Annotated in this window: 60 protein-coding genes, 1 tRNA gene and 1 other RNA gene (1 of these 62 only partly in view); 34 read left to right on the top strand and 28 right to left on the bottom strand. The window is 63.0% G+C overall.

Annotation, left to right across the window (positions count from 1 at the left end):
- The 6 genes from ACE1EY_RS11160 to ACE1EY_RS11135 form a co-directional block, all read left to right on the top strand.
- Positions 1–16, top strand: the end of a protein-coding gene (locus tag ACE1EY_RS11160) for a hypothetical protein (protein ID WP_291513190.1). It extends 1442 nt beyond the left edge of the window; only the last 16 of its 1458 coding nucleotides appear in the window; its start codon lies off the left edge, out of view; it ends in the stop codon at positions 14–16.
- A 63-nt stretch (positions 17–79) separates the two neighbouring features.
- Positions 80–748 (top strand): TIGR04211 family SH3 domain-containing protein, encoded by a 669-nt coding sequence (locus tag ACE1EY_RS11155; protein WP_370300176.1) that lies wholly within the window; start codon positions 80–82, stop codon positions 746–748.
- A gap of 76 nt (positions 749–824) precedes the next feature.
- Entirely contained in the window at positions 825–2735 is a 1911-nt protein-coding gene (locus tag ACE1EY_RS11150) for a sodium:proton antiporter (RefSeq protein ID WP_291513188.1), read from the top strand.
- Positions 2732–3370 carry an alpha/beta hydrolase gene (locus ACE1EY_RS11145; protein WP_370300175.1) on the top strand — a complete coding sequence of 213 codons (639 nt, stop codon included), beginning with the start codon at positions 2732–2734 and terminating at the stop codon, positions 3368–3370. Before ACE1EY_RS11150 ends, ACE1EY_RS11145 begins: the two co-directional genes overlap by 4 nt.
- A gap of 81 nt (positions 3371–3451) precedes the next feature.
- On the top strand, positions 3452–4171 hold the full coding sequence (locus ACE1EY_RS11140; RefSeq protein ID WP_291513186.1) for a hypothetical protein: 720 nt from the start codon (positions 3452–3454) through the stop codon (positions 4169–4171).
- Positions 4171–4632 (top strand): TerB family tellurite resistance protein, encoded by a 462-nt coding sequence (locus ACE1EY_RS11135; protein WP_291513185.1) that lies wholly within the window; start codon positions 4171–4173, stop codon positions 4630–4632. Before ACE1EY_RS11140 ends, ACE1EY_RS11135 begins: the two co-directional genes overlap by 1 nt.
- Positions 4633–4659: 27 nt before the next feature.
- On the opposite strand, the gene ACE1EY_RS11130 is transcribed toward ACE1EY_RS11135, so the two are convergent.
- From ACE1EY_RS11130 to proC, 5 genes are read right to left on the bottom strand one after another with little or no spacing between them, the layout of a single operon-like run.
- Positions 4660–5094, bottom strand: coding sequence for a DUF4426 domain-containing protein (locus ACE1EY_RS11130; protein ID WP_291513184.1), 435 nt, complete (start codon positions 5092–5094; stop codon positions 4660–4662).
- Positions 5091–5684, bottom strand: coding sequence for a methionine biosynthesis protein MetW (gene metW, locus ACE1EY_RS11125; protein ID WP_370300181.1), 594 nt, complete (start codon positions 5682–5684; stop codon positions 5091–5093). Before metW ends, ACE1EY_RS11130 begins: the two co-directional genes overlap by 4 nt.
- A 2-nt stretch (positions 5685–5686) precedes the next feature.
- Entirely contained in the window at positions 5687–6811 is a 1125-nt protein-coding gene (locus ACE1EY_RS11120; RefSeq protein ID WP_370300174.1) for a homoserine O-acetyltransferase, read from the bottom strand.
- Positions 6811–7365, bottom strand: coding sequence for a YggT family protein (locus ACE1EY_RS11115; protein WP_291513181.1), 555 nt, complete (start codon positions 7363–7365; stop codon positions 6811–6813). The genes ACE1EY_RS11120 and ACE1EY_RS11115 overlap by 1 nt, the downstream gene beginning before the upstream one ends.
- Entirely contained in the window at positions 7365–8216 is an 852-nt protein-coding gene (proC, locus tag ACE1EY_RS11110; RefSeq protein ID WP_291513180.1) for a pyrroline-5-carboxylate reductase, read from the bottom strand. Before proC ends, ACE1EY_RS11115 begins: the two co-directional genes overlap by 1 nt.
- A gap of 58 nt (positions 8217–8274) precedes the next feature.
- Here proC and ilvA point away from each other — a divergent pair, with 58 nt between their 5' ends.
- Positions 8275–9828: a threonine ammonia-lyase, biosynthetic gene (gene ilvA / locus ACE1EY_RS11105; RefSeq protein ID WP_291513179.1), complete on the top strand. Its 1554-nt coding sequence runs from the start codon at positions 8275–8277 to the stop codon at positions 9826–9828.
- Positions 9829–9846: 18 nt separating this feature from the next.
- Here ilvA and ACE1EY_RS11100 read toward each other — a convergent pair whose 3' ends face one another.
- The 8 genes from ACE1EY_RS11100 to sohB all read right to left on the bottom strand — a co-directional run bounded on the left by ACE1EY_RS11100 (position 9847) and on the right by sohB (position 14879).
- A complete protein-coding gene (locus ACE1EY_RS11100) occupies positions 9847–10323 on the bottom strand; it encodes an EVE domain-containing protein (RefSeq protein ID WP_291513178.1) in 477 nt (158 codons plus the stop codon).
- Positions 10324–10366: 43 nt separating this feature from the next.
- Entirely contained in the window at positions 10367–10975 is a 609-nt protein-coding gene (locus ACE1EY_RS11095) for a 5-formyltetrahydrofolate cyclo-ligase (RefSeq protein ID WP_291513177.1), read from the bottom strand.
- A non-coding RNA gene (ssrS, locus tag ACE1EY_RS11090) (6S RNA) lies at positions 10972–11154 on the bottom strand. Before ssrS ends, ACE1EY_RS11095 begins: the two co-directional genes overlap by 4 nt.
- Before the next feature lie 66 nt (positions 11155–11220).
- On the bottom strand, positions 11221–11532 hold the full coding sequence (locus tag ACE1EY_RS11085; protein WP_291513176.1) for a cell division protein ZapA: 312 nt from the start codon (positions 11530–11532) through the stop codon (positions 11221–11223).
- 39 nt (positions 11533–11571) lie between these two features.
- Complete coding sequence (locus ACE1EY_RS11080; RefSeq protein ID WP_291513175.1) at positions 11572–11763, bottom strand: hypothetical protein; 192 nt, start codon at positions 11761–11763, stop codon at positions 11572–11574.
- A 46-nt stretch (positions 11764–11809) separates the two neighbouring features.
- Positions 11810–13198, bottom strand: a complete 1389-nt coding sequence (locus ACE1EY_RS11075; protein WP_370300173.1) for a Do family serine endopeptidase — start codon at positions 13196–13198, stop codon at positions 11810–11812.
- Complete coding sequence (locus ACE1EY_RS11070; RefSeq protein ID WP_370300172.1) at positions 13182–13814, bottom strand: YbhB/YbcL family Raf kinase inhibitor-like protein; 633 nt, start codon at positions 13812–13814, stop codon at positions 13182–13184. Before ACE1EY_RS11070 ends, ACE1EY_RS11075 begins: the two co-directional genes overlap by 17 nt.
- Positions 13815–13844: 30 nt before the next feature.
- Positions 13845–14879, bottom strand: coding sequence for a protease SohB (gene sohB / locus ACE1EY_RS11065; RefSeq protein ID WP_291513172.1), 1035 nt, complete (start codon positions 14877–14879; stop codon positions 13845–13847).
- A gap of 218 nt (positions 14880–15097) precedes the next feature.
- On the opposite strand from sohB, the gene ACE1EY_RS11060 reads away from it, so the two are divergent.
- Positions 15098–16246: an OmpA family protein gene (locus ACE1EY_RS11060; protein ID WP_291513171.1), complete on the top strand. Its 1149-nt coding sequence runs from the start codon at positions 15098–15100 to the stop codon at positions 16244–16246.
- A 112-nt stretch (positions 16247–16358) separates the two neighbouring features.
- On the opposite strand, the gene ACE1EY_RS11055 is transcribed toward ACE1EY_RS11060, so the two are convergent.
- Entirely contained in the window at positions 16359–16676 is a 318-nt protein-coding gene (locus ACE1EY_RS11055) for a hypothetical protein (protein ID WP_291513170.1), read from the bottom strand.
- On the opposite strand from ACE1EY_RS11055, the gene ACE1EY_RS11050 reads away from it, so the two are divergent.
- Positions 16602–17111, top strand: coding sequence for a hypothetical protein (locus tag ACE1EY_RS11050; RefSeq protein WP_370300180.1), 510 nt, complete (start codon positions 16602–16604; stop codon positions 17109–17111). The two genes, ACE1EY_RS11055 and ACE1EY_RS11050, sit on opposite strands and share 75 nt — an antisense overlap.
- A gap of 13 nt (positions 17112–17124) precedes the next feature.
- Here ACE1EY_RS11050 and hemH read toward each other — a convergent pair whose 3' ends face one another.
- Genes hemH through ACE1EY_RS11035 form a run of 3 tightly spaced genes read right to left on the bottom strand, consistent with a single transcriptional unit; the run spans position 17125 to position 21189 of the window.
- Entirely contained in the window at positions 17125–18216 is a 1092-nt protein-coding gene (hemH, locus tag ACE1EY_RS11045; protein ID WP_291513169.1) for a ferrochelatase, read from the bottom strand.
- Entirely contained in the window at positions 18209–19849 is a 1641-nt protein-coding gene (locus tag ACE1EY_RS11040; RefSeq protein WP_291513168.1) for an amino acid carrier protein, read from the bottom strand. Before ACE1EY_RS11040 ends, hemH begins: the two co-directional genes overlap by 8 nt.
- Entirely contained in the window at positions 19849–21189 is a 1341-nt protein-coding gene (locus ACE1EY_RS11035) for a sodium-dependent transporter (RefSeq protein WP_291513167.1), read from the bottom strand. The genes ACE1EY_RS11040 and ACE1EY_RS11035 overlap by 1 nt, the downstream gene beginning before the upstream one ends.
- A gap of 94 nt (positions 21190–21283) precedes the next feature.
- Between ACE1EY_RS11035 and queA the strand changes: the two genes are divergently transcribed.
- The 3 genes from queA to ACE1EY_RS11020 are packed head-to-tail and all read left to right on the top strand — an operon-like array spanning position 21284 to position 23910.
- Positions 21284–22324 (top strand): tRNA preQ1(34) S-adenosylmethionine ribosyltransferase-isomerase QueA, encoded by a 1041-nt coding sequence (gene queA / locus ACE1EY_RS11030; protein ID WP_291513166.1) that lies wholly within the window; start codon positions 21284–21286, stop codon positions 22322–22324.
- Complete coding sequence (gene tgt, locus ACE1EY_RS11025) at positions 22321–23421, top strand: tRNA guanosine(34) transglycosylase Tgt (protein ID WP_370300171.1); 1101 nt, start codon at positions 22321–22323, stop codon at positions 23419–23421. The genes queA and tgt overlap by 4 nt, the downstream gene beginning before the upstream one ends.
- Before the next feature lie 54 nt (positions 23422–23475).
- A complete protein-coding gene (locus ACE1EY_RS11020) occupies positions 23476–23910 on the top strand; it encodes a PaaI family thioesterase (RefSeq protein ID WP_291513165.1) in 435 nt (144 codons plus the stop codon).
- Here the strand turns inward: ACE1EY_RS11020 and ACE1EY_RS11015 are convergent.
- Genes ACE1EY_RS11015 through ACE1EY_RS11000 form a run of 4 tightly spaced genes read right to left on the bottom strand, consistent with a single transcriptional unit; the run spans position 23907 to position 25527 of the window.
- Positions 23907–24323, bottom strand: a complete 417-nt coding sequence (locus ACE1EY_RS11015) for a PspC domain-containing protein (protein WP_291513164.1) — start codon at positions 24321–24323, stop codon at positions 23907–23909. The two genes, ACE1EY_RS11020 and ACE1EY_RS11015, sit on opposite strands and share 4 nt — an antisense overlap.
- Complete coding sequence (pspB, locus tag ACE1EY_RS11010) at positions 24320–24547, bottom strand: envelope stress response membrane protein PspB (protein WP_291513163.1); 228 nt, start codon at positions 24545–24547, stop codon at positions 24320–24322. Before pspB ends, ACE1EY_RS11015 begins: the two co-directional genes overlap by 4 nt.
- A 27-nt stretch (positions 24548–24574) precedes the next feature.
- Entirely contained in the window at positions 24575–25252 is a 678-nt protein-coding gene (pspA, locus tag ACE1EY_RS11005) for a phage shock protein PspA (RefSeq protein ID WP_291513162.1), read from the bottom strand.
- Positions 25253–25287: 35 nt separating this feature from the next.
- Complete coding sequence (locus ACE1EY_RS11000) at positions 25288–25527, bottom strand: hypothetical protein (protein ID WP_291513161.1); 240 nt, start codon at positions 25525–25527, stop codon at positions 25288–25290.
- A 181-nt stretch (positions 25528–25708) separates the two neighbouring features.
- On the opposite strand from ACE1EY_RS11000, the gene pspF reads away from it, so the two are divergent.
- Positions 25709–26722 (top strand): phage shock protein operon transcriptional activator, encoded by a 1014-nt coding sequence (gene pspF / locus ACE1EY_RS10995; protein WP_291513160.1) that lies wholly within the window; start codon positions 25709–25711, stop codon positions 26720–26722.
- A 9-nt stretch (positions 26723–26731) separates the two neighbouring features.
- Here pspF and ACE1EY_RS10990 read toward each other — a convergent pair whose 3' ends face one another.
- Positions 26732–29011: a hypothetical protein gene (locus ACE1EY_RS10990; protein WP_291513159.1), complete on the bottom strand. Its 2280-nt coding sequence runs from the start codon at positions 29009–29011 to the stop codon at positions 26732–26734.
- A gap of 244 nt (positions 29012–29255) precedes the next feature.
- Between ACE1EY_RS10990 and ACE1EY_RS10985 the strand changes: the two genes are divergently transcribed.
- From ACE1EY_RS10985 to ACE1EY_RS10975, 3 genes are all read left to right on the top strand, one after another.
- Positions 29256–30599, top strand: a complete 1344-nt coding sequence (locus ACE1EY_RS10985) for an MATE family efflux transporter (RefSeq protein ID WP_291513158.1) — start codon at positions 29256–29258, stop codon at positions 30597–30599.
- Positions 30600–30667: 68 nt separating this feature from the next.
- Positions 30668–31303 (top strand): peroxiredoxin, encoded by a 636-nt coding sequence (locus ACE1EY_RS10980; protein WP_291513157.1) that lies wholly within the window; start codon positions 30668–30670, stop codon positions 31301–31303.
- A gap of 111 nt (positions 31304–31414) precedes the next feature.
- Positions 31415–32047 carry an outer membrane beta-barrel protein gene (locus tag ACE1EY_RS10975; protein ID WP_291513156.1) on the top strand — a complete coding sequence of 211 codons (633 nt, stop codon included), beginning with the start codon at positions 31415–31417 and terminating at the stop codon, positions 32045–32047.
- Between the two features lie 28 nt (positions 32048–32075).
- Here the strand turns inward: ACE1EY_RS10975 and ACE1EY_RS10970 are convergent, their stop codons facing one another.
- The 3 genes from ACE1EY_RS10970 to ACE1EY_RS10960 are packed head-to-tail and all read right to left on the bottom strand — an operon-like array spanning position 32076 to position 34823.
- The gene (locus tag ACE1EY_RS10970) at positions 32076–32567 is read right to left on the bottom strand and encodes a hypothetical protein (RefSeq protein ID WP_291513155.1); all 492 of its coding nucleotides are present in this window, start codon (positions 32565–32567) and stop codon (positions 32076–32078) included.
- 40 nt (positions 32568–32607) lie between these two features.
- Positions 32608–34350 (bottom strand): cellulase family glycosylhydrolase, encoded by a 1743-nt coding sequence (locus ACE1EY_RS10965; protein ID WP_291513154.1) that lies wholly within the window; start codon positions 34348–34350, stop codon positions 32608–32610.
- Between the two features lie 53 nt (positions 34351–34403).
- Positions 34404–34823, bottom strand: coding sequence for an RDD family protein (locus ACE1EY_RS10960; RefSeq protein WP_291513153.1), 420 nt, complete (start codon positions 34821–34823; stop codon positions 34404–34406).
- Positions 34824–34842: 19 nt separating this feature from the next.
- Here ACE1EY_RS10960 and ACE1EY_RS10955 point away from each other — a divergent pair, with 19 nt between their 5' ends.
- Both ACE1EY_RS10955 and ACE1EY_RS10950 read left to right on the top strand, forming a co-directional pair.
- Entirely contained in the window at positions 34843–35238 is a 396-nt protein-coding gene (locus ACE1EY_RS10955) for a hypothetical protein (RefSeq protein WP_370300170.1), read from the top strand.
- Between the two features lie 7 nt (positions 35239–35245).
- Positions 35246–35923 (top strand): NUDIX hydrolase, encoded by a 678-nt coding sequence (locus tag ACE1EY_RS10950; RefSeq protein ID WP_291513151.1) that lies wholly within the window; start codon positions 35246–35248, stop codon positions 35921–35923.
- 58 nt (positions 35924–35981) lie between these two features.
- Here ACE1EY_RS10950 and ACE1EY_RS10945 read toward each other — a convergent pair whose 3' ends face one another.
- The gene (locus tag ACE1EY_RS10945) at positions 35982–37388 is read right to left on the bottom strand and encodes a DegQ family serine endoprotease (RefSeq protein ID WP_291513150.1); all 1407 of its coding nucleotides are present in this window, start codon (positions 37386–37388) and stop codon (positions 35982–35984) included.
- A gap of 476 nt (positions 37389–37864) precedes the next feature.
- Positions 37865–37940, bottom strand: a tRNA-Glu gene (locus ACE1EY_RS10940).
- 25 nt (positions 37941–37965) lie between these two features.
- Between ACE1EY_RS10940 and pcnB the strand changes: the two genes are divergently transcribed.
- From pcnB to ACE1EY_RS10895, 9 genes are all read left to right on the top strand, one after another.
- Positions 37966–39351, top strand: coding sequence for a polynucleotide adenylyltransferase PcnB (gene pcnB / locus ACE1EY_RS10935; protein ID WP_291513149.1), 1386 nt, complete (start codon positions 37966–37968; stop codon positions 39349–39351).
- 3 nt (positions 39352–39354) lie between these two features.
- Positions 39355–39858 carry a 2-amino-4-hydroxy-6-hydroxymethyldihydropteridine diphosphokinase gene (gene folK / locus ACE1EY_RS10930; protein WP_291513148.1) on the top strand — a complete coding sequence of 168 codons (504 nt, stop codon included), beginning with the start codon at positions 39355–39357 and terminating at the stop codon, positions 39856–39858.
- The gene (locus ACE1EY_RS10925; RefSeq protein ID WP_291513147.1) at positions 39855–40478 is read left to right on the top strand and encodes a deoxynucleoside kinase; all 624 of its coding nucleotides are present in this window, start codon (positions 39855–39857) and stop codon (positions 40476–40478) included. The genes folK and ACE1EY_RS10925 overlap by 4 nt, the downstream gene beginning before the upstream one ends.
- 48 nt (positions 40479–40526) lie before the next feature.
- Positions 40527–41351 carry a 3-methyl-2-oxobutanoate hydroxymethyltransferase gene (gene panB / locus ACE1EY_RS10920; protein WP_291513146.1) on the top strand — a complete coding sequence of 275 codons (825 nt, stop codon included), beginning with the start codon at positions 40527–40529 and terminating at the stop codon, positions 41349–41351.
- On the top strand, positions 41348–42208 hold the full coding sequence (panC, locus tag ACE1EY_RS10915) for a pantoate--beta-alanine ligase (protein ID WP_291513145.1): 861 nt from the start codon (positions 41348–41350) through the stop codon (positions 42206–42208). Before panB ends, panC begins: the two co-directional genes overlap by 4 nt.
- 159 nt (positions 42209–42367) lie before the next feature.
- Complete coding sequence (gene panD / locus ACE1EY_RS10910; protein ID WP_291513144.1) at positions 42368–42748, top strand: aspartate 1-decarboxylase; 381 nt, start codon at positions 42368–42370, stop codon at positions 42746–42748.
- A 49-nt stretch (positions 42749–42797) separates the two neighbouring features.
- A complete protein-coding gene (pgi, locus tag ACE1EY_RS10905) occupies positions 42798–44456 on the top strand; it encodes a glucose-6-phosphate isomerase (RefSeq protein WP_291513143.1) in 1659 nt (552 codons plus the stop codon).
- An 81-nt stretch (positions 44457–44537) separates the two neighbouring features.
- Complete coding sequence (locus ACE1EY_RS10900; protein ID WP_291513142.1) at positions 44538–44906, top strand: PA2779 family protein; 369 nt, start codon at positions 44538–44540, stop codon at positions 44904–44906.
- Between the two features lie 17 nt (positions 44907–44923).
- Positions 44924–45817: a PA2778 family cysteine peptidase gene (locus tag ACE1EY_RS10895; protein WP_291513141.1), complete on the top strand. Its 894-nt coding sequence runs from the start codon at positions 44924–44926 to the stop codon at positions 45815–45817.
- Here ACE1EY_RS10895 and queG read toward each other — a convergent pair.
- Positions 45802–46863 (bottom strand): tRNA epoxyqueuosine(34) reductase QueG, encoded by a 1062-nt coding sequence (queG, locus tag ACE1EY_RS10890; RefSeq protein WP_291513140.1) that lies wholly within the window; start codon positions 46861–46863, stop codon positions 45802–45804. The two genes, ACE1EY_RS10895 and queG, sit on opposite strands and share 16 nt — an antisense overlap.
- Positions 46864–46904: 41 nt before the next feature.
- Here queG and ACE1EY_RS10885 point away from each other — a divergent pair, with 41 nt between their 5' ends.
- From ACE1EY_RS10885 to hflX, 7 genes are all read left to right on the top strand, one after another.
- Positions 46905–48386, top strand: coding sequence for an NAD(P)H-hydrate dehydratase (locus ACE1EY_RS10885; protein WP_291513139.1), 1482 nt, complete (start codon positions 46905–46907; stop codon positions 48384–48386).
- Positions 48383–48859: a tRNA (adenosine(37)-N6)-threonylcarbamoyltransferase complex ATPase subunit type 1 TsaE gene (gene tsaE / locus ACE1EY_RS10880; protein ID WP_291513138.1), complete on the top strand. Its 477-nt coding sequence runs from the start codon at positions 48383–48385 to the stop codon at positions 48857–48859. Before ACE1EY_RS10885 ends, tsaE begins: the two co-directional genes overlap by 4 nt.
- Positions 48860–48959: 100 nt before the next feature.
- Complete coding sequence (locus tag ACE1EY_RS10875) at positions 48960–50318, top strand: N-acetylmuramoyl-L-alanine amidase (RefSeq protein WP_291513137.1); 1359 nt, start codon at positions 48960–48962, stop codon at positions 50316–50318.
- Between the two features lie 71 nt (positions 50319–50389).
- Positions 50390–52216 carry a DNA mismatch repair endonuclease MutL gene (gene mutL, locus ACE1EY_RS10870; RefSeq protein WP_370300169.1) on the top strand — a complete coding sequence of 609 codons (1827 nt, stop codon included), beginning with the start codon at positions 50390–50392 and terminating at the stop codon, positions 52214–52216.
- The gene (miaA, locus tag ACE1EY_RS10865) at positions 52213–53157 is read left to right on the top strand and encodes a tRNA (adenosine(37)-N6)-dimethylallyltransferase MiaA (RefSeq protein ID WP_291513135.1); all 945 of its coding nucleotides are present in this window, start codon (positions 52213–52215) and stop codon (positions 53155–53157) included. Before mutL ends, miaA begins: the two co-directional genes overlap by 4 nt.
- Positions 53158–53303: 146 nt before the next feature.
- Positions 53304–53558, top strand: coding sequence for an RNA chaperone Hfq (gene hfq, locus ACE1EY_RS10860; RefSeq protein ID WP_291513134.1), 255 nt, complete (start codon positions 53304–53306; stop codon positions 53556–53558).
- Between the two features lie 98 nt (positions 53559–53656).
- The coding region (gene hflX, locus ACE1EY_RS10855; RefSeq protein WP_370300168.1) for a ribosome rescue GTPase HflX at positions 53657–54753 on the top strand (1097 nt) is incomplete at its 3' end.

Below are 54753 nucleotides of genomic sequence, written 5' to 3'. Positions count from 1 at the left end.
GATCAATGCCCGCTAGCGAGGCTTTGTTAGACTCCCGCGCCTTTCGCCGCCTGGTCTGTCACGCTTCATGGAGGATTCTGTGACCAATCGAGCCGTATCGCTAATTGTCTGTCTGCTGGCTGCTTTGCCATTTTCTGCGCTCGCGGCCACGGCCTACGTGACGGATGAGCTGGAAATTACCCTGCGTCGGGGGCAAGGCACGCAATTCGGCATCCGCGCCATGCTGGATAGCGGCTCACGAGTGGAAGTGTTGCAACAGGATGCCGAGTCCGGCTACACCCAGGTTCGCACTTCCTCCGGAACGGAAGGTTGGGTGCTCAGCCGCTACCTCCAGAACAATCCTGTGGCCCGTGAACGCGTGGACACCGCTCGGCAAGCGCAGTCTCAGGCGGAGCAACAAGCGGCCGAGGCCGTTGCGCAGCTCGAAACGGTCCAGTCCGAAAACACGCAGATGCGAACGCAGATCGGTCAGCTGGAAGAGAAGGTCGGCAGCCTGGAAACCGAACTGCGCCGCGTGTCGTCGGCCGCTGCACGGCCGATGGAGATCCAGCGGCGCAACGAGCAGCTCGTCGAAGAGGTGCGAACGTTGGAGCAAGAGCGCGATCGACTGGGAATGGAACTGCGCAACGAGCAGTCGCTGCGCGACAACTGGATTACCGGCGCGGCCATCGCGTTCATCGGCCTGGCCCTCGGCCTGGTCGCACCACACCTGCGGCGCCGCAAGTCCGGCTGGGAAGGTCTGGGCTGATTTCATCATTACATGGCGCTGCTGGGCGCTGTGCTATAACGACCTGCCGCCCGTCGCTGGCGAACCTGACTAATCCATGACTCACGACTTGCTCAATGTGCTCGTGCTCGTGGTCTCGCTGGGCGTCGCCGCGCAGTGGATCGCGTGGCGTATGCGTTTGCCGGCGATTGTGTTGTTCCTGCTGGCCGGTGTCGCCGTTGGCCCCGTGTTGGGCTTCGTGCGCCCCAGCGTGGACTTCGGTGATGTCTACCGCCCCGTTGTCAGCCTTTGTGTCGCCGTCATCCTGTTCGAGGGTGGCCTGACCCTGCGGCTGCATGAGTTCAAGGAAGCCGCATCTGGCGTGAAGCGACTGGTGTCGATCGGCGCCATATTCGCATTCGGCCTGGGCAGCCTGGCGGCGAAGGGTATCGGCGATCTGGACTGGCCCGTGGCGCTGGTCTTCGGCGCGATCATGGTCGTTACCGGCCCCACGGTGATCATCCCGCTGCTGCGACAGGCGCGCTTGAACCGCCGCACGGCCAGCTACTTGAAGTGGGAGGGGATCATCAATGATCCGATCGGCGCGCTGGCCGCGGTGCTGATCTTCCAGTTTTTCGTCTATTCCGGCGGCGGTGACCCGCTGGATTCAGTGCTGATTTCGCTGGGCATTGGCTCGGTGGCCGCGATCATCATCGGTGGGGGCGCAGCGTTGCTCGTCGGCTGGGCGTTTCGCAACGGTTACGTGCCGGAATACCTGAAGGCGCCGAGCATGCTGGCCGGCGTGCTGCTGGTGTTTGCACTCAGCAATGCCGTTCAGCACGAGGCCGGGCTGCTCGCCGTGACGCTGATGGGTATGGTGCTGGGCAATCTGGAACTGCCGAATTTCGAGGAAATGCGACGGTTCAAGGAGTACATCACCATTTTGCTGGTGTCCTCCGTGTTCGTTCTGCTGACTGCCGATCTGGATCCGGTGACGATTTCGCATCTGGACTGGCATGCCATCGCGCTGGTCGCGTCGATGCTCATCGTCGTTCGTCCATTGTCGATTCTGCTCGCCACGATCGGCGCCGACATGAAATGGAACGAGCGCCTGCTGTTGAGCTGGATCGCGCCGCGCGGGATCGTCGCCGCCGCCGTGGCCGGTCTGTTCGGGCCAGAGATGCTCGATGCCGGCTATGAAGACGCCGAGCTGCTATTGCCGCTGGTGTTCGCAATGGTGCTCACCACCGTGACGCTGCACGGTTTCACCATCAGCTGGCTGGCCAAGCGCCTGGATCTGGCCACCCCGGACGACGGCGTGCTGATTGTCGGCGCCTCGCCGTGGACCACCGAACTCGCGCAGGCCCTGGCGAAGGACCTGAACCTGTCCGTGTTGCTGGTGGACTCGTCCTGGCATCGCCTGCGGGAAGCGCGGCTGGCCGGCGTCAACGTTATCTACGGCGAGATTCTGTCGGACGAGTTGCAGCTGTCGTTGCACCTCAATGGAGTCAATGTCGTGCTGGCAGCGACCAGCAACGACGCGTACAACGCGCTGGTTTGCCGTAACTTCGCCGGCCGCCTGGAGCACGATCGCGTGTTCCAGCTACCGATGTATGCGCCGGACGAAGGCGGGAATCGCCAGAAGAGCAAGGCGGTGGCACGGCCGTTCACCGGTGTGCCGGCTTTCGCCGAGAACGCCCAGTACGAGGAACTCTGGCGGCGTCACTTCCAGGATTGGAAGTTCTACAAGACCAAGATTACCGAGGCTTACAGCTACGAGGATTTTCTCTCGGATCTGCCGGACGGATCGCTTTGCATCGGCGTGCTGCGAGAGGGCAAACGCCTGACCTTTCATGCGCCGCATGCACCGATCAAGCCGCGCCCTGGTGAGACCGTCGTTTACTACGCGCCGAAGAAATCCGGTAGCGCGGAAGCCGAGGCACGCAGCCGCTCGAGCGGACGCAAGCAAAAGGACAAGGACCGCGCGCAGCCAAGCCCCGACCCCGCGGCGGACGTGGTCACGTCGTGAGCCAATGGGATCGCTACACCATTGACGGACCGGCCGGCGCGCTGGAAGTTGCGGTGGGCCAGGCCGAGGGTGAGGCGCGCGGGATCGCAGTGATCTGCCATCCGCACCCGCTTTATGGCGGCACGCTGGATAACAAGGTTGCCTACACGCTGGCGCGGGCGGCGGAACAATCCGGCTTGATCTCCGTCCGGTTCAATTTTCGCAGTGTCGGCGATAGCGAGGGCCTGCATGACGGTGGTGCCGGTGAGCTGGATGATGCGCTGGCGGTGGTCGAGCACGCTCGACAACAGTTCGACGAACAACCATTGCTGATGGCCGGATTCTCGTTTGGCGGCTGGGTCAGCCTGCACGCCGCATCGCGCTGCGATCCAGCGCAGCTTGTGACTGTGGCACCCGCCCTGAGCTACACCGCGCTGGGTGGCGTGCCCCGCCTGGATTGTCCCTGGTTCTATATCCATGGCGAGGCGGACGATGTCATCGCCGCTAGCGACAACCGCAAGACCCTGGCCTCGCTGGACAAGCCGCCGGAGCAGCTGTGGCTGCCGGAGGTCGGGCACTTCTTCCACGGCCATCTCACCGAGTTGCGTGAGCAGGTCTCGCAGGCAATCGTCGCACGCTGGGCTGCGTTGCCCTGATTCCTGGCGGGTGTGACGATAACCTGTCAAACGGGTTTGCTATTCTCCGCCCGCCTTTTCCAAAACATGAGTGGAACGCAAATGTCGAAACGATTGATCGCGGCAGCCTGCCTGGCTGTACTGCCGATGTCCGCCATGGCGGTCGACCTGGATCTGCCGAACGACGGCGGAGCCTTGCAGGGTGATTTCCGTGGCGTCGGGGAAGACTTGTCGGCGGCATTGGCCTACCGGTCGGCCAGCCCGGCCGAAACCGGTGGACTGCTGGGCTTTGATGTCGGCGCCATGCTGAGTTACACCACGGTGGAAAATGGCGACAGCTGGCAGTCGCTGGTGGGTGAGGACCCCAGTGGGTTGGGCTTCGTGAGCCTGGTTGCCAGCAAGGGGATCCCGTTGATCAACGTGGAAGTCGGCGCCCAGCTGGGTCTGGTTCCTGGCACGGATATCACCTTGCTGGGTGGCGAGGCGCGGTACTCCTTCGTCTCCGGCAATGTCGCGATTCCCGCTGTATCGCTGCGTCTGGGTTACCAGTCCGCCACGGGTGAAGACGATATCGAGGCCAAGGCCTTGTCCTACGACGTGTCGATTTCCAAGGGCTTCGTGTTCGCCACGCCGTATGTCGGTTATGGCCGGGTTGATTCTGAGGTCACGTCTGATGTGGCCGGCTACGACGACGAGGACTACGACCTCGACCGCGTGTTTGGCGGCGTACGTCTGGCGCTGGCGTTGATGAAGATCACCGCCGAGGCTGAGCAGATTGGCGACAATACCGCGTTCAATCTTCGGCTCGCGTTCGGGTTTTAATGGCCTCTGCGCTCAAGCAGCTGGCGTCGAGATTGTTCTCGGCGTCGGCTGACAACGAGGACGCCAGCAGCGGCATGGATGACACTCAGCTGGCGGCTGCCGTGCTGATGGTCGAAGTTGCCCGGGCCGATTTCTCCGAAGATGCCATTGAACGGCAAGCGGTCGAGCTGGAGCTGGAGAAGGCGTTTGGCCTGACCCCGTCCCAGATCGGCGAACTGATGCATGCGGCTTCGCAACGTGCCGACGATGCGGCCTCGTTGCACCGGTTCGTGAGCACGATTAATGATTCGATGTCCTACGCGGATAAGCTCGACGTGCTCACTCGGCTATGGCGGGTTGCTTACGCCGACGGCAAGCTCGACAAGCACGAGGAACACCTGATGCGTCGGTTCTCCGACTTGCTTCATATCCCGCACCGGGACTGGATTCAGCGCAAGCTGCAGGTCGCGCCAGACGCCTGAATGGCGAGTGCTAGGGAGTGTTGTTCCCTAGTGGTAGAACTGCTGGCGAAACTGAATCGGGACCGCGCGGGTATGGCCTTCCACCCGCACCTCCAGGTCGAAGATCAGGGTTTCCAGATTGGCCACCGGCACCACGGCGATCGCGTAGTCGGTGCCGCCGTCTTTGACCGCGCGAAAGCGGAGTTCACGGCGTTGTGAAACCAGGTTGCGGGTTCGGCCCTGCACGTCGGCTAGTTTCGACACCCGGTTCGCGCCATCCAAATGCTGTGCATGGATCACCACCAGCGCGCGTTTGCGACTGCGGGTCACGTCGAGCGCCTTGGCGATGTCGGGAGTGAGGTCGGCGGTGGTCATGGCGGAGTAGTGGATCACGATGTCATCGTCGCGGACCGATTGTTCCGCGCCGGCAGGCAGCGAGACCATCAGCCACAGCAGCAGGACCTTGGTTGCGAGGCGCGTCATCCGGCCGACACTCGATAGACCGCGATCTCACCCAGCAGGTTGGGCAGTCGCTGCATCATCGCGTTGGACCGGTGGCGTTGGTCGACCATGACGCGTTCGACAATGGTGACCTGCTCTTCCTGACACAGGGCTTCGAAGTCGCGCACGGTGCACAGGCGCACGTTGGGCGTCGAGTACCAGGGATGGGGCAGCGCTTCTGTCATCGGCATGCGCCCGCCCGCGATCAGCGCCCAGCGTGTGCGCCAGTGGCCGAAGTTCGGAAACGTGATGATGGCTTCGCGGCCCACGCGGACCATGTCGCGCAGCAGTCGGTGAGGGTGGGGGACCGCTTGCAGCGCCTGGGTCATGACGACGTAGTCGAAGGCCCCGTCTCCAAAATCGGATAGCCCTTCATCCAGGTCGCGCTGAATCACGTTGAGGCCTCGTTCGATGCAGCTGGCGACCAGCTCTGCATCCAGCTCCACGCCAAAACCAACGACCTCTCGGTGGCGCGTGAGCGTGTCCAGCAGCACGCCATCGCCGCAGCCCAGATCCAGCAGCGAGGATTCCGGCTCGATCCAGCGACTCATTAGCGCAAGGTCCGCGCGCAAGCTCATGCCGGGGCCTCCAGAAAACCGGACAACGCACGGTGGTAGAGCGGAATCGGCATCAGGAATGCGTCATGACCAAAGTCCGATTCGATCTCGAGGTAGCTCACCTGCTTTTTGTTCGCCAGCAGTGCCTGGACAATCTCACGCGAGCGCTTGGGCGAGAACCGCCAGTCGCTGGAAAAGGCCACCACCAGAAAGCGGGCGCTCGCCGGCGCCAGTGCGGCGGCGAGATCGTCACCTGCGGCCTGTGCCGGATCAAAATAGTCCAGGGCCTTGGTCATCAGCAGATAGGTGTTGGCATCGAACCGGTTGACGAAGGATTCGCCCTGGTAGCGCAGGTAGGACTCGATCTCGAATTCCACATCGAAGTTGAATCGCGCCTGATCGGCTCTACGATCCCGCCCGAAACGTGCCCGCATGCCGTCATCCGACAGGTAGGTGATATGGCCGAGCATGCGGGCCAGACGCAGGCCTACGCCGGGTACGGCATCGTGTTCCAGATAGCGTCCGTCGTGGAAACGCGGATCCGAGCGAATGGCATGGCGGGCAATCTCGTTGAACGCAATGTTCTGTGCCGAAAGTTTGGGCGCCGCCGCGACCACCACAGCGCGACGGATGCGATCCGGATAGCGAATCGACCATTCAAGCGCCTGCATTCCGCCGAGGCTGCCGCCGATGACGGCATGCCAGCACGAGATGCCCAATGCCGCGGCCAGCCGAGCCTGGCTGCGTACCCAATCGCCAACGGTGACCATCGGGAAGTCCGGGCCCCAGGGACGACTCGTGGCGGGGTTCGTGGACGCCGGTCCGGTCGAGCCCCCACATCCGCCGAGATTGTTGGAGCACACGACGAAGTAGCGATTCGTGTCGATCGGCCGCCCAGGGCCGATGCAGTTGTCCCACCAGCCCGGCTTGCGGTCCTCGGGACTGTAACGGCCCGCCGCATGATGATCACCGGACAGCGCGTGGCAGATCAGGATTGCATTGCTGGCATCGGCGTTGAGCGAACCGTAGGTCTCGTAGGCCAGATCGTAGGCCGGCAGCGTCGCATCGCATTCCAGCGACAGCGGTTGGTCGAAATGCAGCGTCTGCGCCTGGACCAGGCCGACGCCGTCGTCCGTCGGCATCAGCGGAACAGGGCGGGCAGCGAGATCAGGCGACTGAGCACCTGCAGGCCGAGAATGACGAACAGCGGGCTCAGGTCCAAGCCGCCAATGGGCGGAATGATGCGCCGGACTGGTGTCAGGACTGGCTGGTTCACGCTCCACAGCAGTGCATTAGCAGGATTCGTTTGCTGCGGCCCGAGCCAGCTCATGATCGCCTGGACAAAAATCGTGAACGTGTAGACGTTGAGCACGAGCACGATGAGCTTGAGCGCTGCAAACCACAGAACTGCCAGCGGCCCGAGGCGGTAAGGCGTGAGCAGCAAGACCACGGTGATATGCGCGACCGCCAGGGCCACTAAAAAGACCAGCGCGGCGGTATCGAGTTTGCGCCAACGCGGCACGACACGCGCCAACGGGGCCACCGGAGGATTCGTGACCTGCCAGATGAACTGCGATAGCGGGTTGTAGAAGTCAGCCGAAACCCAGCGCAGGACGACGCGAAGAAAGACGACGCTCATGTAGAGCGTGAATAAGGTATTGACCAGAAAGAGTCCGGCGTCCGCGCCCTGTCCCATCAGTTTGTTGCTCCGTATTCGTCCGCCATCGTCTGTGCCCGCGCGACCGCAGCATTCATCGCCCGCTGCACCAGGCCCTCCAGGTCACCGGCCTGAAACGCTTTCAATGCCTCGGCCGTCGTCCCGCCGGGGGAGGTCACCCGCTCGCGCAGTGTGGCGACCGGTTCACCGGTTTCGGCCGCCATCCGCGCCGCACCCAGTGCTGCCTGGATCGCCAACCGTTGCGACACGTCGGCATTTAAACCCAGCGCTTCGCCGCCTTGAGCCAGGGCTTCGATGAACGCGAAGAAATAGGCTGGTGCGCTGCCAGCGACGGCGATAACGGCGTCGATCTGCGCTTCGTTGTCCAGCCATTCGACCTGGCCGACTGCCGAAAAAATCGATTCCGAGGTCGTGCGCCCCAGTTCATTCACCGGGTTGACCGCGACCAGTCCGGTCGCTCCGACGCCAAGCAATGCTGGCGTGTTGGGCATTGCCCGGATCACTCCCGGCGTGCCCAACGTCGAGCTCAACCAGTTGGTTAGCGCATCGCCGCGGATGCCGGCGGCGACAGACACCACGGTTTGGTCGGGATGCAGCGCACGTGACAGGGCCGTCGCCACCGCTCGCATGATTTGCGGCTTGACGGCCAGCACGACGACATCGGCCTGGTGGACGATGTCCGCGTTTTCCGGTGACACCAGCAGACCGAATTGCTCGGTGAGCTGCTGGCGTCTCGCATCGGAGGGATCCGCCGCGCATAGCGAGTCGGGAGCCCAACCGGCCTGGATGAGCCCGCCAATCAGACTTGTGGCGAGATTGCCGGCGCCAATAAAGCCGATGCGGGGTGTCGGAGGATTCGTTGCGATCATGATGACGCCGTATGATAAACGACGACACTCCTCCGCAGGCCGTTCCGGTCTACCTTGCATGAATGACGCTGCTGACTCCGCGGCATGGCCCGCTGTTGACCTGGACGCTCTGGCGCAGGCTATCGACATGGCCACGGTCTACGATGTGGCCCGCGTGTCGCCCTTGGACTCGGCCGCCAAGCTGTCGGGTCGGCTGGGCAACCAGATCTGGCTCAAGCGCGAGGACGCGCAGCCGGTGCATTCCTTCAAGTTGCGCGGCGCCTACAATCGCATCGCCAAACTGACACCAGCGCAGCGTGCTGCGGGCGTTGTTGCGGCGTCGGCGGGCAACCACGCCCAGGGCGTTGCGCTGGCTGGGCAAGCGCTGGATATCCGGACGACGATCGTCATGCCGGAGACAACGCCGTCGATCAAGATCGATGCGGTCCGCGCATACGGAGCCGAGGTCGTGTTGGTGGGCGATGCTTATGACGACGCGCTGGCGCATGCGAATTCGCTCATCGCCGAGCGGGGTCAGTCGTTTATTCATCCTTACGACGACCCCGACGTCATGGCCGGGCAGGGAACGGTCGCCAAGGAAATACTCGATCAGCATCGCGATGCGATCGACACCGTCTACATTCCCGTCGGTGGCGGTGGCCTGGTCGCCGGAATGGCGGCCTACATTAAACGACATCGCCCTGGCACCGAGATTGTTGCGGTCGAACCGCTGGATTCTGCTTGCCTGCACCACGCGCTAAAGGCCGATGCGCGAGTGGTGCTGGATCAGGTCGGGCTATTCGCTGATGGGGTGGCCGTGCGCCAGATCGGCGCCTATCCCTTCGCCGTCGCACGGCAATGCGTTGACCGGACCATCCAGGTTTCGGTGGACGAGATCTGCGCGGCGATTCGCGCCGTGTTCGAAGACACGCGTTCGGTTCCCGAGCCAGCGGGCGCCCTGGCGCTAGCCGGGCTGGAGCGGGACGTTCAGGCCCGGGGCTTGCATGGCCGCACACTAGTCGCGGTGGTGAGCGGCGCCAACATGAATTTCGACCGGCTGCGATACGTGTCGGAGCGTACGGCTCTGGGCGCGCACCGCGAGGCTTTGCTGGCCGTGACCTTGCCGGAGGTGCCGGGCAGTTTCCTGCAGTTTTGTGAGCTCCTCGGCCGACGGGCGGTGACCGAGTTCAACTACCGGTATGCCGATGCCGCCAAGGCGCATATCTTCGTGGGGGTGGCGATCCGCGATGGTGATCGTGAGCGCGATGCGCTGTGCGACGAGTTTCGCAAGGCGGGCTACGAGATCAGTGACCTGAGCGACAACGACGTGGCCAAGGTGCATCTGCGGCATCTGGTCGGTGGTCGGGCGGACGCCTTGCAGGACGAACGTCTGTTTCGCTTCGAGTTTCCGGAGCGGCCCGGCGCGCTGATGCGCTTTCTACAACAGCTCGGGGGGCGCTGGAATATTTCGCTGTTTCATTACCGCAATCATGGTGCAGCCTTTGGTCGCGTGCTGGCCGGCTTCCAGGTGCCGCAAGGCGAACTGCAGGACTTTCTTGATCGCCTGCAGCGCATCGGTTACCGGTACTGGGATGAGTCGGGCAACCCGGCGTATCGGATGTTCTTGCGGTAGCGCTGATGGCTTGCGCGGTCAGGGCGCGTCGGCCGACTCCAGCCCCAAGATGTAGTCCCAGTGCTCGGCCGACACCGGCATGACCGACAGGCGGTTGCCACGGCGAATCAGGGCCAGCCCGTCCAGCGCGTCGGCATGCTGCTTGATCTCCGCCAGGGCGATCGGGCGTTGAAGCGGTCGGTCGTACTGCACATCGATCAGAAACCAGCGTGGATTGTCTGGGTCGCTTTTGGGGTCGAAGTGCTTGTCGTCCGGGTCGAAGGCCGTGTGGTCGGGACGTGGCAGGCTGGCAACCTTGGCCAGACCAACGATGCCGGGCACGTCACAATTGGAATGGTAGAACAGCACGCCATCACCGACTTTCATCGCGTCGCGCATCATGTTGCGAGCCTGGTAATTGCGAACGCCATCCCAGGGTTCCTTTTGCTCGGGCCTGGTCTTGAGATCATCGAATGAGAACTCGTTAGGCTCGGATTTCATCAGCCAGTACTGCATGTCTGCTCGCGTTTGTCGGTGATTGGGGTGTCGGCGCGGGAGTCTAACCGGTCGCCGGGAAATCGATCGCGCCAAGCTCGGTCACGATGCCGTGCAAGGGCACGTCGTGCGCGGCGATCGGCAATCTGTCCACGCCTTGCACCGAAAACGCGAGTCCGATCAGCTTGGGGCGATGCCAGATGCGACCGCCCGCGCGACTGGTGGCGAACGTGCGATCGTAGAATCCCCCGCCAAGGCCGAGCCGATTGCCCTGCAAGTCGAAACCGGTCAAAGGGAGAAACACGACATCGAGTTGCCGCGATGAGGCCAACCACGTCCCTCGGGGTTCGTGCATGCCGATCGCGCGCGAATGCAGCCGTGCGTCGGGACCGTAACGCACAAAGCGCATTCGCCGCCCCCTCACGATCGGGAGGAAGACTTGTTTGCCTTGTCGCCAGAGCGTCCTGATCAGGGCGTCCGTCGGTGCCTCGGTACGCATGGCGTGGTAGACGGCGACTGAGCGCGCTCGGCGGATTCGCGGATCCGACAGCGCGAACTCCACCGCAGCCGTTCGAAACGCGGCACGGGTCGCGGCGTCAACCGAGCGTCTCGCACGAAGCAACTGCCGGCGAATTGCGCTGCGCTGCTCCGAAAGTGAATCTGGGGAAGGCATCTCCCGCCTGTGCCGTTGCGTGCCATTGACCCTGAGACATGATCTCAGGTGGGGATTCGGATCACCCGCTTAGGCTTTCCACCGAAGTGGACGTGCTCACCACGAGCGACCAACCCTCCCCGGTGTGGTGCATTGGCTCAGGAGGTAACCCGGCACACTGACGAACACCGCAGGAGATACCCTGCACATTACACCGAATTTCGCCGCGTTCGGCTAGTGCTTGACATTGCCAGGAAGGCGGGGGTTCAACCTCGCTCCGACAATGCCTGGTCGATGGACAATTCCATCTGCCGCAGCCGGCGGCGTGCTGATTCGTCCACGTCGCCATGGTCGGAGCCAGCATCGCGGTTATCCAGGAAATCGCGTGCGATGTTCAGCGCCGCCATGATGGCAATGCGTTCGATACCCATGGAGCGTCCGCGCTTGCGGATCGCATTCATCCGTCCGTTGAGGTACTCGGCACATTCGGTCAGGCGCTCATGTTCCTCGGGCGGGCAGGCGATCTGATACTCGCGACCCATGATCGTGACGGTGATCGACCTTGCTTCATCCACCATGCTCGGAACCTTTTTCGCGTTGATGGCTCAGGGGAAGCCCTAAGCCGTCTCGACCTCAAGGGCACGAATTCGCTCAAGAATGGAGCGTAGCCGGCGCTTGAGTTCGGCATTGGAGGCGCGCAGTTCGGAGAGTTCGCGATCCTGCAGGCGATTGTGCTCAGCCAGACGCCGGTAATCCGCGAGCAATGCCTGCAATCGCGTTTCCAGCCCGCTCAGTTCCGAATCGTTCATCTGCACAGTCCTCGTTGAGTGACGAGTATAGCGAGCGTGGGGCGGGTTACCGCAATACGACGAACGCGGATCGCTGATCACGCTGGATGCGCAACACCAACTCGCCCTGCGCATCGGTGGCAGCGCGTTTGGCGTCGTCAACCGAGCCGGTCGGTGTACGACCAATTTGCGTGATGATGTCGCCGCTGCGCAGCCCAGCCATCGCCGCTCTGGACCCCGTGGCGACCTGCTCGACGACCAGCCCCTGGAGACGCCCCGCCAGCGGGTGGTGTTCGGTCATGTTGGCCAGCCGGACGCCGTCGAGCAACGGATGCACGGTCGCGCCGTCGATTTCAGCCGTTGCCGGCGCGACCAGGCGCACGGTGACCGTGTGCTGCTTGCCGTTGCGCAAGTATATGAGCGGTAGACGCTCCCCGGCTCGGGCCAGCCCCAGCGCGCGGCGCAGGCTGTCCGTGTCACGAAGGCGCACATCGCCCAGCTTGCGGATGACGTCACCGGGTTCCAGGCCAGCCTGGTCCGCCGGCGAGCCCTCGAGACTGCGCGCGACCAGCACGCCGTCGTTAGGCTGCAAATCGAAGGCCTGTGCGAGTTCGGCGTGCAAGTCCTGGCCGACGACACCCAGCGAGGGTCGGATTACGCGGCCATCGTCGATGATGGCCTTGGTGATGTTCCGAACCATGGGCGCCGGAATCGCAAAGCCGATACCGATGCTGCCACCGCTGTTGGAGTAGATCATCGTGTTGATGCCGACCAGCTCGCCGCGCAGATTGACCAGGGCGCCGCCCGAGTTGCCGGGATTGATCGATGCGTCGGTCTGGATGTAGTCCTCGTATCCACGGCCGAGTCCGTGACGCCCCAGTGCGCTGACGATGCCGGACGTGACAGTCTGTCGCAGCCCGAACGGGTTGCCGATCGCCACCACGAAATCGCCGACGCGTAAGCTGTCGTTCTTGGGGAAGGGAATGGCTTGCAGCTGGTCCGCCTGAATCCGGACCACCGCCAGGTCGGTATCCGGATCCGATCCGATCAGCGTGGCCGGAAACTCCCTGTCGTCACCGAGCCGCACCAGGAATTCCGTGCCGGATTCGACGACGTGGTAGTTCGTGACGACATAACCGCGACGCGCATCAATGATGACGCCGGAGCCGATGGATTGGGTCTCGCGATACCGGGGCTGGCGTGGCGCATTGAAGAAATGGCGGAAGAAGGGGTCGTCGAGCAGCGGGTGGGCTTGCTGACGAACGCGTCCGGTGGCGACCACGTTGACGACGCCGGGCAGCACTGACTCCAGCATGGGCGCCAGTGACGGCGTGCCGTCCGCGAGCACCGGCAGTGGGATGCCGGCCGATGCTGAATTGGGGAAGTGGACAGCGGCCGCTACCAGGCCCGCGACTAGGCACCCCCTCAGGCGATAACGACTATTCCGCTGGCACATCCGGGTTCAGGCTGTAGAGTCCCGTCAATTCGGCGCTGGCCAGGATGTGGCTCTTTGCCGCTATCTCGACATCGGCAACGGTGAAGGAATCAGGCAATTCCAGTGTGGCGCAGTCCAGCGCGTAGACCTTGAACACGTAGCGGTGTGCGATCGCATCATTCCACGGCGGGCAGGGGCCATCGTAACCGCGGTACGTGCCTTCCATGTCGGCATCTCCATCGAACCAACTGCTGTAGTCGTTCTTGCCCTGTCGGCTGCCTTCAGGGCCGATGAGGTCGGACTTCCCACGCGGGCTGACGCCCTGGCTGCAGGCACCTTCGCCGATCTCCGTGACATTGCTCGGAATATCGACCATCGCCCAGTGGGCAAAGTTCGCACGTGGCAAATCCGCGGGGACGGTGCGACCGTCCTGGTTGACATCATCCGGCTTGGTCGGGGCGTCGGGGTCGACGCACAGCAGCGCAAAGGACGAGGTGCCTTGAGGTGCGTCCGACCATGTTAGCTGCGGGTTGCGGTTGTCGGAGAATTGCACGTGAGTGTCCGGATGCTTGACTGCGAACGCGCAGCGTCCGGGGATCGCGGTCTGGTCGGCAAAGCTCTCACTGGTCAATTTCATCGAACAATCTCCTTGTTCCGTGTCGGCGGGCTAGTTCCAGGTTGTCCCGCTGTCGTGGCGAATGCTGCGCAGGATGTTTTTCCACGAGCTGTCCACCGCATTGGCGAGTCGGTCCTGCAGGCTGCGCTGCGGGTGGAACTCCAGCTGGTAGATGGACTTCTCCCGGCTGGCTTTCAACAGCAGGTCATCGCTGGTGATGACGTCATCCACCAGGTTAAGTTCCTTGGCACGCGTGCCGAACCAGTGTTCACCCGTGGCGACTGTCGCCAAGTCTAGCTGGGGGCGGAACTGCTCGATGAAGCGCTTGAACAGGCCATGCACCTCTTCCAGTTCGTCCTGAAACTTGGCCCGGCCTTCGTCGGTGTTCTCTCCGAACATCGTCAACGTGCGCTTGTACTCTCCGGCCGTATGCAATTCGAAGTCGACGTTATGCTCGCGCAGCAGACGGTTGAAGTTGGGCAGCTGTGCGACGACCCCGATCGAGCCGATGATCGCAAACGGCGCGCAACAGATTCGATCGGCCACGCAGGCCATCATGTAGCCGCCGCTGGCCGCGACCTTGTCCACCGAAACCGTGAGCCGCACGCCATGATCACGCAGACGTGCGAGTTGAGAGGCCGCAAGCCCGTAGCCGTGCACCATGCCACCGCTGGATTCTAGGCGCAGCAGCACCTCATCACCAGGCTCGGCAGTTTGCAGAATGGCGGTCACTTCATGGCGCAGCGCATCGGTTTCCGATGCCTTGATGTCGCCGTCGAAATCGACCACGAACAGCTTCGCCTTGTGTTCGGCCTTGCCGAGTTTGGACGCCTTCTTGCGCAGTTTTTCCTCGGCCTTACGTGCTTTGCGGCGTTGCTTGCGCCCGCGGTCATCCGCGATGGCGTCTTGAACGGTGTCGACGAAGGCGTCGTAGCGCTCGTTGAGCGACTGAACATCAAGCCGGTCGCTGTAACCTTGGCGCTGCTGGCGAACAGCCGCTGCAACCATTGTGATGATCGCTACGAATGCAATGACGACAGTCACTGCCTTGGCGAGAAAAACGAGATAGTCGGCCAGCCATTCCATTCGCAGTGTCCTTAGAAGCGGCGGTGGAGTGTAGCAACCGTCTCGCTCGTCAGAAGGAGCGTGGAAACCGTCTAAAGACCTGTAGCGTCATAAAACGGCATGATTGGTGTGAGGGAATTGTCAAAACTACATTGCATTCAACGAATGGGGATGGTCTATAATCCCCGTCGGTACCATGCGTCATCGAAAAACCCGACGTCGTTAAGGGAGTAACTATAATGTTCGACAAGATTCGTGCGGGAATCGCCGTTGTTGCGCTGCTCGGCTGCACCGTGACCACGGCAGCCGAGGCGCGTGACCTCCGGCCTTACGTTTCACCGCAAGTCCGTCTCATCGCCGCAGATGACGATCGGAACACCGACGACGCATATGGCGCAGAGGTTTCTGTGGGCCTGGCCGTCAATGAAAAGTGGGGCACGGAAATCGGGCTGTTCTACGAAGATTTCTCCGGCCCGCAGGACTGGACCGTCTACGGCTACCGCCTCAATAACATGCTGTTCCTGCCGGCGACCAACCTGATCCAATCCTATGGTTCGATCGGCTTCGGTCTGGCGCGGACCGAGCCGGAAGGCGCGGGCTTCACGTCGAATGAAGCGTTCGCTGATATCGGGCTCGGTTTCTTCCTCAAGAAGCCGGAAGGTCCGGATGTCGGGCTGCGTCTGGATTCTCGCTACCGCCACACGTTTGCGGAAGACGACCTCTATAACGGCAACGACTTCGGCGAGATGGTCGTCAGCCTGGGTCTGGTTTTCCCGGTCGGTCGCAAGACCGAAACTGCGCCGGCGCTGCCGGCTCCGGGCGGTGTGACTGATTCCGATGGTGACGGAGTGGGCGATCGCTACGACCGCTGCCCCGGCACGCCATCCGGTGTTCCGGTCGATGCCGTTGGCTGCCCGCTTGATTCGGACGGCGATGGCGTACCCGATGATCTGGATCGCTCGCCACGCACCCCTGCCGGGGTCGCTGTAGACGAGTTCGGTGTTCCGCTGGAGTCCAGCGGTCAGACCGAGCCGGTCGAGCGCCGCTTCGAAGACGTCAACTTCGCCTTCGACAGCTCTGCGATCAGCGAATACGCATCGGTGCTGCTGGATAACACCGCTGCCGAGATCCGCTCGCTGCAGGAGAAATACAAGGAAGTCACCGTGCAGATCACCGGCCATACCGACAGTGTCGGCACGAAGGAGTACAACTCCGGACTGTCCACGCGTCGTGCAAACGCCGTGCGTGACTACCTCGTCCGCAAGGGTGTGAACCCGGATAGCATCGTGACGCTTGGCTTCGGCGAAACTCAGCCGGTTGCCAGCAACAAGACGCCGCAGGGCCGCTTGTTGAACCGTCGTGGCGAAATCCGCGCCCGCGGCAAGTAAGACCTGAAGTGCCGGACGGCCCTGGTGCCGTCCGGCTTGAGGAACCCCTGATGGCTTTTATGCCCTCGGGGGTTTTTTTATGGACCGTGTTGCGCGAAACAGGTAGATTTTCTCAATGCTTGGGGACCCAACTTTTCGACACTGGCGTGCCGGACTCTGCCTGTGCCTCATGACCGTTCCGGTCTGGGGTGCCGGGTTTATTGTCGACGGCGACGGCGACGGTGTTCCGTTCGAGATCGACGAATGCCCGTACACCCGGCCGGGGCAACCTGTCGACGCGCGCGGCTGTTCTGATCTTCCGGATGCCGATGAAGACGGCATTCCCGATGTCGACGACCGCTGTCCGGTCTCTGCGGTGGGCGCGAGCATCGACCCCGATGGCTGTGCGATCGACGGTGATGGCGATGGCATCCCGGATGGAATCGATCAATGTCCAGGCACCCCGATTTCCACCGTGCCTGGTTCGACGGGCTGCTCGGCGGCTCAGCGTTTGGCGTTAGGAGAGCCGCGGGTGATTGTCGGTCGCCCGGTCACGGGTCGGCCCATGCCGTCCCCCGACCGCGCCGTCGCCGCAGCGCCGGATAGGTTAAACACCCAAGCTCAAGCTGATGTAAGCAGCGCGTTCCACGACGAATCATCCGTCGCAATGCAAGCCACGAAGCCCGCGGCACCAGAGGCTGGGGCAATCGCTGCACTACCGGGTCTGGAGGCTGTGTCAGCTCCGGTGGCGCCGCTTAGGTCGGGCGCTGAGCGTGAACCGGTTGGCGTTTCAAGGCGTTTGGCGCCGGTGGGTCGTGGTCAACAGGCGTTTCAGTCCGCGATCGGCCGTGTCTTGTGGGGAATCGACCCGACCGCACCGGATTGATCGCAGCCGAAGGCTACGCGCCGTCTTCTAAGCTCCGCACCCGATGCGGCGCGTTGCGACGGTCGCGCTGAGCGCTATCGCCCAGGGCTTCCGGCCAGCCGGATGCATGTTGGATGACCAGAGACTCCATGGCCTGGACATGGCCCTGCGTGGCATTGAGGGCGGGAACGTAGTGAAGCGTTTCACCGCCGGCGTCGCGGAAGATATCGCGGTTCTCGATCTGGATTTCTTCCAGTGTCTCGATGCAGTCTGCGGCGAATCCTGGGCAGACAACACGCAGCTCTTTCGTGCCGGCCTCCGCCAATCGGGTCAGTGTGTCGCTGGTTGACGGTCCCACCCATTGTGCCTTTCCGAACTGGCTTTGGAAGCTGACGCTGTATTCACCTGGCTTCAGGTCGAGCGCGTCGGCCAGCAGCCGCGCTGTCTTATGACAGTGGCAGAAATAGGGGTCTCCCTGCTCGATGTATCGCTGCGGAATGCCGTGGAATGACATCACCAGATGCCGCGCTTCGGGTGAGTTGCTGGACGGGTGGTTTCGGACAGATTCACACAAGGCATCAATGTAGGCCCCATGATCGTGATACGCGGTGACGAAGCGCAGTTCCGGTATCCAGCGCCAGCCCCGCAGTGTTGCCGTCACGGCATCGAACACGCTCGCCGTGGTCGTGCCCGAGTACTGCGGATAGAGGGGGACGATCAACAGCCGCTCTGCACCGGCCGCTTTGAGCTGGCTCAACTTGGTATGAATGGATGGGCTGCCGTAGCGCATCGCCCAGTCAACGGTAACCGGCCCCGGAATGCGCTGAGCCATTCGGATCTGCAGCGCGCTTGCCAGATCGGCCGTGTACACGGCGAGCGGACTGCCGCGATCGGTCCAGATTGCCTGGTAGCCCTTGGCAATCCGCCCAGGCCGGAAGGGCAGAACCAACAGATAGAGAATCGCCAGCCACAGCAAGCGCGGAATTTCGATCACTCGGGAGTCGGATAGAAATTCTCGCAAATAGCGACGAATCGCCCGTGGGCTGGGCGCTTCGGGGCTGCCCAGGTTGACCAGCAGCACGCCGAGCCTCGGCGCCTGGTCATGTGGCGCGCGTGAGTCATCCATTGTTCGGTCGGATTTCGCCGCGGCGGATGCGGTCAAAGTAGTCACGATACTGATGAACCATACGACTGCCGAGCAGCAGCATGATGGGCAGATTGATCACCAGCATGAAGCCCAGAGCAACCGTGCTGATGGAATCCAACTCGCCAGAGGTGCGGATGAACCCAAGACAGGTGACGACGATGAGGACGCACCAGACGGCTCGATAGGGCACGACCCAGCGTGGGCCGGCGAGGTAGATGACGCCCTGCTCGCCATAGTAGCTCCAGGTAATAATGGTCGAGATCGCGAATAGCCAGACCGCCATGGTCACCATCCACTTGCCCAGGCCGTCAGCGCCGCTATCGAAGGCCTTGGCGGTCAGGGTGGCGCCGGTGTAGTCGGCGTAAAGGCCGTTGTCGAGCAGCCGTGGCTGGGTGTCCGACACGACGGAGCGCCACTGCAGGTTTTGATCGCCGCTCACCCGTCCATATAGGCGGGTACGCTCGCCATCGATCTCGATGATAGTGAACACCTGCGCGCCCGCCTGCCAATCGCCGTCGGGCAGTTCGGTGACGCTGGGCTGCCAGCCCGCTGCGGTTTGCACCAGTTCTACCGGGGGCTCAAAACTTCCTGCCGCCTGGCGTTGCCAGATGCCGCTGCTGAGAATGACCAGCGCGGTGATCGTGCAGACCACAATGGTGTCAATGAAGGGTTCCAGGCCGGCCACGACGCCTTCGGTCACGGGCTCATCAGTCTTGACCGCGGAATGCGCAATCGGGGCGCTCCCCAAGCCTGCCTCCGACGAGAACAGCGCGCGCTTCATGCCGAAGATGAAGGCCGTGCCGAAGCTCGCACCGACGAACGCGCCGGTGCCTTCGGCTGCGGAAAACGCGGAGGTGAAGATCAGCGCAAACACGTCCGGGACGACGTCGCGGTTGATGAAGATGACAAACAGCCCGGCGACGATGTAGATCGCACACATCAGCGGTACGAGCGTGCCGGCAATAATGCCGATACGGCGGATGCCGCCCAGAATCACGAGGCCCACAATCGTGGCCAGGACCAGTCCCGAGATCCACGGCGGCACGCCAAAGTAGGCATGGGTGGTATCGGACACGCTCCAGGCCTGGAACATGTTGCCGCCGGTGAGCGCGAACAGGATCAGCGGCAAAGTGAACAGGCCGCCGATGACCGGTCCGGCGGTTTTCAGCCGGCCCGACAGTTCGGGCAGGGCGCGCTTCGCCACCCACATCGTGCCGCCATGTGGATTGTCGGGATCGGTGGTATCCCGGTACAGCATCGAGAGCGTCACCTCGGTGGTTTTGACCGCCATGCCCACCAGCCCGATCATCCACATCCAGAACACGGCGCCGGGCCCGCCCAGTTCCACGGCGATGGCGACACCGGCGATGTTGCCCAGGCCAACGGTGGCTGACAACGCGGCCGACAACGCCTGGAAGTGCGAAATGGCACCGGCGCCATCCCCGCTGGTCCAGCGGCCGGTCAGCAGGCCGACGCCATGTGTCAGCGAGCGAAACTGACAGAATCGAGTCCAGATGGTGAAGAGCAATCCCACCGCAAGCAGGGCCAGCAGCATGGGCACGCTGAGCATCACGCCGTTAATGGCGTTGATGATGTCGAAGAATTTCTGCATCAGAGCATCCCGCTGATCAGTACATAGGCGATGCCGATCGGCGCGACAAAGCGAAGAATGAATAGCCAGACGGTCGCCAGCGCGAACCGCTGGGTTCCGTTATTGGTGACCAGGGCCACGGACTTCGGTCCCAGCTTCCACCCGACAAACAGGGCCGTGCATAGCCCGCCAATAGGCAGGAGCAGATCGGTCAGCGAGGCGGCCGCGGTGAGGAAGTCCATGCCGAATATCTGGATATCCACCGCACCTTGCGACAGCGACGACGGCACGCCCAGGCCAAAGCAGATGCAGCCGGCGATTAGCGCGGCCGGGCGCCGCGTCAGGCGGGTTTCGTCGACCAGGTAGGTCACGACGACTTCCAGCAATGAGACGGCCGATGTCAGCGCGGCGACGAACAATAGTGCGAAGAATACGAAGCCGAAGATCGCGCCGGCAGGCATCTGCGAGAACACCACCGGCAGGGTGACGAAGGTCAGGCCGGGCCCGGCAGCGGGATCGAGCCCGTAGGCAAATACGGCGGGCAGAATCATGAAGCCGGCGAGCAGGGCGACCAGCGTATCCAGCCCGACGATGATCGCGGCCGAGCCGGGCATCGGTGTGGTCTTGGGAAGATAAGAGCCATAGGTGATGAGGGCGCCCATGCCGAGTGACAGCGAAAAGAACGCCTGGCCGATGGCCGAGGTGAACGTGCCGCCGTCGACCTTGCTCCAGTCCGGCACCAGAAAAAAGCGCAGACCTTCACCCGCGCCCGGTAGCGACACCGATCGGGCAATCAAAACCAGCAGCAGCACAAAAAGCACCGGCATCAACAGTTTGGACGCCCGCTCGATGCCCTTGCCGATGCCGCCCAGCACGACGATCACGGTGGCGACCATGAACAGGCCAGCGAGCAGCACCGGCGTGGCGCCCCCGCTGATAAACGCGCTGAATTTCGCGCCGATGCTCTCGGCATCGCCGCTGATGAGGCTGCCGTCGAGCATGAAGCCCATGTAAGCGATGGTCCAACCGGCAATGACGATGTAGAAGGAGAGAATGACAAAGCCGGTGAACACGCCCAGATAGCCCACTAGCGGCCAACGCCCACCCCCCAGGCTGCGAAATGCGCCGACCGGATTTTGGCCGCTGGCACGGCCCAGGACCATTTCCGCGAGGATTAACGAGGCGCCGAACACCACGATAAATAGCAGGTAGAGCAGCAGAAACGCGCCGCCACCGTTGGCGCCGGTTTCGTATGGGAACTTCCAGATGTTGCCGAGGCCGACCGCGGAGCCCGCGGCGGCCATGATGAATCCGAATCGGCTTCCCCAATGTTCGCGTGCAGCAGCCACGAATCCCCCCATGTCATGATCTTGTTGCGGACGATTGTAAAGCACGGCTCATGCCGCGCGGTTTGCTCACGTATGATCCGCGCCCTCACGTATCTGCGATGTTCGAATGCGTCGATCCGATTTCCACTACGAATTGCCCGAGACACTGATTGCGCAGCAACCCTTGCCTGACCGGGCCGGCGCCCGGTTGCTCCAGGTGTCCGGACAGACCGCTGGTCTTGTTGACTCGATGGTGCGTGATCTGCCGGCCTGCCTGAACCCCGGCGATCTGGTCGTGACCAATGATGTGCGGGTGATCCCTGCGCGGGTGTTCGGCCGCAAGGCAACGGGCGGACAGGTCGAGGTGATGATTGAGCGCATCGTCGAGCCGAGGCTCGCATGGGCGCACCTGCGGTCCAGCAAGTCACCGAAATCAGGAGGTCGCCTGACGCTCGACGGCGGCGTCGACGTCAACGTGCTGGGGCGGCAGGAAGATGGGCTGTTCGTCCTGCAGCTGCCGCAAGCCATCTGGTCCGATGTGCTGAGCGACATCGGCCACATGCCGCTGCCGCCATACATCAAGAGGCCGGATACCGTGGAGGACGCCGAGCGTTACCAAACGGTGTTTGCCAGGCAGCCCGGCGCGGTCGCGGCGCCCACCGCCGGGCTGCATTTCGATGCAGCGCTGCTGCAAGCCATGGCCGATCGCGGCGTCGGCTTTGCCACCACGACCCTGTGGGTGGGCGCCGGCACCTTTCAGCCGGTTCGCGCCGATCGGCTCGAAGAGCACCGCATGCATGCCGAGCGTGTCCAGGTGCCTGCGCAGACCGTCGATGCAGTGGCCGAGACCCGCGAGCGAGGCGGTCGTGTCGTCGCCATCGGGACCACCGTGGTGCGCGCGCTCGAGGCGGCCAGCGTCGACGGTGAACTCCGGCCCATGGACGGCGACACCCGCCTGTTCATCAAGCCGGGTGATTGTTTCCGCGTGGTCGATGCGCTGATGACCAATTTCCACCTGCCGGAATCCACCCTGCTGATGCTGGTCTGTGCCTTCGCGGGTCATGACACGGTGATGCGCGCCTACCGCCACGCCGTTGCGCAGCAGTATCGCTTTTTCAGCTATGGCGACGCGATGTGGCTGACACCGCAACCGGGGGTGTGCACATGAGCTTTGTCTGCCTGAATCAGAATGGCGGCGCTCGTCGGGGGCGGCTGCAAACCCAGCACGGCGTGATTGAAACGCCGGTGTTCATGCCCGTGGGCACCTATGGCACGGTCAAGGCGATGACGCCCGAGGAGCTGCGTGGCCTCGGGGCAAGCGTGATTCTAGGCAACACCTTTCATCTGATGCTGCGGCCGGGCGAGCGCGTGATGCAGGATCTCGGCGGGCTGCACCGCTTCATGCACTGGGATGGACCGATCCTCACCGATTCCGGCGGGTTTCAGGTCTGGAGCCTCACCGAGCTGCGCAAGCTGACGGAGCAGGGCGTCGTATTCCGGTCGCCGGTCACCGGCGACCGGGTAGAGCTCACCCCGGAGCGATCGATCCATGTCCAGCACGCATTGGGTTCGGACATTGTCATGCAGTTCGATGAATGCACAACGTATCCCGCATCAGAATCCGCTGCCGCGGAATCCATGCGCCTGTCGCTGCGGTGGGCTGGCCGCTGCCGCGAAGCCCACGCCGACAATGTGAACCTGCTGTTCGGCATCGTCCAGGGCGGCATGTACCCGGAGCTGCGGTCTGAGTCCTTGTCGGGGCTGATCGATGTCGGTTTCGATGGATACGCCATTGGCGGGCTGTCGGTGGGCGAGTCGCGCGAAGAGCGGTTGATGGTGCTGGAGACGTTGTCGCCGCAGCTGCCCCTCGACAGGCCGCGCTACCTCATGGGTGTCGGAACGCCGCGGGACCTGATCGAGGGCATTGATCGTGGCGTGGACATGTTTGATTGCGTGATGCCGACGCGTAACGCCCGCAACGGGCATTTGTTCACCAGCCAGGGCGTCGTCCGGATCCGCAATGCGCGGCATCGGGAAGACCCGAATCCGCTCGACGACAGCTGCGCCTGTTACACCTGTCAGCATTACTCGCGTGCCTATCTGTACCACCTGCACCGCTGCAACGAGATTCTCGGCGCGCGGCTGAACACCATTCACAACCTGCATCACTATCTTGAACTGATGCGGGGGGCACGTGATGCCATTGCCGCCGGCCAATGGGTGGCTTATCGCGATGCGATGTTGACCCGCTATGCCGAGCGGTAGCTGCAGTGCTTGCGGGCGGGTATGGATGGACGGCCGGCGTGGCAAACTAGCGGGATGGAAGAGACGAACTTGAAGCCGGTGCTGGCGGCTGCCGATGTCCAGCGCCTGTTGCACGCCGGCTTACCACGGGCCGCGGGGTTGCAGGTCACCGAACTGGCACCGGGTCGCGCGACGATCCGCATGCCGGTAGACGCGACCATGGTACGGCCGGGCGGCACGCTGTCGGGGCCGATGATGTTTGCGGCGGCGGATTCGGCCATGTACGCGGTCATACTCGGCCACTTGGGAGCGGAGTTGTTGGCGGTGACCACCGACACGAACATCCATTTTCTCCGCCGGCCCGAGATGCGGGATATCGAAGCCCGGGCCCGGATCCTCAAGCTCGGGCGGCGGCTGGTGATCTGCACGGTTGACGTGCACAGCGTCGATGATCCCGAACCGGTGGCGGTGGCGACGGGCAGCTATTCGTTGCCACCGCGCCCGGTTTAGCCCGACGCGCGGTTCTCGCCACGTTCCAGGTTGCGGAACGCGCGGTTCAGCTCCAGGTCCTTGGAGGACAGATAAGCTTCCAGCCCCCGAAGCTTGCGCTCCAAGTGGTCGAAATCATCTTCGACCTCATGCAGATTCGGCGTGTACGCCATGTTGTCCGGATCGGTGTCATCCGCTTCGAAATCCGCTGTCGCGGTAGTCGCTTCGGCGGCGCGCGACTTCTTTGGCAGCAAGCAGGCGGCGACGACATAGGCGATGAGCGTCGGCCAGGCAAAAAAGATCAGTCCCAGCACCATGATGATTCGGACCACCTTGCGGTCCACGTCAAAGTAGGTGGCCAACCCCGCGCAGACACCGGCGATCCAGCCATTGTCGGGGTCGCGGTGCAGGTTTAGCGAGCGGCTGCGTTTCATGACTTGCGTCTCCAGTTGGGGACTTCGGCATCCAGGATGGCTTCCAGAGCCTCCAGGCGATGCCGCATACGGCGTGCGGACTGCTCCAGTTGCCGGATCTTGGCATCCTGATCTTCCGAGCTGACTGGCTTGTGCTTCTTCCAGATCGTGATGTAGTGAAACGCGATCCAGGTCGGCGCCACGACCACCAGCAGGATGACGAGCAGTGGAAAGAGTTCGTCCATCGGACTCCCTAGCCTTGCGATGTTGGTTTATTTGTCAGAAGGAGCGTCTGGCGTGCGGACGCGGGCCTTCAAGGCCGCCAGCTCTTCCTCAACCTGGTCGGAGCTTTCCAGCTCGGCAAACTCGTCATTCAGATCCTGGCGACCCAGATCATACGATTCTGCCTCGGCTTCTAGCGAATCGATGCGGCGCTCGTAGGCCTCGAACTGCACCATGGCGTCATCGATCTTCTCGCTGTTGACCTGTTGCTGCACGCGTACGCGCGTCGTCGCGGAGCGCTTGCGTAACACGATGGTCTTCTGCCGTGCCTTGGCATCAGCCAGTTTGCTCTTCAGCTTGGCGATGTCCGTGTCGAGCTTGTCTTGCTCGGTGTCCAGCGCGTTCAGCTCCTCGCTGATCTCGTTTTGGACGTCGACAATGCGCTGCTTGGCCAGCAGGGCGGCGCGCGCCAGGTCTTCGCGCTCATGGCGAATTGCGAGCTCGGCCTTGCGTTCCCACTCCGCCGCGTCGCGATTCAGGGCGCTGTGCTTGCGCTCCAGCGTTTTCTTCCGAGCGATGGTGCGGACGGAGGTCGAGCGCACCTCAACCAAGGTGTCTTCCATTTCCTGAATGATCAGGCGGACCAGTTTTTCCGGATCTTCCGCCTTGTCCAGCATGGCATGCATGTTGGAATTGATGATGTCGGACAGTCGAGAGTAAATACCCATGTTTGGCTCCAAGTATTGGTGGGATCGGGCTCGCCTTAGTCCGCCTTCTTGAGGGCGGACTGCTCGGCAGATTCGACTACCGGAGCAGGCTCCGGAAGTACGGGACGAAGAATGCGAAACGCTTCGTCTTTGATGTGCTTCAGCGCGCGATTGCCCTGTGTGGCAATGGCGTGTGATGTCGCCGCATGGATCGCATCGCGCACGTTCGGGGACGCGTGGGCGCTGGTGGTCATGCTGGCTGCGAGGACGGCGGCGATGGCGATAGTGCGGATCATGTCAGAACTCCCTGTAAGCGGTGTTTGGGTCACAGCCTCTTTATTCCAACACCTGTGCCATCTTTTGAAAACCAGATAAGACATTGATTATAAAAGAAAAGATTATTACTCCCAAGCGAGCTCCATTGCCTTTATAGGTTAATTGCCCCAAGATTTGGTCAAATTGACCGGGTTGAGCGGCATGGAGCGAGAAGCAGAATCCCTGATCGGTGAATCCGAGTCCTTCCTTGATCTGCTTGAGCGCTTATCGCAGGTGGCACCGCTGGCCAAGCCAGTGCTGGTGATCGGCGAGCGCGGCACCGGTAAGGAACTCATCGCCGCCCGGCTGCATTATCTGTCTGAGCGATGGGACCGGCCGTTCATCAAGCTGAACTGTGCCGCGATTAACGAAGAGCTGCTGGAGTCCGAAATGTTCGGGCATGTGGCCGGTGCCTACACCGGCGCCAGTAAGTCTCGCGCCGGCCGTTTTGAAACGGCGGACGGCGGCACACTGTTCCTCGACGAGCTGGCTTCCATGTCGCTGCGCTTGCAGGAGAAGTTGCTCAGGGTCGTGGAGTACGGACAGTTCGAGCGGGTCGGTTCAAATGAGATGCGGCAGGTGGATGTCCGGATTATCGGCGCCGCAAACGTCGACCTGCCGGCGTGGGCGGCCGAAGGCCGTTTTCGGGAAGATTTGCTGGACCGCCTGTCGTTCGACGTGCTCACGCTGCCACCCCTACGGTTTCGCCCGGAGGACATCGTTCCGCTGGCCGAACACTTCGCCAAGGGCATGGTGAAGCAGCTGCGGCACGAATACTTTGCCGGCTTCACCGGCGCGGCCTCGGCGACCTTGGAGAACTACGCCTGGCCGGGCAACGTGCGTGAGCTCAAGAACGTGGTGGAACGGGCGGTGTACCGCGCTGTGCCCGGCAAGCCGGTCTCCCGGATTGAATTCGACCCCTTCGCATCGCCATTTCGCCCGAGCAGCCGGATGCCGGACAGCGCCCCGGCCGGCGCGACAACATCAGCGCCTGTACCTGAGGCGCAGATTCGCTATCCGTATGACTTTACCGAAGTCGTCGCAGAGTTCGAGGCCGCGCGCCTGACGCACGCCCTGGATGCGCATCAGCATCACCAGGGACGCACGGCGGAGGCGCTCGGGCTTAGCTACGACAAGCTGCGTGGCTTGTTACGCAAGCACGACATTGGCCGTTAGCGCGATGGATCAAGGTCCCTCAGGGGCGGGGGTGAACGTCACACCGTAGCTCTGGCGGCTGATGATGCCGCGTGGGGTGGTCACGGTGATTCGGATCGACCCGTTGTCCGCCTCGGCGTCGGGATCAGGTCCGTCGATCGAGAAGACATAGAGGTGCGAGAGCAGCGCGTCGCTGGTCGTGCAGAGCACCTCGTAGCTGGTCACGCCGACCGGTGAACCTACATCGCTTTCGACAGTGATGGTCGTGCCGACAGGCAGCGGCTGACCACGCGCATCGCGCAGGATCACGCCCAGTGACGCGCCCCCCACGAAGAACGTCGGGTCGCCGGCGTTATCGAACTGCTGGCCGAGGTTCATCGTGTCGTCGAAATCACCGGAATTGGTCGTCAGCGCCACTCCGGTAGGTGACGGGTCGGTGCCTGTCCGGTCGAGAACGAGCAGGCTGTCATTGAAGCCGTCGCTGTCCGCCATGTACTGCCCGTCGAGAACAGCCCCCGATCCGGAGAAAATCAGCACGAGGGATTCGCGCACGCTGAGCAACGTGCCTTCGTTCGGGTCGTCGCAGCCGCTTTCACACAACAGGCCGGTGAAGCTGCCACTGGCCGCGTTGTGCAGGTTGTCGTTGTTGAAGTCGACGTTCGAATCCGCCTCGATGGCTGTAAACGGTCGATTCGGTGTCTGGCGGCCATTACCCCCGAAGCCGGCGATGTCGTAAACGCCGTCCTCGTCCCGGTCGAGGAATGCCTCTGGCAGGTCCTGCTCGGCGAGATTCTGCTCGCCATCCTGATGGACGCCATCGCCATTGCTGTCAAAAAAGCTCTCTTCACCCGTCGCGGTTGCCAGCACGGTCGTGCGGCCATCCACCGGCCGACGACCTTGGCTGCGCCAGACAACCGAGCAAGCTCCGGTGGCGTCGACAAAGCACTGGCCGTCGATGGAACCTTCCTCGGTGGTGAACGCGACTGCAGTGCCTTCGGGGACCGGGTTGTTGAACCGGTCTGCCAGACGGATGTTCACGCCGGTTTCCACACCGTCGTAATCGAAGGCTTCCAGATTGAAGCACTCGGCTGTGAGCGAGAAGCTGTCGTTATCCACGATGCCCGAAGAAATCACCAGTTGGTCCGACTGGCTAGAGATGGTTTCGCCCGAGTTGCCATCGGTGGCTTCGGCGCGCACCCGGACGGAGGTGTGCACCGTGCCTGCGCGTACGACCACAGCCACCTGCCCGTCCGAATTCGTGATGCCTTGAGAATCGGACAGTTCGATGCCGCCGGTATTGCGGTCCAGAACAAAGACCACCGTTTCGCCCTCGACAGGGTCGCCTACTTCATCGCGAAGCAGGAAGGTCACCGTGGAGGTTTCAGGAATGCCCTGGCCGCCGGTTCCGCGCAAGCCGATCACAGGAGGATCGGCCTGGACAAACTCGAGTGCACCGAGGTTGGCGGGTTGTACCGTGAGATTTCCGGCGGCAGAAAGCGCTTTTCCGAACGCTGTCGTTGTGGCCGTGATCGTGTCGGTAATCTCGGCGCCGCTGGCGCAGCCCGCGTCCTGGAAGGTGGACCGGGCGACCCCGTTCACAGAGGTGACTGGCGAATCCAGCGTGGCATCACCGGTACAGATTGCGCTGGAGAAAGAGACGGTCAGCGCTGCCGACGAGATCGGATTATCGTTCTGGTCCACGAAGTCGACGCGCAGGCCTGACGAGCCACGGGTCGCGATCGGGGATTGCCCGACCGCCACGACGCCCTCATTGAAACTCCCGCCGGTCAGTGAACCCATGCGCACGACGCGCACGTCGACGCTGCCGGAGGCGCTGAGAGTCTGATCGCCGAATGTCGCGGTCGCGGTGATCGCGTCCAGCCCCGCGCAGGCCACGGTGCCCGTGTAGATCGTGGAGGCGCGCCCGGTGGTTCCGGTCGTGCGATTTGTCGGCAGCGCCGACGAATCCGCGCAACCCGCCGAGAAATCGACAGAGATGGAATTATCGATGTACGGCGCGCCGTTCTCGTCGACAATGTCGACGCGAAGGGTGGTGCCGACCCCGTCGGCAATCGGCGATTGCTCCACAAAGATCACGTTCTGCGTGAACGTGCCGGAGTTGTCGTCGAGCACACCCATCCGCAATACGATTTCGTCGACGGGGTCGCCGGGGTCGGGTGTGCCGCCGGTTCCGCCTCCAGTGCCGTCACCGTTGCCAGACAACGTGTTGTCGCTGCCACAAGCGACGACACAAGCGCTGATTGTGGCCAGCGCCAATGCGCGTAGCCATGCGGAAAACTGCGTATTCATCTAAACCCCCGGCTTGGTGAGGCGGCGTCACTGCGCCAGCTCGATCCCTTCTGTGTGCAGAGTAATAGAGCGGTGTCGTCCAAACAATAGCGAAGCCATGTCAAATTGCCGTTAAAAGAAGCACTTAGATTCAGGACTTCACCGTGCCATTAAAGGCAGCGGGGGCGCGCGCAGCGTTGTGTCTCCGATGGGCGGACGATTTCGCTAGACTCCCGCGCCCTCTCCGTGTTCAGGAGCCCCGTTCATGCCCGCGCTGATGGCTGAAATCCGCGCCTGCCTTCGCCTGGCGACGCCAATCGTGCTGGCCCAGCTGGCGATGATGGGCTCCCGCGTGGCGGATACGATCATGGCGGGCCGACTGTCGGCTACGGATCTTGCGGCGGTCGCGTCCGGCTCCAGCTACTGGATGATTCTGGGCCTGCTGGTCATCGGACTGGCGAACGGTTTGTCGCCGATTGTTGCGCAGCAGCGTGGTGGCGGTGAAGTGCCGGATCGCATTGGACATTATCTGCAGCAGTGCCTCTGGGTGGCGGTGGTGGTGGGCCTCGTGTTGTTGGTGCTCATGCAAGTGACGGCGGCACCGTTGATGCAGCATCTAGGGCTGTCCGAGCAAGGCACAGCATCGGCAGCCGGCTATCTGCGGGCGGTGTCGCTGGGTTCGCCAGCGTTTGCGGTCATGCTGGTGCTGCGTTTTGGTGCGGACGGCATGGGGGAGACGCGCCCGTTCCTGCTGGTCGGCATCATTGGGCTGCTGGTCAACGTGTTGCTCAACTACATACTGATGTGGGGCCATTGGGGGGCGCCGCAGCTCGGTGCCGTGGGGTGCGGCTACGCAACGGCCATAGCCGATACGGTGATGCTCGCATTGTTCGTCATCGCCTATCACACGAATCGTTACCTGCGCGCGTTGGCGTTGTTCCGCCGCTGGGTGGCGCCGCAATGGAGCACCATCCGCGACTGGCTGGTTGTGGGCTTGCCGATCGCGGCGATGTTGACCTTTGAGGCCGGCTTTTTCGGGGCCACGTCGCTGGTCATGGCGCGTTTTGGCGATGTTCCGGCCGCGGCGCATCAGATTGCGATCAACTTCTCGTCGGTCTGCTTCATGGTGCCGTTGGGGTTCGCGTTTGCCACGACGGTGCGTGTCGGCCATGCCATTGGTCGTGGTGATCCGGATGCCGCAAGGCGGGCCAGCTGGACCGGTGTCGCACTGAGTCTGGCGTTTGCCTGTTTCTCTGCCGCGCTGATCTTGATGATTCCGGAGTACATCGTGCGGTTGTACACCGCGAGTGAGCAGGTCGCGCCGTTGGCCGTGGGTTTGTTGTTCTGGGCCGCCTTGTTCCAGGTGTTCGATTGCTTGCAGGCTTCGGCAGCCGGTGCGCTGCGTGGTTTCAAGGATACGAACTGGCCCATGCTGATTACCTTGGTGGCGTACTGGGGTATCGGAATGCCGATCGGCACCGTACTGGCGTTCGGGTTTGGTCAAGGCCCGAACGCGCTGTGGTGGGGCATCATCGCCGGGCTGGGCAGCGCCGGCGTCTTGCTCGCATGGCGACTGGTGCGGCGCTCCCGAGTGGCGCAGACGCTATAAGCACATGTCTTGAGACTTGCTGGCGCCGGGCGCATGGTTTGGCGCAGGTTCACAAAGAGGCATGCGACATGGCGCTACAACTTGGCGATTTGGCCCCTGATTTCGAGGCAGACACCACGCTAGGTCGTCTGCGATTCCACGAGTGGTTGGGTGACGCCTGGGGTGTGCTGTTCTCGCACCCCAAGGACTACACGCCGGTTTGCACGACCGAGCTCGGTTACACGGCCAAGCTGAAGGACCAGTTCGAAGCACGTGGCACCAAGGTGATCGGCTTGTCGGTGGATTCTGTCGACGATCACCACGGCTGGTCCAAGGATATCGAGACGACTCAAGGCGTTAAACCGAACTTTCCGATGATCGCCGATGCGGATCGCAAGGTGTCCGAGCTGTACGGCATGATCCACCCCAACGCCAGCAGCACGTTGACCGTGCGGTCGGTCTTCATCATCGATCCGCAAAAGAAGGTCCGGTTAACGCTCACCTATCCGGCGTCCACCGGGCGCAACTTCAACGAGATTCTGCGGGTGCTCGATTCCCTGCAGCTCACCGATCAACACCAGGTCGCCACTCCGGTGAACTGGGAGTCGGGCGATGACGTGATCATCGTGCCGTCGGTATCCGACGAAGAAGCGCGTACCAAATTTCCCAATGGCTGGGATGCGAAGACCTCGTACCTGCGCGTCGTGAAGCAACCGGGATCCTGATCGGCCGGTTCCGGCTTCGTGTTTCATGAACGGCAAGGCTGCTCAATGTCCGTCCGTTGACCGACTCCGCTATGATCGATTGCAGGAGACGCAACTGGAACGGAGATTCCGATGATCAAGGGACTGGCCATCTTGGGCCTGCTGGCTTGGGCGGGGGTTTGCGCGGCAAATTCCACCCAGGCCAATTATTTTGAACTGCACTACGGGCAGACCGAATTCGGCATGGACGGACCGGATCGCGACAGCGATCTGGGGTTCGGCTTCCGCTTCGCCAAGTCGTTCTGGGACTACGCCGCGTGGTATGCGGATTTTGACTGGCGGCATGATCAGAAATCGCCGGAGCTGGACTTCGTGACGGCCAGCGTTGGTGCCGGCCCGCGGCTGGTGTTCGAAGATGCTGGGGGTTTGGCACTACAGGTCGCCGTCAGCTTCGAGCACATGCGCGTTCGCTTGCAGGACGACGATCCGGCCACTCCGATGACGGAGGTCACGTCCATCCAGAACAATGGCGTCGGCGGATCGCTGGGACTTTCCTTGCCGATCGGGGATCAGAGCGAGCTGTTCGGTCGATACACTTATATCGACATCACCGATGCCGATGATGACACCTTCGAAGACGAGCGCGTTTTCGTCGGCGGATTCCGCTGGGGTCTCACCGACGCGTTTTCCATCGTGCTGTCGGCGCAAGACTACGAGACGCTTGATACCACGGAGTTTCGCGTCGGAGCGGCCGTTAACTTCTAGCTGGCTTATTGATTCAGTCGGCGCTTCGCTAACGCCCAGACACCTTGATGCGCTCGTAGTGGATCTTCCACACGGTTTCCCAGCTCTGGCCGCCGTTGAGTGATCGTTCCCAGTTCCAGTCCAGCGAGTTGCCCCGGATGTTGTACCAAACCATGCGCTGCAGCATGGGGTCGCCATCCTCGGATGTGGCGGGGCGGAACAATTCCATGGTGCCGTCCGGATTCAGGCCGCCGGTGAAATCCAGATAGGCGCCAGTGTTGTCGGCCCAGGTCTGTTTCCATTCATCCGACTTGGCGTCGTAGACCGATAAGCTCAACCCGACGAGCCGATCATTCGGACGGGCATCGAATTGCTCCTGGATGACCTTGCCATCCAGCACTTTGGCGACGGTGTTGGTGGCCTGACCGTCCGAGCCCCAGGTCAAGGCCCATCGACCGACCCAAAAGTCGAAGTCGTCGGCGCTACCGGCGAGGGCCGATCCCTGGCAGGCGCAAAGCGCGAGCGCCACAAGAGTTCGCATAGCAGTGTCTCTGAGCATCGTCGCTCAGTCTGTCACGCGATTAGCGCAATGCGCAAAAACCGAATTGCGTCTGTGCGTCGGGTGCGAGCTGCGCGTTGTAAGGTTCGCCGATGACGGTCAGCGTGTCGCCCTCGCGGCTGAACCGCGCATTCCAGAGTTCGCGTACCCGCCCATCGATCGGAACCTCTGCGGACCAGGTGATCGTATCCGCCGCAGTGTTGCGCACCTTCGCCTGCACGCAATAGCCCGCGCCCCAGTCGGATTGCACGGCGAGCTGTGTGGATACGCCCCGGCTGGTGGGTGGCGACGCTGGGCGGTTGGTCGTTCGTCGTTCCAGGCAATAACCGAAGTGGGCGCTTGTGCCGGGCGCCAGGGTGGCGTTCCACGACACGCCCCGGAACTCCGAGCCCAGGTCCGTGCTGGTCATGACGGCGTTCCAGAGCTGCGAAATTGTTCCGTCTAGTGGTCGGGTGGTTTTCCATAGAACGGCATGCCGCGAGTCGTTACGTACAGTCACCTGCTCGCACTGGCCTTGCTCCCATGTCGACAGGCGATCGACCTGCGTCGTGATGGCAGATGCCGGTGTGGGACGGGGCGGTTTGCCGGCATGTGGAGGCATCGGCGTAGGGGCATGCGCCTCCTCGAAGGTTGCCTCCGGTGCACGTTCGGGCGGTCGTGGGTTACCGAACCAAAGTGTGCGTAGCAACGCTACTTTCTCCTGATGCAGGGTTGTCCAGTCATCCCGTAGCAGTCCTCCGGTGTCGTCGGAGTTGGGGTTCCACGACCAGTAAAATCCGCTGTCGATGCCCTTGCCGATCAGGTAGAAGACCAGCGCATCCTGCCAGGCGCGGTCACGTGGATCGCCTTCACCGTAGCGCCCGCCGAATTCGCCCAGCATGACGGTGTATCCCTGAGCGACAAACTGGCCGAAGCGCCGCTCCCAGATCGCCGGCATATTCGCGGGGAATCGCGGATCGTCGAAATAGGGCTGCGGATGAACATCGGGGCCATAGGTGTGGGGCGCGAGCACCAGCCGGTCGGCGGGAATATTCAGTGGCGTGCAGGCCATCGGCTCCAGATTCTCGCCCCAGAACGCCGGGCCGGGCTGTGAGCATTCGCTGGTGTCGCTGATCCCCTCGACAAACATGAGCCAGTGCGGGGCCACTTTTAACACCGCTTCGGCCGCACGCTCGGCCGCGCGGTTCCAGTCGGTTGCGACACGTCCGGATTCCCAGGTCGCGCTGCCATGCGGCTCGTTCTTCAGGTCAATGCCGATAACGCCTGACACATCCCGAAATCGCCGGGCCAGCTCTGACAGATCGGCGATCCAGGCGCTCTCGGAATAATCCTGGGTGTACCAAAGTGGTGAGATGCGTTCGCAATCCGGCCGGTGGTGGTCCAGCAGCACGTAGAAACCGCGTGCGCTCATCTCGCGAACGAAGTGGTCGAGCAACTGCGCCGAATCCATGTCGAGCAGGTCGGCATTGAGCGCCGGGTCCTGGCCCCGTGTCGCGACGCCGTCGATGGTCGCCGGGCAGAGCGGAACGCGAATGGCATTCGCGCCGATGCTTTCGATTTGCGACAGCATGTCCTGCCATGCGCGAGCCCACAGGCCGTGGGGCGCGTGCGTCTCGGTTTCGAAACCGAACCAGTTCACGCCGCGCAACTGCACCACGCGGTTCTGCGCGTCGACAATACGCCCGCCAGAGGCCGAATACGCGATGGCGTTCATGCTGAGCAATGCGCCCAGCATGGCGCTGCACAACATCGATCGTCTGAGCATGAGGGTTCTGCGGTTTTGTGGGGCGAAGAGCTTGAGACCACGGTGGCCACAATCTATTGCGATCGTGGCTCACGCACGACTTCGGTGCCCGCGACCAGGTCGTGCAGCGCGCGTCGCTCAGGGTCGATCAGGCACCAAAGAAACCCAAGCCCCAGTGTGACCCAGGCAACCACGAGGCGGACAACCCCCTGGGTAATCATCAGCCGCCCGCCGCTGCGGCTGCGAACCCGCAAGCGCCAAGCCTGCATGCCCAGCGTCTGGCCTGCGCGGCACCAGAAACCGACGAAGAACAGCGCGGCCAGGGCGAACAGGTAGATGCGGTACCAGGGCATGCCGGCGGTGACACCCACCCCACCGGTTAAAGGCAGCACGGCAAACGTGCCGAGAATCCAGATCCCCGCGACCACGAGGCTGTCGTAGACTAATGCGGCGAGACGAATCCAAAGGCTGGCTGGCGACGTGATGGTGGCCATGAATTACAAGAATATCCTGATGATGCTGGCCGCGTTGGCGCTGGTGTCGGCTGCCGGCTGCGTCAGTGGACCCAGCCCGCGAGCGATCGTAAAAACCGAACTCGATTCGGCGTTTGCGTATCCGGGGATGCGCGCGTTTCCGGGATTATATGAAATCGTCAGCATCGACATCGTCAGAAAACATTCGGTGAACCCAAATACCTACGACGTGGAAGCTGACGTGAAGGTCCGCTTGCTCAAGGATGTGGCTGATTGGGTTAAGACCGACGGCGTCGGCGGCCTGGGTGAGAACGGTTTCGCTGCCTATCGGAGATTCCGCAACGGCAAGGTCGGTGACACGTTCTCCGAACGTGTCCAGTACCGCATCACCGAGAACGGAGAACAGTGGTCCGGCCAGCGCCGGGACGCCACCTGAGGTCGTGATGCCGAAGCGCAGGACCGGCACCGTGCCCGTCGCGGCCGCGGGGTTGGTGTTGGCGCGACCGGATAACCGTGTGCTGATGGTTCGTCGCCCGGCAACGGCTCGATTCGCGCCAAACGCCTGGGTGTTTCCTGGCGGCCTGGTCGAAACTCACGATGGCTTGGCGGATGTGACCATCCCGACACCACTGGCGCTGAGCGGCACTGACCTGGAGCCCTACAAGGTCGCTGCCGTTCGCGAATGCCTGGAAGAAACCGGGCTGGCCTGTCTGCGGGCGAGCTGGTTAGACGAGCAACGTATGCAGGTGCGTCAGGCGCTGCACCGAGGTGAAGGCTTGTTGTCGACCGTGAACGCGTACGCTGCCGACGCCCAGTTGGCACCGTTGCACTATGTGAGTTTCTGGACGACACCAAGCTCGTCCCCATTGCGCTATTCCACGCGCTTCTTTCTGGCGGCCGCCCCCACAGACCAGGGCGAAGCGGCCGTTGATGGCGTCGAGCTGACCGAGTCCCGATGGTTAAGCCCGGGTGAGGCGATCGAGGCGCATCGCAGCGGTCAATTCTTGCTGCTGCCGCCGCAGATTGCGCAGCTTCGTCAGTACGCGGCTGTGGCCAGGGTCGGTGGTCTCCTGGACTGGGCGGCAAGTGGTCCCGAGGTGATTCCAAACGGGCCGGTCTAGGGACACACAAAAAAGGCCCGGCAGAGCCGGGCCTCTCTCTAGCGTCGTAAACGCTCTGTTAGTCCGGCAAGGTCACGGCCACAAACAGCGGATTTTCGCCGCGCTGCACCAGCACCGAGATTGGCTTGCCCTTGGGCAGACCATCAACGACCTTGCGCAGTTCCTTGGCCGACCCGATGTTTTCGCGGCCAACGCGCCGGATGACGTCGCCGGTTCGAATGCCGGCTTGAGCGGCCGGGCTGTCCCGATCGATGCCGACGATGACGACTCCGCCGCGATCGATGCCCAGGGCTTCGCGCTCGTCATCGGTGAGGTCGCGCACATTGGCGCCCAGTCCGCCAGAGGATTGATCCCCCCCGGAGGCGTTGGAGGCCACTTGCTGATCCTGTTCCTTGAGTTCCTCGATCTTGGCTTTCAGCGTCTTGCGCTTGCCGTCGCGCAGAATCAGAACCGGCACCTTACTGCCGACTGGTGTCTCGCCCACGATGGGGGGTAACGACGCGGAAGAGGTGACCGACTGCTCGTTGAACTCGAGAATGATATCGCCGGGCTCGATCCCCGCTTTTTCGGCAGGGCTGCCGTCCAGCACATTGGCCACGAGCGCGCCGCGCGGGCGGTCAAGGCCGAACGAGCGTGCCAGATCCTGGGTGACGTTCTGGATGCTTACGCCCAGCCATCCGCGGCTGACGTAACCTTTGGATTCGATCTGCCGGGCGACCTGCATGGCCGTGTTGATCGGGATCGCGAAGGACACGCCCTGGTAGCCGCCTGAGCGCGAATAGATCTGCGAGTTGATGCCCACGACCTCGCCGCTGGTATTCATCAGCGGGCCACCGGAGTTGCCCGGATTGACTGCGACGTCGGTCTGGATGAACGGGACATACGAGTCGGATGGCAGGCTGCGGCCCAGGGCGGAAACGATGCCCTGGGTTGCAGTGAAATCCAGGCCAAAGGGCGACCCGATGGCCAATACCCATTCGCCGACTTCGAGCTTGTCGGAATCGCCCAGGGTCAATGTGGGCAAATCGGACGCCTCGATCTTGAGAACCGCCACGTCGGAGCGCTCGTCCAGGCCGATGAGTTGGGCCGTCAGCTCGCGCTGGTTGGACAGGCGCACGATGATTTCATCGGCGTCCTTGACCACATGGGCGTTGGTCAGAACCGTGCCATTGTCCGAGATGATGAACCCCGAGCCCAGCGACTGGGCCGGTCTTTGCCGCGGCATGTTCGGCTCGCCGAAGCGGCGAAAGAACTCGTTGAAGGGGTGGTTTTCCGGTAGGTCAAAACCGAAGCCCTGGCCCTGGGCCGGTTGAGCCTGGGTGGTGCTGATATTCACGACCGCCGCCTGGTTCTGTTTCACCAGGGTTCGGAAGTCGGGCAGGTTGTCCGCGTGCGCGGGTGCAGCCAGCAGCGTCGCGACCGCAGCGAACGCGGTGAACAGCAGAGAGATCTTGCTTAGCTTCACTTCGCAATCCTTTCGGTTGAACGTTTTTACGTTTTGATCGTTGTCTTGAGAGTCTGGAGTGTCATCCGAACTCTCAACCCTCGCCCCCGACGGTGGAGCCGCCAGTGCTGGGGAGTCAGACCACAGTCAACCGAAATTGCTCCCTGCCGAGGTCTGGCAGCTTAGCCCAGCCCGGCGGAGAGCACGGCGCCGACAACGATTCCGAAGAAGAATCCGTAGCAGCCCCAGACATATCGGCGTTTCAAACGGCGCCGACCCGTCGAGTCGTAGTAGTGCATCCGTCCAGATCCGAAAAGAGCGACTCTGCCGGAGCCGCGTCGGTGCATGAGCTGCAATCGCCATGCATGGCGTCTTGATGCATGAAACGTGCAGCTTTGCCGCGATCATAGTCGCTGATTGTTTCGAAAGGACGAAACGCTACCAGTCATGTTGACGGGCGTGCTCCCCCCAGTGAGGGGGTGCCGGATAGCGCGGATTGGTACTCCCAAGGGGATTCGAACCCCTGTCGCCGCCGTGAAAGGGCGGTGTCCTAGGCCTCTAGACGATGGGAGCATTGTGCCGGGGCGCGGTATTATAGGTGGCAACTTCAGCAATTCAATCCCGTCGCCGATGTTCTAGGCGGTTTGCGGGCCGGGACGCAAAGGAACACGTTATTTCTGAGCCGACAATTATTTCGAGAGACGCGCATAACGTCTCTCGGCAAGACATCTCTCAGGGCGCCTTGGATGTGCTCTACGATCTGGGGCGCGCAGGCTATGAGGCGTATCTCGTTGGCGGCGGCGTTCGCGACTTGCTCGCGGGCATCCAGCCTAAGGACTTTGATGTTGCCACCGACGCCAAGCCGGAAGAGGTGCGAGACGTATTCCGCCGGGCGCGGTTGATTGGCCGTCGCTTTCGGCTGGCTCATGTCCGGGCGGGCGGCGAGATCATCGAAGTCGCAACGTTTCGCGCGCAGCCGCGCTCGCCGGAAGAGGGCGAGGAGCAAGCCGAAGAAGCCCTGGACGATCACGATCACATGCTCGACGAGGGTGGGCGCATTCTGCGCGACAACGTCTACGGCAGCCTGGAAGACGATGCCTTTCGTCGTGACTTCACGGTCAATGCGCTCTACTACCGGGTCACGGATTTCTCAGTGGTTGACTATGTGGGCGGCATGGACGACATGGTTGCCCGCCAGATTCGGCTGATCGGCGACCCGGAAACGCGCTACCGCGAGGATCCCGTGCGGATGCTCCGGGCGGTGCGCATCGCGAACAAGCTCGGCTTCGATATCGAGGTGGCCACCGCGGCGCCCATCCGCGAACTCGCGGATCTGCTCACCGACGTGCCGGGTGCGCGGCTGTTCGACGAAGTGCTCAAGCTGTTTCTGTCCGCGCAAGCCGAGAAAAACTTTGACGACCTGATCGAGCTGGGCCTCTTTCAGGTGCTGTTCCCGCAAACTGCGGCCTGCCTGCACCAAGACGGGGTCGAGACGCTGATTCGTGGTGCGTTACAGGGCACGGCGGCCCGCGTGCGCGAAGACAAGCCCGTAACACCGGCATTTCTGTTCGCTGCGTTGTTATGGCCCGCGTTGCGGGACGCGATGGCATCGGCCATCGAAAATGGTCAAAACCTCGCGCAGACGATTCCCGAGCACTCCGGCGATGTGGCCGCGGAACAGGTGGAAACCGTTGCGCTGCCCCGGCGTTTCTCGACACCGATGCGGGAGATCTGGGCTCTGCAGCCGCGATTTCATCGCCGTAACGGCCGTCGGCCGGAGCGCCTGGCGGCCCACCCGCGGTTTCGGGCTGCTTACGATTTTCTGATCCTGCGCGCCGCGGCGGGCGAGGAGACGGATGAACTCGTGCAGTGGTGGACGGAGTACCAGCAGGGCAACGCGCCCGTGCCCCCGGCGGGTGGCCCTAACCCCAAGCGTCGGCGTCGTCGGCGCCGGCGTACCGGCGAGACGCCGACCTCGGACTAGCCCGTGGTTGCCAACGCCGTCGCCTATCTTGGATTGGGCGCGAATCTCGGCGTGCCGTCCACCACGCTGGGAGCGGCTGTCCGCGCGATTCGATTGTGGCCACAGACGCGATGCACGGCGGTCAGCCGTCTCTACCATTCCGCGCCCATGGGGCCGGCGGACCAGCCTGATTACTGCAATGCCGTCGTTCAGGTGAGTACGCAGCTTGCGCCCCGCGCGCTGCTCGCCGAGGCGCAGGCAACCGAGCAGCGGTTCGGACGAACCCGATCGGAGACCCGGTGGGGCGCGCGATCGCTGGATATCGATTTGTTGTTGTACGGAGGCGATGAATTCGTCGCTGATGATCTCGTGCTGCCGCATCCGGGCCTGGAGGAACGATCGTTTGTGGTGTTTCCGTTGCTCGATGTCGCGCCTGATCTGCATCTGCCAAACGGACGGGTGCTCTCGGAACTGGCCGGCCGTATCAGCCGCGCCGATCTGCATCGTGTGGAGGCCTGGGCGCCGTGAGCCGCTACATCGCCATCGAGGGCCCCATCGGCGTCGGCAAGACCACGCTGACGCACCGTCTGGCGGCAGATCTGCAGGCGAATCTGCTGCTCGAAGCGCCCGACGACAATCCGTTTCTCAAAGGCTTTTACGACGATCCGGAACGCTACGCATTCCAGGCACAGCTGTGCTTCTTGCTCCAGCGTGCCGGGCAGATCGACGGCTTGCGCCAGCCAGACCTGTTTGCCGAGCCGGTCACTGTCGCTGACTTTTTCTTCGACAAAGACCCCTTGTTTGCGGAGCTGACGCTGGCAGCCGGCGATTTTGGCCTGTATCGAGAGCTGTTCAACCGTTTGGCCTGGGCAGCACCGGTGCCGGATGTGGTGGTGTATCTCTACGCGTCGTCCGATGTACTCGTCCGCCGCGTGGGTCAGCGTGGACGCGCAAGCGAGCAAAGTCTGGATGCGGACTATCTGCAGCGCGTGGCTGCACGCTACCAAGCCTTTTTTGCGGACTATCAGCATCCGCATTTGGTCATCGTTGATGCCGAGGCGATGGATCTGGTTGCTGACGAGGCTGCATATGCGGCGGTGCGTGATGCCGTGGAGGGCCCGCCTGGCCGGGTCCATCTGCCGGGCTAGTCGGAGCGCGGTGCTATCATCGCGCGCGTTTTTTCTCCCGGAGCCAAGATGAAGGCTGGCGAACAATCTCCAGGCAGCAAACCGCTGACACTGGGCGACCTGAGAGCCATGCGCGAATCGGGTGAGCCCATCGCATGCCTGACCGCCTACGATTCCACGTTTGCAGTTGCCCAAGAAGCCGCTGGGGTCGATCTAATTCTCATCGGCGACACCTTGGGCATGGTCGTGCAGGGGCATGACAGCACCGTTCCGGTGCGTGTGGACGACATCATCTATCACACGCAGTGCGTGACACGCGCTGTCCGGCGCCCCTGGGTGGTGGCGGACATGCCTTTCCTAAGCGTGCGCTCCCCGCAGGTCGCTGTTGAAGCTGCCGGACGGATGATGCAGGAAGCCGGTGCGCGCATGGTCAAGCTGGAAGGCGGCGAGTCGCAGGTTGCAGTGACGCGGGCCTTGGCAGACCAGGGGATTCCCGTTTGCGGTCATCTCGGTCTGCAACCTCAGCTGGTCCACAAGCTGGGCGGATTCAAGGTTCAGGGTCGCGAAGCGGCAGCCGCGCAGGCCATTGTTGATCGGGCCTGCGAACTGGAGCAGGCGGGAGCCGACATGCTACTGCTGGAATGCGTGCCCAATGCGGTGACGCAAGGGGTTGTGGCGGCGACGTCCGTACCCGTGATCGGGATTGGTGCCGGCCCGCATGCGCACGGTCAGATCCTGGTCATGCACGACATGCTCGGCGTGACCGCTGGCCGCAAGCCGCGCTTCGTCAAAAACTATATGGCGGAGGCTGGCGGGGTCGAGGCTGCGTTCGCATCCTATGTGGGAGAGGTGAAAAGCGGCGCATACCCGCAGCCCACGCACGGATTCGGATGAAACTGATCCAGACAATCCCTGAGCTGAAGGCATTGCGGGCGCGTTGGCGTGCAGCCGGTGAGCGGGTCGCGCTCGTGCCGACCATGGGCAACCTGCACGCGGGCCATTTGTCGCTGGTGGAGCAGGTGCAGACCGGCGCCGATCGCACCGTCGTCAGCATCTTCGTCAATCCGTTGCAGTTTGCGCCGGGTGAGGATTTCGATCGCTATCCGCGCACCTTGGCCGACGATCTCGCCAAGCTGGATCCGCTGGCGCCCGATGTGGTGTTCGCGCCATCGGTGGACGAGATCTACCCGCAGGGGTATCCGATCGCCACGAATGTCGTCGTCAACGGGCTGGTCGAGCGCTTCTGTGGCGAGTTTCGTGCCGGGCATTTTGTTGGCGCGGCGACCGTTGTCACGATTCTGCTCAATCTGGTGCAGCCGGAGCAGGCGATCTTCGGTGAGAAGGATTATCAGCAACTGCTGGTGTTCCGGCGGATGGCGCGAGACCTGCACCTACCGGTGGAGATTCTCTCCGGTCCCACGGTCCGCGAGGCCAACGGCCTGGCGATGAGTAGTCGCAATCGTTATCTGTCCGATGAGGAGCGCGCAAGCGCCGCCGTGCTGCGACAGCAGCTGGTGGCTACCGGGCGTGCGCTGCGGGCGGGGCATCGCGACTTCGCTGCGCTGGAGCAGGCGGCGCGCGTTCAACTGCGCGCGGCCGGATTTGCGCCGCAGTACTTCAATATCCTGTCACCGGAACTGGAGCCCGCGACCTCGCAGCACAGCGATTTTGTCGTGCTGGCCGCCGCGGTACTAGGCGCCGCGCGGTTGATCGACAACATTCGTCTCGATGATCCTGCACTGGCCGCTTGAGGCGGCGGGCAACGCGATTTAGACTATCCGGCTGGTGCGGGGGGAGCGAGTCGAGTCTTTGTGCCGCCCTCCAGCGTCCGTTTCTGCACCAGCTCTTCCCTTGATTCTTACTGACTTCAACCACAGTGTTCGGTCACAAGCCTCGGCGAGGTTCGCCCTATGAACGTCACCCTGTTGAAAGCAAAGCTCCATCGTGCCTGCGTGACGCATGCCGAACTGGACTATGAGGGCTCCTGCGCAATCGACCAGGACCTTCTGGATGCCGCCGGCATCCTGGAATACGAACAGGTGCAGATTTACAACGTTACCAATGGTGAACGTTTCGAGACCTACGCCATTCTGGGTGAGCGCGGATCCCGCGTGATTTCAGTCAACGGTGCGGCGGCCCACAAGGCGCAGCCTGGTGATCGGCTGATCATCTGCGCGTACTGCGGCATGGATGAGGCCGAAGCTCGCCGCCACCAGCCGCGGCTGGTCTACCTCGACGAGACCAATCAGGTCACGCATTCCCGCAACACCATCCCGGTGCAGGCGGCTTGACGGTGCCGTTGGGCGGCGCTGGCAACCCACAGTCCGATCGAACGAACTGATGCGTCCTCGCGGCGCGTCGGCCGACGCTTGGTCGGATCTCTCGCGACAGGCTGAACGGTTACGCGGCACGCCGACCCCATCGCTTTTTGAGGCCGACCCGGCGCGGGTCGAACGCATGAGCCTGGATGCCGCTGGCCTGCACCTGGATTTTTCCAAGCAGGCCGTTGATGCGGCAGCACTGGACGCGTTATGGGCACTCGCCCGTTCGGCCAAGGTGGCGGCGCACCTGCGCCAGCAATTCGCGGGTGATCCGGTCAACTTCACCGAAAATCGAGCGGCCTTGCATCTCGCGTTGCGAGCGCCGAAAGACGCGGTGAACCCGCCGGGCGGACCCGCGATTGCCTCGGACGTACATGAGGTGTTGGACCGCATCGAGGCATTCGTTGACCGCGTGCGCAGCGGTGCCTGGGTCGGTCATACCGGCGATGCGATCACCGACGTCGTGAACATCGGCATCGGCGGCTCGGATCTGGGTCCCCGCATGGTCTGCGAGGCATTGGCCGAGTCGGTCCGAGGGCCGCGGCCGCATTTCGTTTCCAATGTGGATGCCACCGAACTGGTGCGCGTGCTGAGCGGTTTGCGACCACAGACCACGCTGTTCGTGGTCACGTCGAAGTCCTTCGGCACGGTCGAGACCTTGGCCAATGCGCGCACCGCACGGGCCTGGCTGGTCGAGGCGCTGGGCGATCAGGCGGCGGTCGCCCGACATTTCGTCGCTGTGTCCACGGCGGCCGAGCGCGTCAGCGCCTTTGGTATCGACACCGACAACATGTTCGGCTTCTGGTCCTGGGTGGGCGGACGCTATTCCTTGTGGTCGGCGGTTGGATTATCGATCGCATTGGCTCTTGGGATGGACCGCTTCCGGGCATTGCTCGGCGGCGCGCACGCCATGGATGAACACGTGCGCGTGGCGCCTATGGAATCCAACGCCGCTGCCTGGATGGCGATGGTCGGGATCTGGAACAGCAATGCGCTGGCGCTGCCGTCACAAGTCATCGTGCCCTACGCCCAGGCCTTGGCTCGCGTGCCGGCCTATTTGCAGCAGCTCGAGATGGAGTCCAACGGCAAATCGGTTTGCAGTGACGGTGAGCCGACGGAGCACCAGACGGTCCCTGCACTCTGGGGCGATGTTGGCACCAACGGCCAGCATGCGTTTTTTCAGATGTTGCACCAGGGGCCGCAGCGGTTGCCGGTGGATTTCATCCTGCCGGTGCGGCCATCTCACGACAATGATGCCCAGCACCGCATGCTAGTCGCGAACTGCCTGGCGCAGAGCGAGGCTCTGATGCAGGGCAAATCGGCGGGGCAGGTTCGTGTCGAGCTGGGTGAGCAGGGTCTTAGTGGCCAGGCCCTGGAGGATGCGGTCCCGCATCGCGTGTTCAGCGGGAGCCGGCCAAGCACGACCATTTTACTGCCGTCGGTCAATGCGGCCTCTCTGGGCGCCTTGCTCGCGCTCTACGAGCACAAGGTTTATATCCAGAGCGTGATCTGGGGCATTAACGCCTTCGATCAGTGGGGCGTAGAACTGGGCAAGCAGCTGGCCTCGGTGATCGAGCGGCAACTGGCTGATGGCTTGTCCGATGGCTCCGCCGGTTCGCACGACGCCTCCACAGCTCATTTGATGCACCGGATTCAGGCGGCCTGGCAGTCGGACTGAACGGAAGTCTCTGTCTCCTGTCTATGTTGTAGCTCGGTTGAGCTAATGTATACGGACAAATTTGCAGCAATGGAGTGCGAAATGATGCGAAGCGCGACCCGCTGGATCGTGGCCATGATGGTCGGAATTCTGGTGAACATGGGGGTTCTGGGGGCGGCTTCCGCGGCGATGGTTGGCACGCAGGACGCCATGCGAGCCGACCATCGTGCCGAGATCGACCGCGTGCTCTCCCGTGACGATGTCAGGCAGCAGTTGCTCGCCTATGGCGTCTCCGAGGAGATGATCGACACCCGGATGGATGCCATGACAGACGAGGAGCTGGCCACGGTGGCCAACGAGTTCGAGCAGCTGCCGGCCGGTGCCGGGGTGATCGAAGTCGTCGGTATCGTGTTCATTGTTCTGCTGATTCTCGAACTGGTCGGTGTGACCAACATCTTCAGCGGCTTCTGAATCTTCGGCTGATCCTTGTGGCTGCCCTGCTGGGCGGCTGCGCACATCTGCAACCATCGGCGCCGCCTGCCAGCGGCGCCGAACTCGTTCACACGCCTTTTTTTCCGCAATCCGCCTATCAGTGCGGACCCGCTGCGCTGGCCACTGTGCTGGTCGACAGCGGCGTATCCACCGAGCCCGACGCATTGGTCGACAAGGTCTGGATCGCCGAGCGCAAGGGCAGCTTGCAGGCCGAGCTTCTGGCGGCGACGAGGTCCTTCGCACGCCTGCCATTGCGCTTGGAGCCAACGCTGGATCATCTCAGCGGCAGCCTGCAAGCCGGTTATCCCGTCCTGATCTTGCTGAACCTGGGCGTTCGCTGGTTGCCCGTGTGGCACTACGCGGTGGTGATTGGCGAAACCGAAACCGGCTGGGTGCTGCGTTCCGGTACAACTCGCCGCCACTGGATGTCGCGCGCCGACTTGTCGCAGGCCTGGGAGCGAGCCGAGCGGTGGGCTTTCGTCGTCGCCCAGCCGGCTCATATGCCGCCGATGGCGTCTCTGGAGCCTTGGGTTCGCGCCGCCGATGATCTGATCAATACGGGCCAGCCGGAGGCCGGGTTATTGGCGTTGCGGCAGGCCGCGCACCGCTGGCCGGATAGCCGCCTGACGTGGTTCGCGCTGGGCAATGCCCAGGCTGCGCAGGGCGACTGGTCGGCCGCCCAGGCTTCGTTTCAGCAGTCGGTTGCGCTGGATGGCGATTGGTTGCCCGCCATCAATAATCTGGTGTCGGCGTTGCTGGAACTCGGTTGTCCCGCTCGCGCAGACCCGTTTGTTGCGCGCCTGAAACGGTCGGCAGCGGACTATGCGAAGCGGACGGTGGCCGACTATGAATCCGCCCCTCCGGCTACGCACTGTCAACTCGCGCCGTGACGCGCCAACGCCCAGTTCACGTGTTCGCGGACCAGTTCGGATGGGTGGTCGCGCCGCCGCTGCAAGGCGTCGACCACGGCTTCGCTGGTCGGCGCATTGCCCAGCGCGACCGCGAGGTTGCGTAGCCAGCCGACGTAACCGGTTCGCCGCAGCGGCATGCCTTCGGTTCGGGTCAGAAAGCTGGGCTCGTCCCACTCGAACAGATCGATCAGTGAGGCGGACTCCAGCCCATGACGGGCGACAAAGTCCGGTTCAGCAGCTGTTTGCGCATAGCGGTTCCAGGGGCAGACGAGCTGGCAGTCATCGCATCCGAAAATGCGGTTGCCCATGGCTGGTCGCAGCGCTTCCGGGATGCTGCCACGGTGTTCGATCGTCAGGTAGGAGATGCAGCGTCTGGCATCGAGCTGACGCGGGCCGGTAATCGCCTGTGTCGGGCAAACCGTGATGCAGGCCGCGCAACTTCCGCACAAATCTTTGACCGCTGGTGTCTCGTCCACCGGGAGGGGAAGGTCGGTCAGGATCTCGCCCAGGAAGAACCATGATCCTGCCTCACGATGGAGCAGCAGCGTGTGCTTGCCGATCCAGCCCAGTCGGGCGTCGCGGCCGAGCGCCTTTTCCAGCACCGGTCCGCTGTCCACAAACGGCCGACTGCGTGTCCCGGGTACCGTGCCTTCGATGCGCTGACTCAATGTTTTCAATCGTTTACGGATGAGCTTGTGGTAGTCGCGGCCCAACGCGTAGCGCGAGATATAGGCCCGATCGGGATCATCAAGGCAGGCCTGCATCTGCGCGGGGGATTCGCCCATGTAGTTCATGCGGACGGAAATCGAGCGCAGCGCACCGGGTTGCAAGGTTCCGGGGTCGGCACGCAGCCCGGCGTGGCGTGCCATGTACGTCATGGAGCCATGGCGGCCATCGGCCAGCCATTGCTGCAGATGCTCAATATCGGCGTCCAAATCGAAGCCGGTGATGCCGACCGACTGGAAACCCAGTTCGCCGGCCCACTGCCGAATCAAGGATGCAACGGCGTGCAAATCGGGGGTCATGGGTTCGAGGCTGGCATTGGCACCCACCTATAATGCCGGGCATGGATGATTCAAGGCTTTATTTGCCGGAGACCGTGCGCGCGATTGACGCCGCAGCCATTGAGCAATGCGGAATTGCGGTTTTTGAACTCATGCGCCGAGCCGCGAAAGCGGCGTATCAGGAGTTGCGACGACGCTGGCCGGAAGCCCGGCATCTGCTGGTGCTGGCGGGGGGCGGCAACAACGGCGGGGACGGTATTGAGCTCGCCCGCCTGGCGATGCTCGATGGCCGGCGTGTGGAACTCGTGTTGCTGGCGGACCCGACGCAGCTACGGGGCGCTGCTGCCGAAGCCTGGTCTGCATTCGAGGCAGCCGGCGGAACACGCTGCCAGGTAGCGCATGTGGATGCGGCCGACGTGATCGTCGATGCGCTATTCGGAATCGGCTTGTCACGTGCGATCGACGGGGAAGCGGCCGACTGGGTGGCGCGTGTGAATCGGGGCAAGCGACCGGTGCTGGCCCTGGATATCCCCTCCGGCCTGGATGCCTGCACCGGCATGCCGTTGGGCGCCGCGCTAGGCGCGGACGCAACGATCACCTTCATCGCGCGCAAGCTCGGGCTTTATCAGGGTTCCGCAGCGGCTTGCGTCGGCGACGTCGTGTTCGCCGATTGTGATGTTCCTGCTGGGGCATTCGCCGACGCAGAGGCCGCAGCGCGACTGCTGACCGACGAGGATCTGCATGCGGCCTGGCCGGCGCGTGGCGCCGACATGCACAAGGGCCATTTCGGCCATCTGGTGATTGTTGGTGGGCAGCCGGGGATGCCGGGCGCCGCGCTCATGGCCGCGCGGGCCGCGTTGCGCAGCGGCGTGGGTCTGGTCACGGTCATCACCCATCCGGACCACGCCGCGATGCTGCCGCTGGTCCAGGCTGAACTGATGGTCAAGGTCGCTGATGATGCGGCCCCCCTGCGCGAGTGGCTGGAGCCGGCTTCCGCCATTGTCTGCGGGCCGGGACTCGGTCAGTCCGACTGGTCGAGGGCATTGCTGAATGCGGTGCTGGAGCACGCCGGTTCGCGGCCATTGGTTCTGGATGCCGATGCCCTGAACCTGATCGCCGAGGCACCAAGGCCACTGTCGCCGCAAGCCGTGATCACACCCCATCCTGGCGAGGCGGCCAGACTGTTGGGCTGCTCGACCGGAGAGGTGCAATCGGACCGGCTAGCCGCCGCGCAAGCGTTACTGGATCGTTGGGGCTGCACCAGTGTGCTCAAGGGCGCCGGAACCTGGGTCGTCGCGCCGGATGCACTGTCTGCGTTCTGCCCGGCGGGCAATCCCGGAATGGGGGTTGGCGGCATGGGGGATGTGCTCTCCGGAATCATCGGCGGAACCGCCGCGGGGCGGAGCCCTTTGGGTGATGCCGTGCGCGGCGCGGTGCTTGCCCATGCACGCGCTGGCGACATCGCTGCCGCTCAGTGCGGGCAAGTCGGCTTGCTACCGAGTGACTTGATCGACGCGCTGTCCAAGGTATTGCCGCGGCCATGAGCGATACGGTGCATTGGTCGCTGCCTGATGAGGCAGCGACACTGGCGCTGGGTCAGGCTTTGGCACAGGCCACCGAGGCGCAGCGCAGCTGGATCGCACTCAACGGGCCGCTGGGCGCCGGCAAGTCGACGCTGGTGCGTGGTGTCTTGCAGGCCATGGGATGGCAGGCCGCCGTCCCCAGCCCGACCTATACCTTGGTCGAGCCGTACGACCTGGGTCGCCAGGTGTGGCATCTGGACTTGTATCGGCTGGGCGATGAGTCTCAGTGGGACGAGCTTGGCGTCGAGGAGGCCACGCCGGACTTGTTGCTGATCGAATGGCCGCAGCGTATTCCGAGTCTGTCCGAACGCTTCGATATGCACCTGACCCTGGACTACGAGGGCGCCGGCCGGCGCGTTGTTGCGCGAGCGGGCTCCATGGTTGGGAGTCAAATACTTGAGTTGCTTAGGGCCTCTTTCAAACCCATCACCTGAGTATCTCGCTCTAACTCACTAAAAAACATCGATAAAGCGCTTGCTACATCTCGCGGCGCAAGCTATCGTCGTGCTCGAATTCGGGTGCAGGGGAGCCAGCATGCGTCGGCGCCTTGGACAAAACCTCACATCTTGGGTCTTCGTGCTGCTCGGTTGGTTAGCGGCGTCGGGGGCGTTTGCGCAGGTGGAATTGCAGGATGTCCGGGTCTGGCCCGGCCCAGATTCCACTCGCGTCGTGTTCGACCTGTCCGGTGCCATCGAACACAAGCTGTTCACGCTGGATAATCCATCGAGAGTGGTCATCGACGTGCCCAACGCCTCGCGGGGAGCCGTCGGCGGGGCTGACGGCCGTGGCATCGTCGACCGCGTGCGAACCGGCCAACGCAGCCCTGATACCTTGCGGCTTGTGGTCGATTTGCAGAAGTCCGTGCGGGTCAAATCATTCGTATTGCCGCCCAGCGGACGCTACGGACACCGCTTGGTCGTAGATCTCGATACCGGCACGCCGACCATCACGCCGGCGACTCGCGCCACGAGTGCCGAAGCGCCCCCGGCGCCAGTGGTGCCAATGGCCGAAAAGCCCATCATTATTGCGATCGACGCGGGGCACGGGGGCGAAGACCCCGGTGCGCGCGGCGCTCGCGGGACCAAGGAAAAAGATGTCGCGCTGGCGATTTCGCGGCGGCTGGCCAAGCTGGTCAATGCGCAGCGGAATATGCGGGCGGTGCTGATTCGCGACGGCGACTACTACATCGATCATCGGGAGCGCACGAGGCTCGCGCGCGAGGCACAGGCCGATCTGTTCGTGTCCATCCATGCCGATGCCTTCACCGACCGCCGAGCACGCGGCTCCGGTGTTTACATTCTGTCGCAGCGTGGCGCCTCCTCGGAGCATGCCCGCACGCTGGCGCGGCGCGAGAACGAATCCGATCTGATCGGCGGGGTCCGGCTGGACGACAAGGATGACGTGCTGGCCTCCGTGCTCATCGATATCTCCCAGACAGCCGCGCTGGAGGCGAGTTTCGACGCTGCCGAGCGGATGCTGGGGGAGATCGGCACGATCAATCGTCTGCACCAGACGACCGTGCAGCAGGCGAACTTCCTGGTGCTCAAGGCGCCGGACATTCCGTCCGTGCTGGTGGAAACCGCGTTTATCTCCAACCCGGAAGAAGAGCGGCGTTTGAGCGATTCGGACTTTCAGGCGCGGCTGGCCCAGCGTTTGTTGAAGGGCATCCAGGGCTATTTTTCGGACTACAGACCGTTGATGACCGTGGCCTCTGCATCCGATGCGGGTGCGGTAGAACCGGTCGCCGACGCCTACACCGTGCAAAGCGGCGACACGCTTTCGGAAATCGCCGCGCGTTTCAGCATCAGCATGGCGGCATTGCGCGTTGCAAACGGTTTGGGTTCGGACACGATCCGGATTGGTGACAGGCTGACCATTCCAAGCACGCATTAGCCCCCGCTCCATGGGCCTGACTGCCGACGCGAAGATCGCCTGCACACCGCGGTGAGCGCTACCATGCGCGCATGTCAGCACGCACGATTCGCCAACTCCCCCCCGACCTGATTGACCAGATTGCCGCCGGTGAGGTCATCGAACGCCCGGCCTCTGTGCTCAAGGAACTGCTGGAAAATGCCATTGATGCCGGCGCGTCGCGAATCGACGTGGACGCTGGTGGTGGAGGCATTCGCTTGTTACGCGTCCGTGATGACGGGCATGGCATCCCCGAGGCGCAGATTGCGTTGGCCATGGCGCCGCATGCGACCAGCAAGATTGTTTCGCTGGATGAGCTGGAACGTGTGGCCTCGCTGGGGTTCCGAGGCGAGGCGCTGCCCAGCATTGCTTCGGTGTCGCGGCTGCAGATTCGCTCCGCGACCGGCGATGAAGGCGGGTGGGAGGTGGCCGGCCCGTTTCATGACGGCGTGGCACCGGCGCCCTGTGCCCACCCGCGTGGCACGACGGTCGAAATGCGCGATCTGTTTCACAACGTGCCCGCCCGGCGGAAGTTCCTGCGCACCGAGCAGACGGAGTTCCGGCACATCGACCGCATGTTGCGCCGCACCGCGCTCAGCCGCTTTGGGACTGGCTTCCGTTTGTCGCACGACGGTCGCGTCGTTCGTGATTATCCTCCGGCGGACACCGTCGCCCGCCAGGCGGCGCGCATTGCCGATGTGGTTGGCAGCGGATTCGTTGAACAGGCCATTGAGATTGACGACGACCGGTCGGGGTTGCGGCTCTGGGGCTGGTTGGGTCAGCCGTCCATTGCTCGGTCCCAGGCGGATTGGCAATACATGTTCGTCAATGGTCGTCCGATCCGCGACAAGGTCGTGACCCATGCGATCAAGCAGGGCTTTGGCGATGTGCTGCATCACGCACGTCAGCCCGCCTACGTGCTGTTTCTGGAGATGGACCCGGCGGGCGTGGATGTGAATGCACATCCGGCCAAGCACGAGGTCCGTTTTCGTGACCAGGGGAAGGTGCACGGATTTCTGTCTCACGTGGTGTCCCAGGCCTTGTCGGGTGCTGCGCCCAGCAAACCGCATCATGCCGAGTTCGCTCCGTCGGCTGGTGCGCCGACAGCGGTCGGCGCTGGGATTGGCGGTCCGCAATCTGGTTTGCGGTTCGCGACCGGGGAGAGTCGCGCGCTTTATGACTGGGCCGCGCGGCCAGCGTCATTACCCGAGGCCAGGCTGGCGACTGCCGACACGGCCGCGAGCGTCGCCTCCGTGGACACGCAGCCTGACCAGGCGCCCGAGCCGGACGAGATCCCACCGCTTGGCTACGCTCGTGCCCAGCTGCATGGCATCTACATTCTCGCGGAAAACGCCCACGGGCTGGTTTGTGTCGATACGCATGCCGCGCATGAGCGCATCGTGTACGAAACCCTCAAGCGCCAGCGTGACGCGGGCGTCGTGCCCAGCCAGCCGCTGCTGGTCCCGCTGGATGTGGCGGTCTCCGAACGTGAGGCCGATCTGGCTGAGGCCTGTGATCAGATCCTGGCCGATGGCGGGTTCGAACTCACGCGGTCGGGTCCGACCACCGTCACCGTGCGCCGTGTGCCAACGGCATTAGCGGATCTGGATGTCGCCACGCTGCTGGCCGACCTGCTGGGGCGAATGGGGCAGGAGGCCGGCGCTGATCGGGAGTTGCGACGGTTGAGCGACGAGCGCCTAGGAACGCTGGCCTGTCACGCTTCGGTGCGCGCCCATCGCCAGCTAACGGTGGCCGAAATGAATGCGCTGCCGCGCGACATGGAGCGCACCGAGCGCAGCGGCCAATGCAACCATGGCCGGCCAACCTGGGTGCAGATCAGCCTCAAGGAACTGGACCGGCTGTTCCAGCGCGGGCGATGACCTCCAAGCCGGTGATCTGCGTGATGGGCGCGACGGCCACGGGCAAGACCGAACTGGGGCTGGCGATTGCAGATGCCCTGCCGGTGGACCTGATCAGCGTCGATTCCGCGCTGGTTTATCGGGGCATGGACATCGGAACAGCCAAACCCGATGCGGCGACACGACGCGCCTACCCGCATGCGCTGATCGATTGCTGCGAACCGGAAGACACCTATTCCGCCGCGCGCTTTGTCGACGACGCCCGCCAACAGGTCGAAGCCGCCCATGCCGCAGGCCGGTTGCCCGTGCTGGTCGGCGGCACGCATCTGTACTACCGAGCCTTGCTGCATGGTCTGAGTGAACTGCCCAGCGCCGATGCGCAGCTCCGGCAGCGCCTGGTCGAACGGGCTGCGACATTGGGCTGGGCGGCGCTGCACGCCGAACTGGCCGAACATGATGCTGCCAGCGCGGAGCGCATTCACCCGAACGATGCGCAGCGCATCCAGCGCGCGCTGGAGATCATCGAGTTGTCAGGTCGTCCGCCCAGCGAGCATTTTGCGCAGGTGGTCGCCCCAGCGCGGGATGGCCACTGGACGGTGTTGTCGATGGCTATCGCCGACGACGACCGCGCTGCGCTGCACGCGCGGATCGAGCGCCGGTTCGATCAAATGATGAGCGATGGCTTTGTCGAGGAAGTCGAGCGGCTACGGCTGCGGACGGCCCTGTCCGCCGATCATTCATCAATGCGCAGCGTGGGGTATCGCCAGATCTGGCGGCACCTGGACGGCGATTGCTCGTTGGCCGACGCGGTCGAGGCCGGCAAGGCTGCGACGCGGCAGTTGGCGCGTCGCCAATGGACATGGCTGCGCAAGGAGCCGGGATTGCATTGGTTGCGCCTGGACGAGGCGCCGACGCAGCGTGCGTTAGCCCTGGTCGAGCAACATCTGTTGTCCAGCCAATAACTGACCTTATGGTAGGCTAAGTAAAAGCCGATCAGCCGGTCGAATTCAGTCGCCTGAATTCGGCTGCTGGCAGGTTTGCGGTTACCACCGACTCCACATAATAACTTGGGTTTTAAACGCCCGGCTCGCGCCACAAAGGATGGGTCATGTCTAAGGGACAAATTTTGCAGGAGCCTTTTCTTAATATCCTGCGCAAGGAACGCATCCCGGTTTCTATTTATCTGGTCAACGGCATCAAGCTGCAGGGCCAGATCGAATCCTTCGATCAGTTCGTGGTTTTGCTCAAGAGCAACGTCAGCCAAATGGTGTACAAGCACGCCATTTCCACTGTTGTCCCTGCGCGGAACGTGCGCGTCACCGAAGGCCTGGGCTACAGCACGGGCGAAGAGGACGAAACCTGATCGACCGGGATGCCCGAATGATGGCGGGGTGGGTCTGATCGCGTTGATCGAACACCCCAGGCAGCCGGGAGCAGCGTCGTTCCCGCAGCGAGGCATCCATGTTTGAACGTCCTAAACTCGGGCAGCGCTCGCTGCTCGTGCATCTCGATTTCAACGACTGGGATTTCGACGAATCGCATGACGAGTTCGTTGAGCTCGTCGTGTCTGCTGGCGGTGAAGTTGTCGGCGAGATCGGAGGACGGCGACAGACGCCCGACCCTCGGTATTTCGTCGGCTCGGGCAAGGCTGACGAGATTGCGGAACGCGTGGTGGCGGACGGGGCCGAGGTGATCATCGTCAACCACGATCTCAGCCCGAGCCAGGAGCGCAATCTGGAATCCAAGGTCAAGGCGCGTGTCCTCGACAGAGCAGGCTTGATTTTGGACATTTTCGCCCAGCGCGCCCGTTCGCACGAAGGCAAGCTCCAGGTTGAGCTCGCCCAGCTGGAGCATTTGGCCACCCGGCTCGTGCGCGGATGGTCGCATCTGGAGCGTCAGAAAGGCGGGATCGGCCTGCGTGGGCCGGGTGAAACCCAGCTGGAAACCGACCGCCGCCTGCTCGCCCAGCGGATCAAGAATCTCAAGCGGCGCCTGGACGACGTACGGGCCAGGCGCGAGCTCGGCCGCCAGGCGCGCCGACGCAATGCCGCGCCCACGGTTTCGCTGGTGGGCTACACCAATGCCGGTAAATCCACGTTGTTCAATGCGTTGACGACCGGCGGTGTGTACGCGGCGGATCAGCTGTTCGCCACCCTGGACCCGACCTTGCGACAATTGGAGCTGCCCGCTGGGGAGCCCGCCGTGCTGGCGGATACCGTGGGCTTCATTCGCGATTTGCCGCATGAGCTTGTCGCGGCGTTTCGTGCCACCCTGGAAGAAACCGTCGAGGCCGATCTGATCCTGCATGTGATCGATGCCTCCGACCCCGAGCGCGGAGCACGGATGCGCGATGTGGAAACCGTACTCAAAGAAATCGGGGCCGACGGTCGCCCAATGCTCGAGGTTTACAACAAGGTTGATGTGAGCGATCAGTTCGGTGTCGGCGTGATCTGCGGTGCCGACGGTGCGCCAACTCGGGTGCACGTGTCCGCGCTCAAGCAGACCGGCCTTGATCAGCTGCTGGAAGCAGTCGCCTTGCGTTGGCGGCCAGATATGGC

It is taken from the genome of Abyssibacter sp. (genome assembly GCF_964229365.1).
Taxonomy (GTDB): Bacteria; Pseudomonadota; Gammaproteobacteria; order Nevskiales; family OUC007; genus Abyssibacter.
The sequence above is the reverse complement of the archived record's forward strand: the minus strand, read 5'-3'. Positions and strand labels throughout refer to the sequence as shown.

Excerpts from the sequence above, each read along its gene's own strand:
- ACE1EY_RS10885 (WP_291513139.1), top strand. The coding sequence starts at position 46,905 with ATGGATGATTCAAGGCTTTATTTGCCGGAGACCGTGCGCGCGATTGAC.
- ACE1EY_RS11070 (WP_370300172.1), bottom strand. The coding sequence starts at position 13,814 with ATGAAATTGACCAGTGAGAGCTTTGCCGACCAGACCGCGATCCCCGGA.
- ACE1EY_RS10965 (WP_291513154.1), bottom strand. The coding sequence starts at position 34,350 with ATGCTCAGACGATCGATGTTGTGCAGCGCCATGCTGGGCGCATTGCTC.
- ACE1EY_RS11140 (WP_291513186.1), top strand. The coding sequence starts at position 3,452 with ATGTCGAAACGATTGATCGCGGCAGCCTGCCTGGCTGTACTGCCGATG.
- sohB (WP_291513172.1), bottom strand. The coding sequence starts at position 14,879 with ATGGAATGGCTGGCCGACTATCTCGTTTTTCTCGCCAAGGCAGTGACT.
- ACE1EY_RS11040 (WP_291513168.1), bottom strand. The coding sequence starts at position 19,849 with ATGCAGAAATTCTTCGACATCATCAACGCCATTAACGGCGTGATGCTC.
- ACE1EY_RS11075 (WP_370300173.1), bottom strand. The coding sequence starts at position 13,198 with ATGTGCCAGCGGAATAGTCGTTATCGCCTGAGGGGGTGCCTAGTCGCG.
- mutL (WP_370300169.1), top strand. The coding sequence starts at position 50,390 with ATGTCAGCACGCACGATTCGCCAACTCCCCCCCGACCTGATTGACCAG.
- miaA (WP_291513135.1), top strand. The coding sequence starts at position 52,213 with ATGACCTCCAAGCCGGTGATCTGCGTGATGGGCGCGACGGCCACGGGC.
- ACE1EY_RS10980 (WP_291513157.1), top strand. The coding sequence starts at position 30,668 with ATGGCGCTACAACTTGGCGATTTGGCCCCTGATTTCGAGGCAGACACC.
- ACE1EY_RS11100 (WP_291513178.1), bottom strand. The coding sequence starts at position 10,323 with ATGCAGTACTGGCTGATGAAATCCGAGCCTAACGAGTTCTCATTCGAT.
- panB (WP_291513146.1), top strand. The coding sequence starts at position 40,527 with ATGAAGGCTGGCGAACAATCTCCAGGCAGCAAACCGCTGACACTGGGC.
- ACE1EY_RS10950 (WP_291513151.1), top strand. The coding sequence starts at position 35,246 with ATGCCGAAGCGCAGGACCGGCACCGTGCCCGTCGCGGCCGCGGGGTTG.
- pspB (WP_291513163.1), bottom strand. The coding sequence starts at position 24,547 with ATGGACGAACTCTTTCCACTGCTCGTCATCCTGCTGGTGGTCGTGGCG.
- ACE1EY_RS11020 (WP_291513165.1), top strand. The coding sequence starts at position 23,476 with ATGGAAGAGACGAACTTGAAGCCGGTGCTGGCGGCTGCCGATGTCCAG.
- ACE1EY_RS11115 (WP_291513181.1), bottom strand. The coding sequence starts at position 7,365 with ATGGGACAGGGCGCGGACGCCGGACTCTTTCTGGTCAATACCTTATTC.
- proC (WP_291513180.1), bottom strand. The coding sequence starts at position 8,216 with ATGATCGCAACGAATCCTCCGACACCCCGCATCGGCTTTATTGGCGCC.
- panC (WP_291513145.1), top strand. The coding sequence starts at position 41,348 with ATGAAACTGATCCAGACAATCCCTGAGCTGAAGGCATTGCGGGCGCGT.
- pspF (WP_291513160.1), top strand. The coding sequence starts at position 25,709 with ATGGAGCGAGAAGCAGAATCCCTGATCGGTGAATCCGAGTCCTTCCTT.
- pgi (WP_291513143.1), top strand. The coding sequence starts at position 42,798 with ATGCGTCCTCGCGGCGCGTCGGCCGACGCTTGGTCGGATCTCTCGCGA.
- hfq (WP_291513134.1), top strand. The coding sequence starts at position 53,304 with ATGTCTAAGGGACAAATTTTGCAGGAGCCTTTTCTTAATATCCTGCGC.
- queA (WP_291513166.1), top strand. The coding sequence starts at position 21,284 with ATGCGTCGATCCGATTTCCACTACGAATTGCCCGAGACACTGATTGCG.
- ACE1EY_RS11060 (WP_291513171.1), top strand. The coding sequence starts at position 15,098 with ATGTTCGACAAGATTCGTGCGGGAATCGCCGTTGTTGCGCTGCTCGGC.
- ACE1EY_RS11080 (WP_291513175.1), bottom strand. The coding sequence starts at position 11,763 with ATGAACGATTCGGAACTGAGCGGGCTGGAAACGCGATTGCAGGCATTG.
- hemH (WP_291513169.1), bottom strand. The coding sequence starts at position 18,216 with ATGGATGACTCACGCGCGCCACATGACCAGGCGCCGAGGCTCGGCGTG.
- tsaE (WP_291513138.1), top strand. The coding sequence starts at position 48,383 with ATGAGCGATACGGTGCATTGGTCGCTGCCTGATGAGGCAGCGACACTG.
- ACE1EY_RS10990 (WP_291513159.1), bottom strand. The coding sequence starts at position 29,011 with ATGAATACGCAGTTTTCCGCATGGCTACGCGCATTGGCGCTGGCCACA.
- ACE1EY_RS11085 (WP_291513176.1), bottom strand. The coding sequence starts at position 11,532 with ATGGTGGATGAAGCAAGGTCGATCACCGTCACGATCATGGGTCGCGAG.
- panD (WP_291513144.1), top strand. The coding sequence starts at position 42,368 with ATGAACGTCACCCTGTTGAAAGCAAAGCTCCATCGTGCCTGCGTGACG.
- ACE1EY_RS10960 (WP_291513153.1), bottom strand. The coding sequence starts at position 34,823 with ATGGCCACCATCACGTCGCCAGCCAGCCTTTGGATTCGTCTCGCCGCA.
- ACE1EY_RS10900 (WP_291513142.1), top strand. The coding sequence starts at position 44,538 with ATGATGCGAAGCGCGACCCGCTGGATCGTGGCCATGATGGTCGGAATT.
- ACE1EY_RS10955 (WP_370300170.1), top strand. The coding sequence starts at position 34,843 with ATGATGCTGGCCGCGTTGGCGCTGGTGTCGGCTGCCGGCTGCGTCAGT.
- ACE1EY_RS11130 (WP_291513184.1), bottom strand. The coding sequence starts at position 5,094 with ATGACGCGCCTCGCAACCAAGGTCCTGCTGCTGTGGCTGATGGTCTCG.
- ACE1EY_RS11150 (WP_291513188.1), top strand. The coding sequence starts at position 825 with ATGACTCACGACTTGCTCAATGTGCTCGTGCTCGTGGTCTCGCTGGGC.
- ilvA (WP_291513179.1), top strand. The coding sequence starts at position 8,275 with ATGAATGACGCTGCTGACTCCGCGGCATGGCCCGCTGTTGACCTGGAC.
- ACE1EY_RS10970 (WP_291513155.1), bottom strand. The coding sequence starts at position 32,567 with ATGCGAACTCTTGTGGCGCTCGCGCTTTGCGCCTGCCAGGGATCGGCC.
- ACE1EY_RS11095 (WP_291513177.1), bottom strand. The coding sequence starts at position 10,975 with ATGCCTTCCCCAGATTCACTTTCGGAGCAGCGCAGCGCAATTCGCCGG.
- ACE1EY_RS11000 (WP_291513161.1), bottom strand. The coding sequence starts at position 25,527 with ATGATCCGCACTATCGCCATCGCCGCCGTCCTCGCAGCCAGCATGACC.
- ACE1EY_RS11135 (WP_291513185.1), top strand. The coding sequence starts at position 4,171 with ATGGCCTCTGCGCTCAAGCAGCTGGCGTCGAGATTGTTCTCGGCGTCG.
- tgt (WP_370300171.1), top strand. The coding sequence starts at position 22,321 with ATGAGCTTTGTCTGCCTGAATCAGAATGGCGGCGCTCGTCGGGGGCGG.
- ACE1EY_RS11015 (WP_291513164.1), bottom strand. The coding sequence starts at position 24,323 with ATGAAACGCAGCCGCTCGCTAAACCTGCACCGCGACCCCGACAATGGC.
- ACE1EY_RS10975 (WP_291513156.1), top strand. The coding sequence starts at position 31,415 with ATGATCAAGGGACTGGCCATCTTGGGCCTGCTGGCTTGGGCGGGGGTT.
- queG (WP_291513140.1), bottom strand. The coding sequence starts at position 46,863 with ATGACCCCCGATTTGCACGCCGTTGCATCCTTGATTCGGCAGTGGGCC.
- ACE1EY_RS11035 (WP_291513167.1), bottom strand. The coding sequence starts at position 21,189 with ATGGGGGGATTCGTGGCTGCTGCACGCGAACATTGGGGAAGCCGATTC.
- ACE1EY_RS11120 (WP_370300174.1), bottom strand. The coding sequence starts at position 6,811 with ATGCCGACGGACGACGGCGTCGGCCTGGTCCAGGCGCAGACGCTGCAT.
- ACE1EY_RS10875 (WP_291513137.1), top strand. The coding sequence starts at position 48,960 with ATGCGTCGGCGCCTTGGACAAAACCTCACATCTTGGGTCTTCGTGCTG.
- ACE1EY_RS10985 (WP_291513158.1), top strand. The coding sequence starts at position 29,256 with ATGCCCGCGCTGATGGCTGAAATCCGCGCCTGCCTTCGCCTGGCGACG.
- pspA (WP_291513162.1), bottom strand. The coding sequence starts at position 25,252 with ATGGGTATTTACTCTCGACTGTCCGACATCATCAATTCCAACATGCAT.